Annotated in this window: 39 protein-coding genes and 6 pseudogenes; 18 read left to right on the top strand and 27 right to left on the bottom strand. The window is 44.3% G+C overall.

Features of this window, described 5'->3' with window-relative positions:
- Positions 1 to 1218: 1218 nt before the first annotated feature.
- From H0G69_RS10345 to H0G69_RS10330, 5 genes and pseudogenes are all read right to left on the bottom strand, one after another.
- Positions 1219 to 2455 (bottom strand): annotated as a pseudogene (locus H0G69_RS10345) (RNA-guided endonuclease TnpB family protein).
- 312 nt (positions 2456 to 2767) lie between these two features.
- Positions 2768 to 3418 (bottom strand): dehydroquinate synthase/iron-containing alcohol dehydrogenase family protein, encoded by a 651-nt coding sequence (locus H0G69_RS11190; protein WP_338124774.1) that lies wholly within the window; start codon positions 3416 to 3418, stop codon positions 2768 to 2770.
- A complete protein-coding gene (locus H0G69_RS11185; protein ID WP_338124775.1) occupies positions 3415 to 3924 on the bottom strand; it encodes an iron-containing alcohol dehydrogenase in 510 nt (169 codons plus the stop codon). The genes H0G69_RS11190 and H0G69_RS11185 overlap by 4 nt, the downstream gene beginning before the upstream one ends.
- Positions 3925 to 4011: 87 nt before the next feature.
- Positions 4012 to 4587: pseudogene (gene trpF, locus H0G69_RS10335) on the bottom strand (phosphoribosylanthranilate isomerase); the annotation flags it as partial.
- Positions 4588 to 4776: 189 nt separating this feature from the next.
- Positions 4777 to 6312, bottom strand: a complete 1536-nt coding sequence (locus H0G69_RS10330) for a replication initiator protein A (RefSeq protein WP_180305450.1) — start codon at positions 6310 to 6312, stop codon at positions 4777 to 4779.
- Positions 6313 to 7078: 766 nt separating this feature from the next.
- On the opposite strand from H0G69_RS10330, the gene H0G69_RS10325 reads away from it, so the two are divergent.
- Both H0G69_RS10325 and H0G69_RS10320 read left to right on the top strand, forming a co-directional pair.
- Positions 7079 to 7915, top strand: a complete 837-nt coding sequence (locus tag H0G69_RS10325) for a ParA family protein (protein ID WP_180305449.1) — start codon at positions 7079 to 7081, stop codon at positions 7913 to 7915.
- A gap of 15 nt (positions 7916 to 7930) precedes the next feature.
- Positions 7931 to 8260, top strand: a complete 330-nt coding sequence (locus H0G69_RS10320) for a DUF5388 domain-containing protein (protein ID WP_006501149.1) — start codon at positions 7931 to 7933, stop codon at positions 8258 to 8260.
- Between the two features lie 1339 nt (positions 8261 to 9599).
- On the opposite strand, the gene H0G69_RS10315 is transcribed toward H0G69_RS10320, so the two are convergent.
- From H0G69_RS10315 to H0G69_RS10985, 3 genes and pseudogenes are all read right to left on the bottom strand, one after another.
- A complete protein-coding gene (locus tag H0G69_RS10315) occupies positions 9600 to 10610 on the bottom strand; it encodes a uroporphyrinogen decarboxylase family protein (protein WP_180305448.1) in 1011 nt (336 codons plus the stop codon).
- A gap of 1007 nt (positions 10611 to 11617) precedes the next feature.
- A pseudogene (locus H0G69_RS10995) lies at positions 11618 to 12157 on the bottom strand (alpha/beta hydrolase); the annotation flags it as partial.
- On the bottom strand, positions 12133 to 12369 hold the full coding sequence (locus H0G69_RS10985) for a hypothetical protein (protein ID WP_240164392.1): 237 nt from the start codon (positions 12367 to 12369) through the stop codon (positions 12133 to 12135). The pseudogene H0G69_RS10995 and the gene H0G69_RS10985, both read right to left, overlap by 25 nt.
- A 420-nt stretch (positions 12370 to 12789) precedes the next feature.
- Here H0G69_RS10985 and H0G69_RS10305 point away from each other — a divergent pair, with 420 nt between their 5' ends.
- Positions 12790 to 13143, top strand: coding sequence for a hypothetical protein (locus H0G69_RS10305; RefSeq protein WP_180305447.1), 354 nt, complete (start codon positions 12790 to 12792; stop codon positions 13141 to 13143).
- A 432-nt stretch (positions 13144 to 13575) separates the two neighbouring features.
- Here the strand turns inward: H0G69_RS10305 and H0G69_RS10300 are convergent, their stop codons facing one another.
- Positions 13576 to 13749 (bottom strand): hypothetical protein, encoded by a 174-nt coding sequence (locus tag H0G69_RS10300; RefSeq protein WP_180305446.1) that lies wholly within the window; start codon positions 13747 to 13749, stop codon positions 13576 to 13578.
- A 211-nt stretch (positions 13750 to 13960) separates the two neighbouring features.
- Positions 13961 to 15340 carry a Y-family DNA polymerase gene (locus H0G69_RS10295; protein ID WP_240164391.1) on the bottom strand — a complete coding sequence of 460 codons (1380 nt, stop codon included), beginning with the start codon at positions 15338 to 15340 and terminating at the stop codon, positions 13961 to 13963.
- 225 nt (positions 15341 to 15565) lie between these two features.
- On the opposite strand from H0G69_RS10295, the gene H0G69_RS10290 reads away from it, so the two are divergent.
- The 5 genes from H0G69_RS10290 to H0G69_RS10270 are packed head-to-tail and all read left to right on the top strand — an operon-like array spanning position 15566 to position 19611.
- Positions 15566 to 17047 (top strand): BglG family transcription antiterminator, encoded by a 1482-nt coding sequence (locus tag H0G69_RS10290; RefSeq protein WP_033934797.1) that lies wholly within the window; start codon positions 15566 to 15568, stop codon positions 17045 to 17047.
- Positions 17034 to 17444, top strand: a complete 411-nt coding sequence (locus H0G69_RS10285) for a PTS sugar transporter subunit IIA (protein WP_180304659.1) — start codon at positions 17034 to 17036, stop codon at positions 17442 to 17444. Before H0G69_RS10290 ends, H0G69_RS10285 begins: the two co-directional genes overlap by 14 nt.
- A 10-nt stretch (positions 17445 to 17454) precedes the next feature.
- Positions 17455 to 17910 (top strand): PTS sugar transporter subunit IIA, encoded by a 456-nt coding sequence (locus H0G69_RS10280; RefSeq protein WP_034539478.1) that lies wholly within the window; start codon positions 17455 to 17457, stop codon positions 17908 to 17910.
- A gap of 20 nt (positions 17911 to 17930) precedes the next feature.
- Positions 17931 to 19292, top strand: coding sequence for a PTS galactitol transporter subunit IIC (locus tag H0G69_RS10275; RefSeq protein ID WP_180305445.1), 1362 nt, complete (start codon positions 17931 to 17933; stop codon positions 19290 to 19292).
- 31 nt (positions 19293 to 19323) lie between these two features.
- The gene (locus H0G69_RS10270; RefSeq protein ID WP_033934801.1) at positions 19324 to 19611 is read left to right on the top strand and encodes a PTS sugar transporter subunit IIB; all 288 of its coding nucleotides are present in this window, start codon (positions 19324 to 19326) and stop codon (positions 19609 to 19611) included.
- Positions 19612 to 20130: 519 nt separating this feature from the next.
- Here the strand turns inward: H0G69_RS10270 and H0G69_RS10265 are convergent.
- Complete coding sequence (locus tag H0G69_RS10265; protein ID WP_045025302.1) at positions 20131 to 21321, bottom strand: IS256 family transposase; 1191 nt, start codon at positions 21319 to 21321, stop codon at positions 20131 to 20133.
- Positions 21322 to 21570: 249 nt separating this feature from the next.
- On the opposite strand from H0G69_RS10265, the gene H0G69_RS10260 reads away from it, so the two are divergent.
- The 3 genes from H0G69_RS10260 to H0G69_RS10250 all read left to right on the top strand — a co-directional run bounded on the left by H0G69_RS10260 (position 21571) and on the right by H0G69_RS10250 (position 22615).
- Entirely contained in the window at positions 21571 to 22020 is a 450-nt protein-coding gene (locus H0G69_RS10260; RefSeq protein ID WP_180305467.1) for a hypothetical protein, read from the top strand.
- Positions 22021 to 22129: 109 nt separating this feature from the next.
- The gene (locus tag H0G69_RS10255; protein ID WP_033934803.1) at positions 22130 to 22348 is read left to right on the top strand and encodes a hypothetical protein; all 219 of its coding nucleotides are present in this window, start codon (positions 22130 to 22132) and stop codon (positions 22346 to 22348) included.
- A gap of 18 nt (positions 22349 to 22366) precedes the next feature.
- A complete protein-coding gene (locus tag H0G69_RS10250; RefSeq protein WP_240164395.1) occupies positions 22367 to 22615 on the top strand; it encodes a hypothetical protein in 249 nt (82 codons plus the stop codon).
- A gap of 150 nt (positions 22616 to 22765) precedes the next feature.
- On the opposite strand, the gene H0G69_RS10245 is transcribed toward H0G69_RS10250, so the two are convergent.
- The 5 genes and pseudogenes from H0G69_RS10245 to H0G69_RS10220 all read right to left on the bottom strand — a co-directional run.
- Entirely contained in the window at positions 22766 to 23359 is a 594-nt protein-coding gene (locus H0G69_RS10245) for a site-specific integrase (RefSeq protein WP_180305466.1), read from the bottom strand.
- A gap of 273 nt (positions 23360 to 23632) precedes the next feature.
- Positions 23633 to 24994, bottom strand: coding sequence for a hypothetical protein (locus tag H0G69_RS10235; RefSeq protein ID WP_180305464.1), 1362 nt, complete (start codon positions 24992 to 24994; stop codon positions 23633 to 23635).
- The gene (locus tag H0G69_RS10230; RefSeq protein ID WP_180305463.1) at positions 24981 to 25211 is read right to left on the bottom strand and encodes a hypothetical protein; all 231 of its coding nucleotides are present in this window, start codon (positions 25209 to 25211) and stop codon (positions 24981 to 24983) included. The genes H0G69_RS10235 and H0G69_RS10230 overlap by 14 nt, the downstream gene beginning before the upstream one ends.
- A 128-nt stretch (positions 25212 to 25339) precedes the next feature.
- Positions 25340 to 25891: a PilN family protein gene (locus H0G69_RS10225; protein WP_180305462.1), complete on the bottom strand. Its 552-nt coding sequence runs from the start codon at positions 25889 to 25891 to the stop codon at positions 25340 to 25342.
- A 130-nt stretch (positions 25892 to 26021) separates the two neighbouring features.
- Positions 26022 to 26524, bottom strand: a pseudogene (locus tag H0G69_RS10220) (DUF262 domain-containing protein); the annotation flags it as partial.
- 608 nt (positions 26525 to 27132) lie between these two features.
- Here H0G69_RS10220 and H0G69_RS10215 point away from each other — a divergent pair.
- The gene (locus H0G69_RS10215) at positions 27133 to 27297 is read left to right on the top strand and encodes a hypothetical protein (RefSeq protein WP_006499105.1); all 165 of its coding nucleotides are present in this window, start codon (positions 27133 to 27135) and stop codon (positions 27295 to 27297) included.
- A 354-nt stretch (positions 27298 to 27651) separates the two neighbouring features.
- Here H0G69_RS10215 and H0G69_RS10210 read toward each other — a convergent pair.
- Both H0G69_RS10210 and H0G69_RS10205 read right to left on the bottom strand, forming a co-directional pair.
- Positions 27652 to 28476, bottom strand: a pseudogene (locus H0G69_RS10210) (AAA family ATPase); the annotation flags it as partial.
- A gap of 230 nt (positions 28477 to 28706) precedes the next feature.
- Positions 28707 to 29399 (bottom strand): hypothetical protein, encoded by a 693-nt coding sequence (locus H0G69_RS10205; protein WP_180305461.1) that lies wholly within the window; start codon positions 29397 to 29399, stop codon positions 28707 to 28709.
- Positions 29400 to 29808: 409 nt separating this feature from the next.
- Between H0G69_RS10205 and H0G69_RS10200 the strand changes: the two genes are divergently transcribed.
- The 3 genes and pseudogenes from H0G69_RS10200 (at position 29809) to H0G69_RS10975 (ending at position 31137) form a co-directional block, all read left to right on the top strand.
- Entirely contained in the window at positions 29809 to 29967 is a 159-nt protein-coding gene (locus H0G69_RS10200) for a hypothetical protein (protein WP_160248871.1), read from the top strand.
- Positions 29968 to 30193: 226 nt separating this feature from the next.
- Positions 30194 to 30610: pseudogene (locus H0G69_RS11180) on the top strand (GH25 family lysozyme); the annotation flags it as partial.
- A gap of 56 nt (positions 30611 to 30666) precedes the next feature.
- Entirely contained in the window at positions 30667 to 31137 is a 471-nt protein-coding gene (locus H0G69_RS10975) for an SH3 domain-containing protein (RefSeq protein ID WP_240164393.1), read from the top strand.
- Between the two features lie 271 nt (positions 31138 to 31408).
- Here H0G69_RS10975 and H0G69_RS10190 read toward each other — a convergent pair whose 3' ends face one another.
- The 3 genes from H0G69_RS10190 to H0G69_RS10180 all read right to left on the bottom strand — a co-directional run bounded on the left by H0G69_RS10190 (position 31409) and on the right by H0G69_RS10180 (position 34039).
- Positions 31409 to 32266 (bottom strand): hypothetical protein, encoded by an 858-nt coding sequence (locus H0G69_RS10190; protein WP_180305459.1) that lies wholly within the window; start codon positions 32264 to 32266, stop codon positions 31409 to 31411.
- Between the two features lie 583 nt (positions 32267 to 32849).
- Complete coding sequence (locus tag H0G69_RS10185; protein ID WP_180304329.1) at positions 32850 to 33728, bottom strand: IS3 family transposase; 879 nt, start codon at positions 33726 to 33728, stop codon at positions 32850 to 32852.
- Positions 33729 to 33751: 23 nt separating this feature from the next.
- Positions 33752 to 34039 carry a transposase gene (locus H0G69_RS10180; RefSeq protein WP_003688751.1) on the bottom strand — a complete coding sequence of 96 codons (288 nt, stop codon included), beginning with the start codon at positions 34037 to 34039 and terminating at the stop codon, positions 33752 to 33754.
- 143 nt (positions 34040 to 34182) lie between these two features.
- On the opposite strand from H0G69_RS10180, the gene H0G69_RS10175 reads away from it, so the two are divergent.
- Complete coding sequence (locus tag H0G69_RS10175) at positions 34183 to 34650, top strand: type II CBASS E2 protein (protein ID WP_180305458.1); 468 nt, start codon at positions 34183 to 34185, stop codon at positions 34648 to 34650.
- The gene (locus H0G69_RS10170) at positions 34625 to 35482 is read left to right on the top strand and encodes a hypothetical protein (protein ID WP_180305457.1); all 858 of its coding nucleotides are present in this window, start codon (positions 34625 to 34627) and stop codon (positions 35480 to 35482) included. Before H0G69_RS10175 ends, H0G69_RS10170 begins: the two co-directional genes overlap by 26 nt.
- A gap of 125 nt (positions 35483 to 35607) precedes the next feature.
- On the opposite strand, the gene H0G69_RS10165 is transcribed toward H0G69_RS10170, so the two are convergent.
- From H0G69_RS10165 to H0G69_RS10150, 4 genes are read right to left on the bottom strand one after another with little or no spacing between them, the layout of a single operon-like run.
- Positions 35608 to 36801: a phosphopentomutase gene (locus H0G69_RS10165; RefSeq protein ID WP_180305456.1), complete on the bottom strand. Its 1194-nt coding sequence runs from the start codon at positions 36799 to 36801 to the stop codon at positions 35608 to 35610.
- Positions 36801 to 37541 carry a nicotinamide riboside transporter PnuC gene (pnuC, locus tag H0G69_RS10160; protein ID WP_180305455.1) on the bottom strand — a complete coding sequence of 247 codons (741 nt, stop codon included), beginning with the start codon at positions 37539 to 37541 and terminating at the stop codon, positions 36801 to 36803. The genes H0G69_RS10165 and pnuC overlap by 1 nt, the downstream gene beginning before the upstream one ends.
- 22 nt (positions 37542 to 37563) lie before the next feature.
- On the bottom strand, positions 37564 to 38298 hold the full coding sequence (locus H0G69_RS10155) for a nucleoside phosphorylase (RefSeq protein WP_180305454.1): 735 nt from the start codon (positions 38296 to 38298) through the stop codon (positions 37564 to 37566).
- A 2-nt stretch (positions 38299 to 38300) separates the two neighbouring features.
- Positions 38301 to 38966, bottom strand: a complete 666-nt coding sequence (locus H0G69_RS10150; RefSeq protein WP_180305453.1) for a Crp/Fnr family transcriptional regulator — start codon at positions 38964 to 38966, stop codon at positions 38301 to 38303.
- Between the two features lie 422 nt (positions 38967 to 39388).
- Here H0G69_RS10150 and H0G69_RS10145 point away from each other — a divergent pair, with 422 nt between their 5' ends.
- On the top strand, positions 39389 to 40579 hold the full coding sequence (locus H0G69_RS10145; RefSeq protein ID WP_045025302.1) for an IS256 family transposase: 1191 nt from the start codon (positions 39389 to 39391) through the stop codon (positions 40577 to 40579).
- A 174-nt stretch (positions 40580 to 40753) separates the two neighbouring features.
- Here H0G69_RS10145 and H0G69_RS10140 read toward each other — a convergent pair whose 3' ends face one another.
- Together H0G69_RS10140 and H0G69_RS10135 are read right to left on the bottom strand one after the other, a co-directional pair.
- Entirely contained in the window at positions 40754 to 41380 is a 627-nt protein-coding gene (locus H0G69_RS10140) for a hypothetical protein (protein WP_180305452.1), read from the bottom strand.
- Between the two features lie 213 nt (positions 41381 to 41593).
- Positions 41594 to 43519: a DUF2325 domain-containing protein gene (locus H0G69_RS10135; protein ID WP_180305451.1), complete on the bottom strand. Its 1926-nt coding sequence runs from the start codon at positions 43517 to 43519 to the stop codon at positions 41594 to 41596.

Raw genomic sequence — 43519 nt, 5'->3', positions numbered from 1 at the left:
AATTCTTCACCTCAATTTTGATTTTATCAACCAATCCGGACAATAAGCGTCTATGTATGAAAAAAAGCCCTAAAAATTTTTGAAATTATGACAAATAAACCAAGTCAGCGGAGTGTAAGTTGAACCAACTCGGAACCAATCTTTTATCGTGGATTATTTACTTTTTACAATTCACAATTTACAATCTACTATTTACAATTTATTATTTACATTGTAGAAGTTTTCTGCAACGGGATATAAATGCCCATATATCAGCATATCTTAACCGTAAATAATCCACTTTCCACAATTTACAATCTACTATTTACTATTCATAATTCATTATTTACATTGTTGGAGTTTATTAAATAAGCAAAAGTCTGCCGATAAAGATATCAAAAAACAAGAGATACCTGCTCATCATTCATCAAAAAAGACGACCCGTTATGATCAGCGGATCGTCTTCTGATATTAAAAAATCGGAACTGGCTTTTGCCAATCCCGATTCAATCAATTAATATGGCAGCTCTTTAACCTTTGGCGAGTTTTGAAATGGCCTTTAATCCTCTTTTATCAACCTCGATCATTGATGATAATTTATCATTCACAATTAATTGTTTACAATCCACTATCTACTATTAACTATTTACATTGTAGAAGTTTATAACATTATCACTTAAGACCCTTTGTATAGCGGTTTATACTACGTTAACATTTTACAATTCACAATGCACAATCTATTATTTACAATTCATTATTTATTATTTACATTGTATAAGTTTACAAACAGCAACGAGCAGTATCGCTTAACCGACGTAGATATTATCCCAAATCCGTCAATTTCGGTCCTGTAATTTTTAACCCCAAAAAGGAATTCCTGATGTTATTCAAGACTACATGCACTCATATATGACTAGAACTTCCTGTATATAAATATAAAGAGGGTGTATATGCATCCCCCAAGCCGGCGGAGCATGAGCGAATCATGGGGCTCACTCGAGGCGACGGCAAGCATGGCACATGCGGCCCGCCGGAGAGGAGACCCGTGGAGCGGAAGCGGAGCCGGCCTGGGGAGCGTCTAAAACCAAAGAAAAAGCCAAGCCGTCAACTACCACCGATTAAAATCGGTGGCTTGCAGCTCACAAGCCTAACGGCTTAGAAGTAGTAACGCACTAACGTGCTTCTTCTGCTGTGGCTACATCATCGGGTGGTTGACGACACCCGTTTAACCAACGAGGTTTACTCATTAGTCGTTAATTTACTAAAAGATGGACGTTCATTGCCGCTAATATACTGAGTACCCAAGAGTTGAATGTTCATGGCGCCAATCCGATCGTCATTAGATTTGTACCCGCATCGATCGCAAACATACAAATGTTCTTGATGGTTACGATTGTTTTTCCAGATGCGACCACATTTTGGACAACGTTGGCTCGTGTATATTAGCTGAAACTTGAATTACTTCGCTCCCGACTAAACGAGCCTTATAAGTTAAAAATTGGCCTAGCTGATAGAAAGCCCAGGATACTTGTTCGTAGCGCTTTGCTTTTGTAACCTTTTCAGTCGCAAATCGTACATTAACTAGATTTTCCAAAACAAAAAGGGTATCAGCACCATAACGGTTAACGAGTGTCTTTGACAACTGATGATTGACATCAGTCATCCAGCGGTTCTCTCGTTGACCAATCTTCTTTAATCGGCGCTTGGCTGATTTAGTTCCCTTGCTTTGCAGCTGTTGGCGTAATCGTTTAAATTTACGGCGCTTGCGTATTACTTCTTGACCCTGGAAAAACAACGTTTTCCCTTGCTCATCATACGCAGTTGCCAAGAATCTTAATCCTCGATCAATACCGACTACATGTTGTGATTGTTCTTTTAGGTAGTCTGGCAGTTCCTTGGTTGCACTAATGTGCATGTACCACTTACTGCCAATATGTAATATCTTAGCTATACCAAATTGCCAAGTGCCGTCTAAATATTGATCAAATCCTTGGCAAGTAAATGGTGCTTTTATACGACCATTAACTGTATTGATAGACATTACATGATTGTCTTTAAGTGACCAATCACGATTGCGTTGTAAATCTAATTGAGGTCGTTTAAAACTGATAGGATACCACAGCCACTCTAGAGTGCGGGACTCACTTTCCCAAATATCATTGCCGTATTGATCCTGCCTGCCTGTGTTATAACGATAAGGCTTTTGAGCCAATTGTGTTTTAACGGTTCGGTAACGAGCAACGACATTACGAATTGCTGACTGAGCCATTTGCGCTTTTAATCCATAATCGCTTCGCAATTGATGGTACAACGCCTTATTTAACTTCGCTTGAGCCATTTCAAAGTTATGGTTAAACATATACTGAGAAACTGCATTACAAGCCTGCCGGTAATTCTCTAAAGATTTAGCTAAAGCTGATTCATCGAGTGGTGACTGTAACTTTAATTTACATTTAATAGTAATGGCTTGTTGCATTAGGTTCACCTCACTTTCTTCATAGCTTAATTATACTATATTTATATATGAAGTTTAAGAAAGAAAAAAGGTAAAAAAGAAGAGGTTGGAAAAAAAGTCTCAAAACTAAAGAATCGCTAGGAACCACGTTGCTGAAAACGTTGATTTCTAGCGATTTTTAATATTACTATTCTCTAAAATTCATCTGAAAATATAGTTTTTTCCCAACCTCTTGAATGGGGGGTTCCTCCCGCCACTAAAGTAGCGGGTATCCAGCCTATGCATTATCAATGAACTCGTCACGACCTGGCTTATTTTAAATTAACGTCACCACTAGCCGAAATACTTCAGCAGCGCGGTAACCTCTTCCTTGGTCAGCTCAAAGGACGTATTGCCGGCAAATCGTTCATGAAGCACCTCATCCGCGTTCTTGGCCAACTCTTCGTTCGAGACGCCATAGTCGGAAAATGGATGCAGTCCGACCTGCTCGTCACGGAACTTCAGATAGGCCTGCTTGGTGATCGCGCCAATTTCGTCTGGTGTTTCATCTCCAGTAAACTCGGCGCCCAGAATCTTGCCAATCTCCTTGACCTTCTTAGACAGTACAGAGACCGACATCTCAAGCACGGAAGGCAGAGCATAGGCAACCGCCTCACCATGGACGAAATGATACTTGGATCCCAGAATGTGAGCTTCTGAATGCGCCACGATGGTTCCAGACTGGTTAAGAATCCAGCCCGCCAAGTTGGTAGCCACCATCATTCGCTCACGATACTCAATGTTCTGGCCTTCCGCAACCGCTTTAGGCAGATAGTTGGCACACAGGAACATGATCTTTTCTGAGATGGCATAGGCCACGGGACTGCTTAGATTGGACAGGTAGCCTTCTGCGGCGTGCGAGAAGACGTCCAAACCGCTGGCAATCGTTTGGCGCTTTGGCAGACTCAGCGTCAGTTTAGGGATCAGCAGCGCGTAATCACTCAAGATGCGGTCCGATAAGATAGCATTCTTCTCAGGGTCGTTTCATCGGTAACTACGAGCGCGTTGGACATCTCGCTCCCAGTACCGGCCGTGGTAGGCACGCTGATCAGACACTTGAAGTCACGGATAAGCGATTCGTCTTTTACGTAGTCGAGGATATCGCGGCTGTCGCCATTGCTGGCCACGATGTCGATTCCCTTGGCACTGTCCAGGCAGCTCCCACCACCGATTGCGATCACGCAGTCCGCGCCAAAGTTTTTCATTGATTCCGCGCCCTTATTGATGACGCTGGCAGGCGGGTCTGGTACGATCTCGCTGTAGACCGCCGTCTCAATGCCATTCTCATCCATTTCGGCGAGCATTTCCTGTACGGCTGGCACGCCCATCAAAAACTGATCGAGCACTACCATTACGCGCCGTTTATCCTCTAGCTTGAGAATCTCCATGATTGATTTGGCCAGATCGTGTTCGACGACGACCTTGATCGGTTGCTGCATTCTGATTTTCATATTCCACGCCCCTCGCATTCTCTTGATTGATGACAATCAGAGCCTCCCCTGACTCTGGATCGCGTTAATCGTCTCGCTTTTTGGATTCTACAGACCAATCTCCGCTGCGGCTTTGTCAGCGGCCTCGCAGAACGCCTTGACCTTTGGAATGTCTTTTTCCATGTTGCCGTGGTCGTACTCGATGCTCGTCTTGGTCAGCGAGTCGACGCCGTATGGACGAATCTTCTTGATCGCGTCCGCCACGTTATCTGGTCCCAGTCCACTAGCTTCAATTACCTTGGCATTGACCGACTTGACGATTTCAGCATCGATATTCCAGTCGTGCGTCTGACCGGAAGTACCAATCCCCGTGTCAGGAGCCAGGCCAGAGTCCAGCAGAATGTAGTCGACGAATGGATCAACCTTCTTGACGCGCTCAATGGCTCCCTTGCCATCAACCAGCACTGCCTGCATCAGTTCAGTGTCAGGAGCGACTTCTTTCAAACGCTTGGCGAATTCCTCGTCAGCCGTGTAGCCATCCCCTGCCACGTGCAGAATCTCTGGCCGCAGGCGCTTGGCCAGGTCGATCATCTCATCTGGATCGTTCGTCAGCATGATCAGAACCATCTTGGCTCCGCGCAGCCGACATTCTTCATGAATCTGGTCAACCCGGTACAGCGGTACCAGCCGATGTCGACTCGAGATGCACCCACCGACTGAGCATTGGTCTTCTTGTACAAGGTCGCCATGGTGTTGCGATAGACATGATACTCCTGGGACAGCTCGCTGATCAGTTCCGAGTACCGTCGCTCCACGTTCAGTAAGCGTCCACTGGTCTAGTCGCCCGACGAGAATTTTATTGCCGATTTTTACCTATGCCATTCCCGGATTGAGACCGTTTTGCTTGAAGCCGAAAATCTGCTTTTTGAAATCCTTAAGCGAAAATGGCGGCTGGAATTTCTCATGCTCTGAACTTGGCGACTGCTGCTCCGTGTTTGCTGATGACGCGAAACGACGCTTGTCATCTGGCGCGGCTTTAGGATAGGCGTCCATAAATTCAGCCGCGGTCTGCCCAATGGCCTTTTCCACGATTCGCTGTTGAGCGTCGTTGGATTGCGGCACGTTTTTTTCGTTGGCGATCCGCTTCGTCAGCCAGTCTACCGGATAGTCGGCAAATTGATTGTTTTGAGCGCTTGGCTGGGTAATGGCATCGTTCATCGCGTTAGATGTCTGAGCGTTCCGATCAAAGTTACACGTGAAATTTGAGCTGTTTGCGTCAACGGGATTGCTGGACTGCCAATTCTGCTTTGACGGCATGATCGGCACTTCACGGAACTCGTATTCTGATTCAGATGCTGCATGGCTTTGTGCGGGACTTGGCGCGTCGTCTTCCGGCAGTTTGAGAATTGGAATCTTAGGCGCGCTGCGGAACTGGCTAAGCATCTCCTGCGTCATGATCCGGAATTTCTTGCGATTCTGGTTCATAGTCGAAAAGCTTGCGTCCAGGAATTCAGCAGCCTTGAGATGATCATAGACCATGTCGTCCAGATTGGTGATGCCATTGGCGCGATCCGTGTAGAGAATCTGGGCGATATAGGCCGGTGGATTGCTGATTGAATATCTTTTGCTGAGTTTGATGGCACAGCTCAGCATTCTGGCGCCAAACTGCTTCTGCAGACTTTCCAGATAACGAGCCGTGTAGTTGGTAAGATGCCCAAACTGCGAACGATACAGGGCGAACGCGAAGTCCAGATCATTATCGTCAACGAGTCCTAAAGAGCGTTCTTCAACCGGCTCATTCGATGGCTTCGTTTTTTGATCATCAGCGGCTGTTGGCTGGTGCGTGTCGTCAGATTTTGCGGACGCGATGTTGATGGCTTCGTTTTGAATTTTTTCCTCGCGATTTTTCGCGGAGGAATCAATCGAATCTACGTTGTCTAGATAGTTATGTAATAGCTTTGTCTTACTTGTGTTCACATTTTGCACGTTACGGCGTTCAGATTCTGTACTCCGGGTGAATTGTTGATATGACGAGGTTTGATAGCTGTTTTGGGTGTTTTCGCGGTGTTCACATTTTGCACTCCGCACGTAATTGTTGACATACACCCGATATTCACTCATTCCGGTTCGTTCAACATGAATCAGACCAAACTTGATCAGCTTTTTCCGAGCGTTGGTCACGGTATGGCGAGACGTGTGCAGCAAGTCGGCCATCTCATCGTTGGTGAAGTAGATAAATGGCTGGCCGTTGCTATCGATGAAGCGTGGGTTGCCGTTTTGCGCGTTGCGGATTGAGCCATCAAGCCGTGAGCGGTAGAGAGAATACATCAGCATTGAATTGCCATCGAGTTTTCGATAGTTGTCATTTTGGAGCAGGTCCAGCTCGACTTTAACAAATTTTGAAGTCATAAAAAAAATCTCCTTCCTTACCAGCGGCAGTGAAAGAGACTATCTCAAAAACACTCAAGCACTTTCAGCAATTCGCAAAAGTCATGCGACCAAGCCAATTGCCTTTGATGAACGCACTCAATAATGCTATAATGTGACTACATTAAAAAATAAATCAAACTGGATATCTCAATCTTTACATTCAATCTTTACATTATAGCATCATGATTGCAGTGCTTGAGTATTCAGGATAATCTCAGAATCATGAGCGGCCACTCATGATTCTTTTTTTATTGCCTGAATCTCTAATTCGTTTTATGTTTTATAAAGAACATTCTGCTGCTTATTCTAACCATTTTGATTAAAACGGTTACAAAGACATTTTAACCGATATCGATTAAATTTTGCAGTCTTGATCTAACAAAGTTCAAAACGATTTACGCCTTCAAGACCAACCGTTTTGGATGATCGATTCTCTAACAACTCCATGTGGTTTTCATATCGATCATTAAAGTAATAATTACACATAAATATTCCTAAATCAATAGCGATTTTCGGGTAGTTAACTATTTACAATTCACTATTAACAATTTACAATGTGGAAGATGAATGAGAGAAAATTGGCAGATTCGAAATCCCTTGTGTCAGAATAGATTAGAAAAACTCTGCTAATGTTAACAATTCACAATTAATTATTCATTATTTGCTATTTACAGCGAGAAAGTTTGATATAATATTTTTGATAACTAGCGAAACAGCGAAAAAACTATTGATGAGGTGAAAAATAATGAGTGCTACCGTAATGTCCTTTTGCAATCAAAAGGGTGGTGTCGGGAAGACGTCGACGACTGCTTTGGTCAGCTACAACCTGTCCAAGCTCGGCTACAAGACGCTGGTCATCGACTTTGACCCCCAGGCAAACATCACGCAGCTCTTTTTGAAGACCAAGACGCGTGGCCAGTCTGCCGTGGCAACGATCAACAAGTCTTTGATGACGGTGTTGCAGAATGAGGAACCGCTGACCAACGCGATTCTGTCAATCAATGAAAATCTGGATCTGATTCCAACGGCGGTTGACTTCTCTTTGTACGGTCGTTTTCTTGAGAACAAGGAATCTGATGAAAAGAGCCGTGTTTCCTACTTCCGCAAGCTGCTTGAAGATCAGCTGATTGATCGTTACGACTTTATCTTTATCGACGTTCCGCCTACGCTGGGACTTTCCAACGATACGGCCTTCTACGCCTGCGATCAGATTATCATCGTTCTGCAGACGCAGGAACGTTCTCTGGTTGGTGCTGAATACCTGATTGAATATCTGCAGCGGGTAATCATCAATTCCTTCCAATCCAAGGTTGACGTTATCGGCCTGCTGCCAGTGCTGTCCAAGCGCGACTCTTCCGTTGACGCCAAGATTCTTCAGTCAGCAAGCGAGGAATTTGGCGAGGACAACATTTTCAACAGCCACATCACGATCATGGAACGGGTCAAGCGGATGGACATGACCGGGATCACCGACAACGACAAGGATGCTTGGGACCGCAAGACGCAAAACGCGTACAAAGCGGTCGCCAAGGAAATTATCGAACGACTGAACAAGGGCAAGCAAGAAACGGATAATCAATAAAAGGAGCGATTTAAAATGGGCTTGTTAAATCACGACATGAAGAAGGATGAACGTCCAGAAATGAAGCACGGCGCGGACTTTGTTGTTGAAAAACAGGTCAAGCGCGAAGACATCGTTCAAAACTCTGAACAGGTTACCTACTCTACCAACGTGCGGGTCGACAACCACGTTCGCAATCAGCTGACGGCATTGGTTAACGTTGGCGCGGCCAAGAACGTGCGCGAGCTGGAAAAGAAGATGATCAGCACGGCCGTCGACCAGCTGCCAAACAGTGATCAGTCACGCTTCTACCAGATCCTGCGTATTCTGGAAGAAAAGGACATGCTGACATCACGCAATAAGTAGCATTTGCTGCGTGAACGCGACACGTTAAATAAATATGTAAGCTAAAAGGCCTGATTCCACGATCAACTGGAGTCAGGCCTTTAGTAGTTATTGAAGAATTGGGGATTGCCGAAGCTGACACGCCGTAGTAGCATTAGACCCAGATGTAAGAACGGAAAAGCAGCGCTATAAAATGACTCTCATTAAAAAAGAGAAATACCCCCTATATTGACTAATCCAATGTCGAGTTTTTATTTCTCAATTATCGATAGTAGAGAAAAAGTAATTTAACATAAAGAAGTTGAAAAATTGGAGCAAAAGGAACATCCAGAAGATTCCAAGAAGCCAAAGAAGCGTCCGGGATCATCGGAGCAAAAGCAGAAAGCAGATTCGGAAAACACAGGCCGCGGTTTAGAGTTCTGGCTGCATCGTCATCCTAGGTCGGTATCTGAATCATACATGCGTTTCTACGCGAAGAAACAGTATGAAGAGGAGCAGAGAAAACGGTTAGGGATTCCAAACGAGCGGAACCACGACAGGACTAGATGGTATAGAAGTCAGAAAAAATAAGTGAAGCAGACGCTGACATTAAAAATCTTTAATGATGAAATCGCGTCGATGCAACATAAAATATCATAGTGATGGACTAGCAAACCCCAGAGTCGAGCAAATCGATTCTGGGGTTTTTATGTTCCATAGTATTAACGCTCCCCCAGGCCGGCTCCGCTTCCGCTCCACGGGTCTCCTCTCCGGCGGGCCGCATGTGCCATGCTTACCGTCGCCTCGAGTGAGCCCCATGTTCCGCTCACGCTTCGCCGGCCTGGGGGATGATGCATATACACCCTCTGCATATACAGGACGTTCCGGTCATGTATGAGTGCATGTAGTCTTGAATAACATCAGTAATTCCTTTTTGGAGCTAAAAATTTCAAGACTGAAAATCAGCAGATCAATGGTTGATTTTGTAGATGAAAAGAAGCTTTTAATTTCATCCTTTGAAAACTTCTACAATGTAAATAGTGAATTGTAAATTGTAGATAGTGGATTATTCATAGTGAATAGTAAATTATTAACGTCACAAAAAAGCCATTATAAAGGCATTTATAGCACATCTATATAAACTTCTACAATGTAAATAGTGAATTGTAAATAGTTGATTGTGAATTGTAAATAGTGAATTACCAGCCATCAATAATGATTTAGATTAGTCCGTTGTTTGAGCAGCATGTTTATAACCCGTGAATTAGATCTAAAGCAAGACAAGAGGCGAATGTCTGGCGAATCATTAAATCTCATCATCTTGCTTCGATGCTTTATCAAAATGTATATACAAAATAGTCAAGTGTATCGGGGATGTGGTTTAGAGCTTATGCGCGGCCTCGATTGCCCAGTTGAGATGCTCATAAGGGATGTCACGCGGTACCGTACAGTCAGCACCGAGAATCACGCCTTTTGTCCCGGCTTCAGAAATCAGATCGCGTACGTAGGCTTGAATCTCTTCCTTGTCGCCAGAATAAAGAACGCCCTTGCGACTGTTGTCAAAGCCGCCGAGTACGACGCGACCGCCAAACAGTTTCTTGCCCTCGCCAAGCGTATAGCCGTCTGCTTTGGTGGCCCAGTTGATTACCTGCAGCGGATAGTTGGTGAACCATTCCAGATGATTGGTGGCGCCATCGAATCCGCAGATGTGAAGGATATTGATTTCGAATTCCTGATTGATGGCGTTCTGCACCTTCAGATCAACCGGCTCCATGACTTCAGCAAAGAACTCATGATTGTCCGCGCGCTGATCCTGAATGGACTGAGTGCTGTAGTAGATGCCATCAATGTCAGTCTGTGCACGCAACGCCTTAACGACTTTGATCTGATCATCGGCTATTACGTTCAGCACGTGTTTGACGATTTCTGGATTCTGCTCGTACAGATCAAAGAAACGCTCGTCAGCAAGAGTTAATGCCTCTTCGTAGTGTTTGATGAGTGCCCATTTGAACAGAATCAATGGCGAGAATACCGTCACGAATATTGGCCTGTCGCCAACAATCGCGCGCTGTTTCTTAGCCAGTTCAACCTGTCCCGTGATCCATGGGTCGTCTTCATTTAACGTCTCGACTTGTGCCAGCTGGCTGAGGTCGCGCGGATCGCCAACTTCATGAAATGGGTATGGAAAGTAGCCGTCCAGCATCGTTTTAACCAGATCGACATCAACCGCCTTTAGATAATCTTGGTGACCGTCCAGATTGGTTGTGATGACTTTCGGATGTTTGGCCGCATCGGTAAACTCGTTGTCGGCAAAATGTCGCCAGAATGAGATTGGTACGCCCTCCGTTGATGATTCATTGTGCAGCACTTTTAAGACTTCTTCTTTACGCATAATCAAAACCTCCCATGGTAAAAGAAAAAGGACCGTCGATCAATAAGGTATGATCGGCAGCCCATAGAAAATAGGGAATATTAATCGTTTCTTGTTTAGAATGCGTTGAGTGCTTGTGCATCCTAAAAGAAACGCCCCGCCGAAATCATGTCAGCTTGACGAATAATTAGAATGCACATGTCCAAAGCTTTATTCAGAAAATCAAACTTGATCATGATCTCGACCCCCTTTGTACAAAATAGAGTTGGCATAATACTAGGCTTATCCTTGCAGAATGTCAACGAGATTTTTTGTTCGTCCCCAGGCCGGCTCTGCTTCCACTTCACGGGTCTCCTCTCCGGCGGGCCGCATGTGCCATGCTTACCATCGCCTCGAGTGAGCCCCATGTTCCGCTCACGCTCCGCCGGTCTGGGGTTATGCATGTAGTTTTGAATAATATCAGTAATTCCTTTTTGGGGCCAAAAATTACAGGACTGAAAATGACGAATTTAGAGTAGTATCTATGATGGCTAAGCGATACTGATTGTTGCTTTTCGAAAACTTTTACAATGTAAATAGTGAATAATGAATTGTAAATAGTAGATTGCGCATTGTAAATTGTAAAATGTGAACTCAGCTAAAATGGCTATATAAAGGCATTTAAGTGATAATGTAATAAACTCATACAATGTAAATAGTGAATAGTAAATTGTAGATTGTAAAAAGTTGATTAATAATGAAGGTAATGTTGTACAATTTGGGACTGCCATAACCATACATTTTCAAGTTGCCATTGATTCAGAAAAAATTGAAATAAAAAAGTGCGAAACTCAATACCTTGCATAGAGTATAGATAGAGGGGCAGAAGAGAAGATGCTGTTTGAAATATGTTTTGCCAGATGAACGATCAAGCAAGTATCCCCTACCTCTCATGCTTTTTCAGATTATCTTCCTCGCCGCGTTCCATCCCAGGGCGCGGCTTTTTGTTGATAAAAAAGCATGACGCGTATCATGCCATGCTTAACTGTTTATTTAGTTAAAAAGTCGCAGACGATTGCGATGGCCTGTTGACGTTTCTCCTCATCGAGATAGGAGTGATCACAGTTTGGAATCAAGTTTAGTGTGCTGTTTTTGTAAACATCATGGTACCGAAGCGAGGCAACTGGATTAACGATGGTATCGTCCGTGCCATGAACCAAACATACGGGACTCTCATAGTGTTTGGCGATATCGTACAATGGCAGCAGCTGCGCAGTTCTAAAGTAGAAGCCGCTGATAGTTTTCTGTTTAACCGTAACCGTATTGGGAATATGGTGCGGATCATAGACGCTGCCCTGACAGATACCAAGTCGCGCGTCATCAATCAGCGTGGCGGCTGGGGACATTAGAACCAGTTTCGCGATCAAGTCAGGATAGTATGCCGCCATCAAGCTGGCAATCACGCCACCTTGCGAATGTCCTAATAGGTAAATTCGACGAACGCCTTTCAGCTGCTGAGCAAAACTAAGAACTGCATTGGCATCAGCAAGCTCATTGAAAATCGTCATTTCTGAAAGCGAGCCCTCACTTTTACCATGTCCGTTAAAATCAAAGCGGAGAGTACCGAGCCTTTTTTGCGCAAGGCAGGCGTTAAGTCATAAAAGACCCGGCGTTTCGTATAGCCGAGGTCGGAGGTAAAGCCATGCATCAAAATAACCAGATCGAACTCATCTTGCTCGGGAAGATCGATCAATCCGTGCAACGACAGACCGTCCCGCTTGATTGTAATTTGTTTTTCCATTAGTAAATCGCCTTTCTGTATTTATTAATATCGACAATATATCGCGACCGCAAATTTTTTAGTCTTCTTGCCTATCTTAGCAGTAAAATCATTATTTCATAACAGTATTTTTAAACAGATCATGAGTGGTGGCTTCTATTGATTTAAGTAGCTTTAAATAGTCAATTGTACTATAATATAACTATATTTAAAACTATCAATTTTGAATGTTCAATCAGGTTTAAAACTGATAGGCACGGCTGATAATAATGTTTTATGATGCAGACAGCCGGTTGGATATGGGGCTGATCGGCGGCCGATGATCATTCTATCTCAAGGCTGATTGCTTGGTGATAATTTACTTTCATTAAGTTCCCTTAAAGAAGCCGCCCAGGCCAGAGTTGGTCCAGGCGGTTTTTATGTTCAAAGGAGGACTTTGCGATGTTTGATGTTTCCGCGATGTTTACTCAGGTCTATGACGCAATGATGGAAAAGTTTGAACGCCTCAGCGCGATGAACGATCATAACGTTTATAATCAGCAAATCTACGACATGTACCTTGATTGCTTGATCTTAGCGGAGCGGGTGCTGACCAGATCCAAGCAGACCGATGACATGACGCTTGAGACGCACATCTATGTCTGCACGCTGATGAATGGTTTGATTGATGGCGAGACTGATCTGATGAAGGAAGGTCCCGCGTCCTATAATCGACCAGAGCATTATCTGATTCTGTGCCAGGTACGCGCTGAGCTGCAGCAGAAACTGGCCATGGTCGATAAACAGGCAGCCTAAACATCCCCTTCCTGGCTATGTCTAATCATTGGAAATTCTGGTACTAAATAGTTGTATACAATAATGCAGTTATTTATCTGATACGGTTAATTACATGACACAATAAATAATGCGATACAACAATTGAAAAGTTGCGAAGAATTCAGTAACAGCGCTGTTTTAGGCTCGAGAAAAGCTTGAAGCAGCGCTATTTTCTTTGAACAATTTGTAGTCGATAAAAGCAAGAGTACCTTACGCAAAACACGGACTGAGCAATGATTAAACAATTTGTAAACGTATATATTGAATTTTTTAATGTCTTAAATGATTTCGTTCATCAAAAAAATGGCCCACGTCGAAATGACATGGACCGTAAATTAATATAAACAGGTGTGCATTATTTGGCACAGACGCTATTATATCACGATTTTAGCGCGGATCTTGTTGAAAAAGCTATTCTTGATGTTCAGCATCCTGTTCCTTATCGATTTCCTTTTTCAGTGCGGCGGTATGTTCCGAAAGCAGGAAACCGCCCCATTTCATCTTGCCGCGATCGTGATAGTAGTATTTGAAAAACTGCGTGGCCACCTTGTCAGCCTCTTGATCATCATAAAACTGCATTCTCATCGAAATTTCCTCCTCATTTCGCGGAGCTGGTCATCAGGAAAGTTTAGGTAGTTGAGCGTGAAATGATATGCTTGGCGAACCTCAGTTATAATATCAAGCAACTCAGAATAATCACAATCAGCCAGTCGAGCAATGGGGATGGACCGGCTGTAGGCGTTGCGTGGCTGAATGTTGAAAAAAAGATTATAGCCATGCTCCGGCTCATAGTAGACTACGGAGACCCAGTACCTAGTGCGCCAGCGATTGGTAAAGCAGCGCTTGATTCGCTCACAGATCCTTTCGCTTTCGGTTTCTTTATTCCAAGCTTTGTCCACCCACCGGCATGACCTCCTACCAACTGACTTCTTTCGATAAACGTGCCACCCTTCTCCAAGCTGGACGCCCGCATGATTGACGTCTTGCCAAAGCGTTTGCGGATGGCGTCAACGGTATCTTCCAGCTTAACCATGTCGTACTTGGGCGAATTGAACAGATCGAGCTGCTCGCCATAGCGGTCGGCCAAGCGAGTTGCGGCCACGCTGATGCGGCGAACCGGCGATACTCCATCCCAATATGTATAGAACAGATAAAGCAGCTGCTCGTTGATGAGATTCGAATCGACCGTTGAATCGGAAAGCTTCAGCGAATGGGCAAAGCCGGTTTCTTCCGTTGGCGTGCTCAGCGAATAGCCGATTGAAAGATACACGCCCCCTGCCTGCTTGTCATGCGCCCGGAGCCGAGAAGCTACCTGTGAGCCGATTTCTCGAATGACGACCTCAATCTCCTCGGCTCTCGTATAATCGCGCGGCAGGACCTGTGAGTTGCCCAGGCTCTTGTCTTTTGGCAGGACTTCCTCAGCCAGGTCGGTGCGGTCGATTCCCCAGGCAGAGGCATACAGCTGCGCGCCGATAACGCCCATCTTTTCCTTGAGAATGAACGGGTCGGCATGAGCCAGCTCAGTCATGGAATGAATTCCCAGTCCGGCAAGACGTTTGGCAGTTCGCTCGTTGATGCCCCAGACGTCAGTGATCTCAGGGATGGACCAGATCTTTTCTTTGACCGTGTCATAGGTGATCTCGCCAATGAAGCGCGGATCATGCTTGGCATAGACGTCCAACGCAATCTTGGCCTGCAGCGGATTCTCGCCCACGCCTACCGTGGTAACCAGCTTCAGGCGGTCATGAACGGTCTTTTGGATCTTTTTAACGACCGCAATTGGATCATCCCCGAACAATTTCCAGGAATGAGTGATGTCCAGAATCGACTCGTCAATCGAATACGGCAGCAGGTCCTCATCGGCCACGAACTCGCGATAGATGTTGTTGACCTCAATGTTCTTTTCGATGTACGTATTCATCCGTGGCGGCACCACAATCAAATGGTTGTTGCGCGGCAGATCACGCTGACGATTGACGTTGGAGATGCCATAAAGCTTTTTGGCCATTGGGGATGATGCCAGCACCAGCCCGCCATTGGTATTTTCGGCTTCCGACATAACTACGAGCGGCGTGGTGAGCGGATCCAGCCCGCGCATCGTGCACTCAACCGTGGCATAGAATGATTTATTGTCGATGACCAGGAAAATCCCCCGCGGCTCTTCTGAACTGTCCATCTTGCTGCCCTCCTCGAACTTCTGTTTGCATTCTATTATAATATGCGAATGAGTGTTCGTAAAGATAGAAATTAAAGTGGTCATATTTAACTACTGGAGAATGAAATCAATTTGATAATCGTTTATACTTTGATACGATTTTTAAAAGAGTGTCCACAACAATGGACATTAATTTATTTTTAGCGCTTACATTGACTGATATAGTTTAGATAAGGAGGGAGGAAGATGAGTGGAAATCGTGACAAAATAATAAAGATTCTGTCGAAAAGCGATCGTTTTGTCACAGCCGATGAGTTGGCAAAGTCTATTGGCATCTCGACAAAGACGATTTATCGAGCCGTCAATGGGATCAATGACCACTATGACGAACCAATCATTGTCTCCGAGCGTGGCAAAGGGTTGAAGTTGAATTACGATCGGTATCTCGAATTGACGAAGCAGACTGGTTCTGAAAACGACAAGCTGGACAGTACGCCATTGGAGCGACGGAACCAGATTCTTACCAAGCTGCTGTTCAACGCGCCTTTGGCCAATCGAGTGTCAGAGATGTATGAGGACTTCTTCGTAAGCATTGAGCTGATTCATCAAGATTTGACGATTATCAGCAAGCAGCTTCAAAAATATGATCTCAGCTTAAAGCGGGATGGCAGCTTTGTTTCGGTAGTTGGTGATGAGCGGAACATCCGGCGAGCCATCAACGCAGTCTTGATGCAGAGCAATGCCATGAACCAAGAGAGCATCAACGATTTCGTCAGTGAGTTTCATGATCTGAGCCGCTTTGACAATCAATTCATAACCACGCAGTTGGAATTGATTCAGCGCCTGCTTAATACAACGATCCCCTATCCTTATAACGTAAACATCTTTTCCCATCTCTACATTCTTATGAAGAGAATTCGTCAAGGAAAGATGATCGACTCTAAGGACGGGCAGATCAAAAACAAGCGATATGAGAAGATCATTCAGGCCAATCCAAAATTCTATAAGGTAAGCAATGACGTGATCAAGAACGTGGCCGATTATCTTAACTGCGATATACCAGCCATTGAAAGCTATTATTTATTGGAATATCTGATTTCGATGCGTTACAACAACAATTACGTATACGACAAAAAGACTTCATCTGAATCGATGGAGCTGGCTGAATTCTATATCAAGCAGTTTGGATTGAATCCAGGGTCATCGCGCGTTATCTCGCTTCAGAATGATCTGGTCAGTCATATTCGGCCCATGATCAACCGTCTGAACAATCATATCGTAGTTGCCAATAAGGTACTTGCTGATATCAAGCTAGAATACGGTCAGCTTTTTAAGAAAGTCGCGGCAATTACCAAAAAGGCGGAAAACGAATTACAGCTGCCTTGGAAGATCAATGATGATGAGATTGGATTCCTTACGCTTTACTTTGCTAAATATATTGAAGAATCAAGCCTGCCAAAGCGAGTACTGATCATGTGCGCCAGCGGGATTGGAACTTCAAAACTCCTGTACGTAAAGATTCATAAGGCATTTCCGGATCTGAATATCGTGGGAGTCACTTCAAAGACCGACTACGTTGAGAATCCCGACAAGTACGATGACGTTGACGTGATTGTCTCAACAGTACCGGTCGTGCCGCGAAAGGACGCTAAGGTGATCCTTTCAAGCGCAATGTTTAACGAACAGGATAGGAATCGATTGAGCAGGTTATTGAATGATGAAGACTAAGCTAATTCTGGACAAAAACGTAATCGTGCCTAACCGCGATAAATGGCTTAAACACGTTGCGGGCATCATCCCCGATTTCTCGAATGATCCAACGCTGCTCATTCAGACGTTAAGAGAGCGAGAAGAAATCGGGAGCACAAGGCTTGCGGAAAAGTTGGTAATGCCGCATGTCGTAATGCCTGGAATTGCCGATAGCTATATCATCGTTAGCCAATTGGGATCCCCAGTTGAATGGTTTGATAATCATTCAGTGGATACCGGAACGTTTCTGGTCGTAAAAGGCAACGATGAAGCGATAAGTAATTTTGTGGTTCATATGGCAGATGATTCTTTTGTAGAACGGCTGTGTGAACGAGGCATAGAGAAGAAAACTATTGAAAGTCTTTTAGAAGAATAGAGGGAAACGCATGTTGTTTGATAAAGAGGTTATTTTATTTAACCAAGATGCTTCTGACAACGTAAGCGCCTTAACTCGGCTGGCTGACAGTATGTATGCCAAAGGAGTAGTAACCAGCGAGTACAGGGATGCCTTACTGAAGCGTGAAGAAAGTTTTCCCACCGGACTGATGACTCAAACGATTGGGGTTGCGATTCCTCATACGGATCCAGATAAGGTGATTGAGCCGCAGATTGGATTCATGAGTCTGAAGCATCCAGTGACTTTTCATCAAATGGGCGATAATGCCGAGATTCAAGTAAAACTGATCTTCATGCTTGCACTCAAAAAGTCAGACGACCAATTGAGCATGTTGCAGAAGCTGATGGCGCTCTTCCAAAACCAAGAAGCCATGGACGCTTTGCAAAAAATTGATCAGAAGAATGATTTTCTCGATTTGATGAAGAAGAACGAAATAATTGAATAGAGCTAAAGGGGGATAAAGATATGAGTGCTATAGCATCAGGACTCCAATGGTTCGTTAACCTTGGGGCAAGCGTTATGCTTCCAATACTGCTGTTTATCTTTGCTTTGATTTTACGGATCAAGCCAAGCAAGGCCTTCAAAGCTGGTTTGATGGTTGGGATCGGGTTTATTGGCTTGAACCTGGTCATTAGTCTGTTAACCAAGAATCTTGGCCCTGCCTCGCATGCCATGGTTAGAAACTTTGGGATGCACCTTGGCACGATTGACATTGGTTGGCCGGCTGCTTCTGCCATTGCTTACGGTACCGTTCTGGGGAGTCTGGCTATTCCGGTTGGCGTTATCACCAACGTTGTACTGCTGCTGTTGGGATTGACGCAGACGCTGGATGTTGACGTTTGGAACTACTGGCACATTGCCTTTACTGGTTCCCTCGTCTACGCGGTTTCACACAGTTTCTCGCTTGGGATTTTTACGATGATCGTTCACGTAATGGTTATCTACCTGCTTGCTGACATGTCCGCTCCATACATTCAGAAACAGTACGGTTTGGATGGTATTTCATTCCCACAAGGCGCCTCGGCACCAGGCTACGTATTGGCTCTGCCGTTGAACTGGCTGATGGACCGCATCCCTGGCATCAACAAGATCAAGCTGACGCCAAAGACGATTCAAAAGCGTATGGGAATCTTCGGCGACTCTGGCGTGATGGGTCTGCTGATTGGTATCGTAATCGGTATTTTGGCTAAGTACTCCGTTACCAAGACGTTGCAGCTTGGTGTCTCAACGGCTGCCGTTCTGGTCTTGATGCCGCGGATGGTTTCACTGCTGATGGAAGGTCTGACTCCTATTTCTGAAGGTGCCAACGAACTGGTTCAAAAGCACTTCCCAGGCCGGAACCTTTACATCGGGATGGACAGTGCGCTTGCTGTAGGTAACGAAACGGTTCTGTCCGCCTCACTGCTGCTGGTTCCAATTACGCTGCTGATTGCCGTAATCCTGCCAGGTAACCACGTGCTGCCATTTGGTGACTTGGCAACCATCCCTTACATGATTGCCATCATGGCTGCCGTATTCCGCGGCGACATTTTCCGGACGCTGGTTGGTGGGATCGTGGACATCATCTTGAGCCTGTACATTGCTTCTTGGGTTGCTCCACTGGTTACGGCTTCCGCAAAAGCTGCCAACTTCAGCCTTCAAGGCAACACCTCAATTTCCGTTCTTAGTGACGGTGGTGTCTGGACTACCTGGGTCGTCGTTGGCCTTGGCAAGATTATGACTTGGGGCGGTATCGGTTTGATCGGTGTCGTTACCTTGGCATTGATGATCTGGTACAACAAGTTCCACAAGAAGAACCAAGCTAAGAAGGCTAAACCTGCTGCCTAGATTTGTTTAAATTTGGAAGGAGATTATTACTATGAAGACGTTAATGGTTGTTTGCGGTAGCGGTGTTGCTACTTCCACTGTTGCTGAAGGAAAGATTCGCGACTTTTTGGACTCAAAAGGATTGCTGGACAAGGTCAAGATCTACAAGAGTAACATTGCCGAACAGATCAACAACATTGATGACTACGATGTGTTTGTCAGCACGACGGTCGTTCCAGAAGACGTTCGCGACAAGGTTATCAATGGCCTTCCGCTGCTGACTGGTATCGGTGTAGATAAGGTATACGATCAAATCCTGGCAAAGCTGGGTGAAGACTAGATTAACCTACGAAAAGCAGGCCCGTGGAAATTCCGCGAGCCTGTTTTTTTTGATTGTTGATGGAGTGTGTTGAACAAAAATTGCTGAGCTGCTAAGGCATATTTATATCCCTCTGCTGTCGTAAAAATTAATAAGATGGCAGTCTAAAAATGCCCAAAAATGGCAGCGTGAAATTGTACAAGAATGGCAATTTCAAAATGTACAATGCCCCACGTGCCATGCAGAATTCGTAAATCGCTGATGGACGCATTGCGGAGTCATTTTGGGCAGCGAAACGTACTCGTTGAGGGTGCATTATAGGCGCGAACCGAGAAAATTAGTATCCACGTCAAATCCCCGTCACTGGCGGGTCCATGAGCATTCATGGATCGATTTCCTTATGCTCTTTAAATTACAGAAAACCGAAAAAGGAGATTTTTAGCTACTTGAAAAATCTTGTCATTGATCGGCATCGTAGAATTTGAGAGTGTCAATAATTTTGTGTACTTTTGAAAATCCTTCTTTGTATGAAATGCTTACTTAAATAAACATGGAATCCAAGGTATCCTTGCTTCCTCGAAATCCACGATGTGCTCGTTCTTCGAACTTGTCATTGTATTCTAGAATTTGAGTTGTCACGAATCGTTGAAGGGCATCCTCATTTGGAAACTGCTCCTTCTGGCGAATTTTCTTCTTCAACTTTTTGTTGAAAGCTTCAATCAAATTTGTTGAGTAAATTGATGCCCGAATGCTTGGCGGAAATTCGTAGAAGGTGAATAAGTTACTTAACTTACCCAATTTTCGCATCTGGTTGCTATATTTGCTTTTCCATTTCAAAATGAAGTTATCTAAAGCTTGTTTTGCTTCTTCAAGTGATTCAGATTGGCGAATTTCTTTAAATTCGCTCATCAAATCTCGCATATCGCTTTTTCGCACATGTGATGTGAGGTTACGAAGCACATGGACTAAGCAGCGCTGAAACTTAGCGGTTGGATAAATTTCTGCAATCACATTTTCGAGCCCAATAAAACCATCGGCGATGAATAACTGAACCTGTTCAATTCCTCGATTGCGTAAACTTTCAAGTAGTTCACGCCATGCTTCACCATTTTCGTTTGGTGCTACCGAGAAGTCTAAGACTTCTTTACCGCCGTCACTACGAATTCCAATCGCGATATTAACCGCTTCGCGCTCAACAGTTCCGCGCTTGAGCGGAATATAAGTAGCGTCTAAGAACACGCAAACATACTGTGAGTGCTTAAAGGTCCTGTTATGAAACTCTTCAACCAAGTTGCCAACTTGCTTAGTAATATTTGAAACGGTAGTTGGTGAATAGTAATCGCCATACATGCGCTCAACTAAATCAGCTATTTCACGAGTCGTGATGCCTTTGGAATACATTTTAATGATCATCGATTCCAGAGTATCTGTCCGCCGTGAATATGGTTCGAATAAAGCGTTACGAAATTTATTCTTACGATCGCGCGGAACCGTAATATTGATTGGTCCAAATTCAGTATCGATGGTTCGCTGATACGATCCGTTTCTGGCGTTGTCCCCATGAGCGGAACTGTCGTTACGCTCATAGGGTTGGTAGCCTAAGACTGCCGACAATTCTTCTTGAAGTAATGTATTGACGGTTTGTTCTAACTGATTGCGAAAGACATCTTTTAATGATGTTTTAGAGTCAGAAGATAGCGCGTCAAGAATTTCTTTGTTAAACTGGTTCATAGGGAAAGCCTCCGTTTTGATTGTGTTTAGCGATTTAATCATACGGGGAAGGCTTTCCCTTTTTCAATTTAATTTAGAAATTTACACAAAATATTTTACACTCCCTAGAATTTTATATCGCATATATAATTTGCGCCAACATTCCTCACGATCAAGCAGAAGATATCGCTGAATTGAGTTATCCTTAATATACAAACAAGCATTCCCGATCTGATTGGGAACGTGAAGTAAGACGTTAGGGGCGGTATGATGAGTATTGCGGTAAGAGCTTTAGGGATTGCGGTTATATTGATGATGGCGGCATTGGCAGTTCGACTTTTAAATGAAAGAGAACAGTTGTCTCGTAATTTAGAAAACAAGTCCAGATTCGACAAACGCAGTCGATTGAGATGGAAAATGGGGATCCTAGGGTCGAGAAGAAAGCTTAAGCAGGGAAGACTTGCTTTGGGTCAGATGGTACTAGCTTTTTTGGTTGGTTTCCTAACGATGCGCGCCTACGCGAATGAGTATTTCTTTATGATTGGCGGCAGCATCAGTGTGATTGTTTTTGTGCGTTCGTTCTTCGTTTGGAAAAGGATTACGCGCGAGAGCAGGCCAGTCATTCTTAGTGGTTCAGCAGCCAGGATCATCAAAGAGTTCTTTGATGACGGGGCTAAGAAAAACTCACAAAATGATGACGGATCTAAGAAGGACGATTAGAATAAATGAAAGCGTGATTGTTGCGAAACTATTTATTATTTTCGGTGTTAACTTTGGGAGACTAAGATCTGTAATTTGTTCAGCATAACTTGAAAGAAGGCATGATGAAATGACTGATGATGAAATCATGGAAATCTATCGAGGTTGGGATGACAAAACTTATGCGGCGATCAAAGAATATGTATCTATGTTTCACCAACCATGGCCAGTTTATGGTCCTCACGATATTGAACTGATTGAATGCTGTATCAAAAAGAAAATGTCAATTGATGACCTGCTGACAGATGATGAAATATACGATAAGTATTATAAGGACATTATTTATTGATAAAGTTGAGGTTAATACATGGCAAGAGCAATTCCAAAGGGCATGAAGTTTTATGATGATCCCGGAAAAGAGCTAGAAAAAGCGTTTAAAGAATATGAAGATAGATTTGGCAAAGGATCAGTTGAGAGGCTGATGCCACTTGTTGACCCATTAAATCCCGATCCAGTGGCAGACATGATAGCAATTCAAAAATTAAGAAAAGCTGTCAAGACAGGCAGGCGTTTGCCGGAGATACCTAAGGAAATGAGAGACACTATGCTCTATTAGATTGCTCTTCATGCTATGTTAAGTACGAACTCAGTGCAATATAATTAGCTACACTGGGATTCAGAATTATCATGAGTATCACTGGAACAACTAAGAACTTATAACTTTAAAAGCAGACACACCAAAACCCTTGGCGCGTCTGCTTTTCATTTACCCAAAATCAATCTTATCCAGCATATGCTCACGGCTGACCTGATCAAGCCCCAGGTATGCCAAGGTCATGGCTTCGCTGGAATGGTTCAGCAGCTTCATGACCAGACCAATGTTGTAGTTGGACTGGACGTACACGCGATAGGCTCCAGTCTTGCGCATCGTGTGCGTGCCCAGGTAGTTGATATCCAACAGATCCCCGACCTTGGCCATCACGTTATAGAACTGGCGCTCGTCAATATGCTTCTGCGGCCGCGTGGTAGAAGGAAACAGCCATTCCGTTGTACCCTCATAGCTGTTGCGCTTAAGCCACTGCTGATACATCACCAGGTCCATCATCACCGGCTTGAGGTAGAGCGTGTTCCGCTTGCCGGTCTTCTTGTCCTTGATGAACGCGTGCTGCTTAATGGCGCCATAGTCATCGAAAACGTCCTCCTGCTTAAGCCGCAGTACGTCACTGACCCGCAGCAGAGTTGCCTTGCCGACTTGAAAGATGGTGTAGTTGCGCCGGCCAGACTTGAAGTTGTTCAACAGCGTGTCCTGTACCTGCTTGAGTACCTCATCATCCTTGATTGGCAGTACGATTTGCCGCATTTAATCACCCCTGCTTTCCCGTCAAACGGAGGCTTTCATCAATCAGTCTCATTACGTTATCATCGTCCAGCTGATCGTCAAGTACGACTGAAATCCAGTACTTATGATTCATATGGTAGGCCGGAAAAACGGACTGACCGTCAACTGGCAGCGTGTTGCTTTTCAGATTTATGATATCAACGTTTCCGGCGTTAACATACGGCCATGCCTCTTATCATCCAGCAGCTTCTGGTATTCTTCATACTGCTTATTTGTAATCTTTTTTATATTCACCTAATTATAAATCACGATCTTATCATGGGTGTATTCGGCAAAATTACGGTCCACTTGATCAAATACTTCCTGCATCTCGTTATAAATTTTGCCACTGACATAATCCGCCCGCATTTCTGGTTTTTCAAGCAGTACCCATTTCATCTGTGAGTAAACATATTTCGCAAATGCCAACCACTGCGGGTAATTAATCGACATTGGGTTTTTAGAAAAATATACCTTTCCGGCATTAGCTGCTGTAGCAAGAGAATGACTTATAAAAAGCATTGTAGCCAACTTCGGATGCGTTTCTCGTTTTAACGATACAGGTATAGAGTCTTTTACAGAATGCCCTTCATTAATTCTTTTTAAGGCATATCCCATCCGTGTAATAACCTCTATCAACATCACCGGCACGGACATTGAGCAGAAATGAATAAAATCATATCCTTCATAGTACATTCCTTGAACGATTTCAGCGATGGTCTGATCATAGTCACCAATTTTCCCGAACTGAAGCAGATTAAGCAGACTCATAAACGGAGCTGGTAACCCCATTGATGTAGTGATATCAGATTTAAAATGTATGATTTGTTTTGCAAGAGCCAGAAAGGTATCGCTCTCCCTTCTGTCCGCGTAGTTTTCCATCACTTGACATACAACTTTCCCATTTTTATCGATTGTAGTCATTGTTCCGTTCAGAATATCTGACACACCGAATATGAAACCAAGAACCGGATCATGACCAAGTTGTAATAACCGATGATAATATGCTGACAGTCCCTCAACATAGATTCTCGTATGACGATTGTCCTGTGCATCAAAAGGAACTTTGCTTATCTTGGAATTGGCTAGCTTCTGCATTTCCTCTTCGGGATATTTTTTATCAAAATAATCCCTGACAAAATCTGATAATGGTCCGGCTTTCAGACCATCCGGCGTTTTCTTCGGAATGCCAACGAGTAAAATATCAACCGCTGAACCAACCAAACCGGCAAGAATGGAAATCGCATAGTCAACCTTGTCCATGTGATAGATCTGTTTGAAATCTCTGTTTAACAGACGAATGGCTTCTTCATTTTGCCTCAGCTCATCTTCTGTAAATAGCGCTCGGATATCACATTTCCCTGTTATATATTGATTTGCCTCTGCGCATAGTTCATCCCAATTCGGCACTACTATTACTTCGTTATTACGTTTATTTGCTACCTCATTCTTTGAAGGCAAATCATATCCAAGACTTTTAAGAAGCACTTCACTGCGTCGGATTTCATCATCCGTTGCAGACGAATCAGGAAAATGAATGTTTTTTAACTGCTGATCATGATACATGATCACCTTTGCCATTTGTTGATCAGTGTCATTATTTTTATTCCTGTTCATCTGATCCCTCGCTCTTTTCTTTCTCAGCCTCTAGTGCTTTAACCAATACCTCGTTTATTGTCCCAAGATGCTCAGCCTTCTCGGTTTGATTTGACAGATCTTTTATCTCAGCATCTTGTTTCTGGATTGCTTCCTGCTCTAACCGCTCTTCCTCGCGATGGCGTTTCTCTTCCTTTTTACGTTTGAATAGCTGAACTAAACCCAAATACAGTGCCAACAGCTGCTGCCGCCCAAGATATTATCGTTCCCCATTCATTTCGTGGCGGTTCTGGATAATTAGAGTTGTATTATCGGCTGGTGTGTTCTTATAATCATCATCTTCGTTATTGTTCACTGCGATCGTTCTCAAGCAACGCCCAGGTCATTTTTCAAATCAATAATTGCCTGTTGTAGCAATATATTGAGACTCTGCAAGTAATCCATTCTTTCCTTATCAGCGTCTGCTTCCTTTTTGAGAGCCTCAATAATTGCTTCATGTTTTGCTAGGGCCTCTTTATACAATCTTTCTTTTTCCTGCTGGAGCTGCTTATTTTTCAGATGGCTGGCTAAGCCCACACCACCTGCAGCGAGAATAGCAACTGGTGCGGCTAATACAAAAACGCCGGCAACCATTCCTCCACCGATAAGCGAACCTGCTGTTGCAAGTCCTGATGTAATCCCAGCTGCAGACAAACCAACTACTCCCAATCCATACAGCGCTGCAAAAGAGCCAACACCACCGATTCCGGCACCTAATGCACCCGCCAAAACCTCCGGTATAGAGCTTTCTTTAATGGTTCTGTTTTTATCATTCAGTGCCGCCGCAGCTTCATTAATTACATTCACAACGGGCTGAAGTGAATCCACACTCTGAAACACCATATCTTTCTTTTTTATGCCCTTAGTATCCGAATTCATTTTTTAACTCCATTCTTTCCTGAATCTGTTATTGCCTTTAAGAGCCACGAACTTGCTACAGCCACTCCAGTAAGAGCCGATAATACAGTAGAACTGAAGATACCAGCTGTTTTTATCCATTCATCAGACACTTCTTTTTGAAGAACCTGTAGTTGTTTGCATAGTTGCTTTTCCAGTTGTCATCAACGATACCGGTTTTCAGAATATTGAGGAACTGCTCCTTGTCGCTGTCAGTAGCAACCTCTGAATCAATCTTTAAGGCTGACTTATTCGGCTCGTCGAACTCATCCGTTTTCCAGATGCACTGTTCGATGAGCTTGCTCGTCTTGAGTGCTTTGTCGTTTTTCATGCTGCCGTACTTGTCGTAGAATGCGCGGAGTAGGAGCATGAGCGTCGTTAATGTTGCTGACCATCGATGATTTCCTTTTTGCCGTCCTCGTTCTTGAATGTGACTATCGGGCCGAGGAAATCCTCGTCAGTGTCGCTGTCGAACTTGTCGCAGTCGTTGTCCGGGAACGCAAAGAGAAACAGGTCGTCCTATAATGTCTGGCATTCCTTTTCTCCCCAGGCGTATGGCCTCTGATAGTCCGGTATCGGAAAATCCGTGTTCTTTTCAGTGAAGAGATTCTTTATACTCTTCTAATTAATATTTAGCTTTGACATTCGCTTCTTTCTCCATCTCAGCGTATTATTATGATTTCTTCCCGTATTCCGCTGTATAAGTATCCTTAGTTTTCTGAAAGCCAAATTCGCTCATCAGCTCGGGGATGAATTTTTGGTTTTTAAATACATCGTCAATCAGTCTGGTCATCCTGTCACTCCACTCAATTTTTCGAAAAATCGATAGGTATCATTTTTGCTATATAGAAATAAATAACATGTCTTAATTTTATCATAAAAACGGATGCCTTTAAACCACCTTTTGCGAAGTGTTATTTGATAGAAATAACACTTTCTATCATGATCATGGCCGATCAAGCAGCCCAAATCTCCGAAATGCAAAAATCGCCTCTCAGACGCACTGAAACTTAAATAGATGGGTAAGTTATCCATTACGTTTCGTCTGAGAGGCAATTATCGAAATGCACTAAAAAATCGAGCCAGTTAGCCGCTGACTCGATTATGGTATAATATTTTTGTCCAAGAACATTGGCGGTGCTTCGCTTTTCGAAGGGAGCGATGCCAATGAAGGAGTTGAAAAAACACACGACGCTTCCCATCATTATGAAAGGGATCCATAAGTGTCAAACCGACATCAAGATGGCGCCGACTTAAAAGGTCTTGCCGCTGTTCTTCACGAACTGCATGGCTTACCGATCGGCGTTCAATATGCAGCTTTGGCCACGGTCGTAATCATTGTGATTGCTTCCCTCATAGCCGGTTGCTACATGGTCAGTCATTTCTGACCAAAAAGAAAAACCATCTTTATGAGTGGCAGCTCTAAGATGGTGTTGTACATTCTTAATTTAGTTTAAAGTGTAAGCACTGTCGATTTTCAAGGACATTCGGGCTAACGTGTTCCCTCACGTTAGCCTTTTTGTTTACGCCATAATTATAGCTGATTTCAATCGTCATTGCAATTTGAAAACGCCTTGCCAGACCAGGCAAGGCGCTATATGAATGGTAAGTGCTAGTTATATAAGGATTGAATAATAGCTAGCAGACAATTTAAGCGAGGGGAAACCATACCCTCAAGAATGATTATACTCTAGTCTAAAGCGTTTTTAAATTAGCCGGTCTGCAAAAAAATGTCATTGCAGCTAAGCGAGTTCGGCATTGGCCAGATCAATGGCTTTAATGATCGAGAGGCCCTCATCAAAGTCATTTTCGGCAGCCAGACGATTAGCTTGCGCGGTTAAGGCATCCTCAAAGAAGTTTCTGACCGCGCGACCATTGGCAAAGTCGTCTGGTCGGTTGGCACAGGTCGTCTGAAAAAGATTCATGGCGTAGTCGCGTGCTTCGTCAGTCAGCTCTACCCCATACTGGGCGCACATCTTGTCTAACATTTCCAACAGTTCAGCAGGTTCATAGTCCTCAAACTCCAAGTACTTGTTGAAGCGTGACTTCAAGCCGGGATTGGATGCCAGGAAGGTGGCCATCTGATTTGGATAGCCGGCAACGATCACGATAAAGTCATCACGGTGATCCTCCATGGCCTTCAAAAGCGTATCAATGGCTTCCTGACCAAAGTCGCTGCCGCTTCCCGATGCGAGCGTGTAGGCCTCATCGATAAACAGAATCCCGCCCAGTGCCTGATCAATCACGTTCTTGGTCTTGATCGCTGTCTGCCCGACATAACCGCCAACCAGTCCGGACCGATCGACTTCAACCAGCTGACCCTTGGAGAGAATCCCCATTTTATGGTAGATTTTAGCCAACAAACGCGCAACGGTGGTCTTGCCGGTCCCTGGATTGCCATAGAATACCAGGTGCAGCGACATGGCAGGCTGCTTGATTCCGCGCTGTTCCCGAATCTTGCGGACCTTGAGCAGGTTAATCAATGAGTTAACATCTTTCTTAACGGAATCGAGACCGACCAGATCATTCAGCTGAGCCAGAAGTTCTTCTAAGGTAGCGTCATCCTCTTCAGCAGTAGCAGTTTTCGTGATGCTATTATCATCAGCCGTCTGTTCTTCATCAGCCATCGTTGAAGATTCTACGCTATCCGTACCATCATCGGTTGATTCTGCCGGTTCAGCCATTGGATTTTCTAACCAGAAGATGAACGAACCAGCGCCATTGCCATCAAGAGAGCCTGCAAAAACACTTTGTTGATCATCGCTGACAGTAAGCAGACAAGGCTCATCGGAAAGCTTCAGATTCTCCACGCTGCCTGGATTATCCTCCAAGTCGAATTCCATTGCTTCCAAAAGATCACCATAGTCAGACGCGCTTGGACCATCGACCAAGTAAAGCGAGGATGAATCATTATGAAGCAGGTACAGCTGTTTTGAAGTGATTTCTTCATATTCGGGATGATTTTGCATAAATCGTTGGTAAAATTCAAGTTAATGTTGAAGATACCTTGCGCGCTGCGTTTGATGCTATCGGCACCATCGGCATTTCCACTTAGATGACAGATGGTACAGATATTATGAATCAGCCGCAGAACCAAGTCATTGAAATCGATATCTTCAAAATCGGCATCCCCCATTTCGGCACGCCCCAGCTCCCATTTCAAAATGCTGTGATATATATTACCTGATGTTTTCCAATCTCCTCGAAAGAACAAAGCCTGCGCGAACTGCAGATTGATCAGCATTGAAATGTCATCATGATTGCTGTCCAATAACACTTCAATCAGCTTCTCCAGCATCAGTCGCTTATTGACTAGAATCTGGTTAATTTCTTCATCCAGAAACAGGTATTCTACCGGACTGTAAATGTAGTCAGACAGGAACCCAATCAGATTTCCCATGGCCACGGTATCACCTGGATTAAACTCGTAGTCATCCAGCAGCTCTATATATTTATCCTTATACTCTCCCAATGGATATATCTCTGACATGAAGTTTTCCCCTTAGTATATGTAGTTATCTTTAATATATCATATGAAGACGACCAAAAACGCCCGCGCTGAGGAAAACGCGGACGTCAGTGACTACTATTATATGAACGAATGACCAACAATGATTAGTCGGAACATGCAGCAAACTATTGATATACAGGCGTTTGAGTTGGGCGAGAATGGGGATAACCGTCCAACCGTTAATAATTATACTATATTATAACAATAACTAATAATAAAATGACTTATCACGCAAAAGAATTGGTATCCCCTATTGAAGTCAATATAATTAAGGTGTTGTCTGATGGCAGCGCTTTGCTTCTTCTGGAAACATTATGAGGGGAGGCGATTGCCATGATGAAAGTCGTTTTGACTGCTCTGGGCCGCCTTCTTTCGGGAAGGAGCTCGCATGATGTCAGACCTTGATCCGTTCGCGGGCTTGGCAAAAGTGCTCAGTGCGCTGCCTGGCCTGCCGGAAACCGTGCAACTGGCCGCGTTGGGAACCGTCTGCTTTCTGGCGCTGGTCATCGCGGTAGTCTTTCTCTGGCCGAAGAAGCCGAGAGAATAAAAAAGGCATCGTCCCGCAGTTTGGCGACTGGGACGGTGCTTTATTTCTGCTATTCATGAAGTAAGGCGCTGTCGATGATGACAACGTGGGCTTGGCGCTGTGCAGGCGTCAGGCCCTTTTATTTACGTCTTTATTATAGTCGGGCATGGATTGCTAATCAAGAATCGTGGTTCGGCTTTTTCATATCAGTCTATTTATAATATAACAGCAAAAGGAGGATGTTTTTATGACCAGTTTTCCGTTAGTTGCCGACATCAGCAGCTATCAGCCTGATGAGCCGGCATTTTTCCAAGCATTGAAGAATCAAGGAGTCAAGGCGGTTATCGTCAAGATTACGCAAGGCTCTGCGGATGGGGATGCCTATATCAATCCTAAAGCCAAGGCGCAGATAAGCAACGCGCGGGCAGCAGGACTGCTCGTGCATGGCTATCACTATGCTCGTTTCAACGGTCGGCAGGATGCCATCAATGAGGCCAAGTGGTTCTACCAAAATGCAACCGCGCTGGGATTGGGTAAGGAAAGCGTCTTGGCGGTGGATGCGGAAGATGACGCCCTTGCCCATTACGCGACCGCTGACGTCAACGCGTTTCTGCAGTACTTGATCGATCAGAAACACTTAAACGTGGACGTGTATTCGATGGCGTCCTGGTTCTGGGAAAAGCGGCTGATTCAATCGGAGCTGATTGCCAAAACGATTGGGTGGCCAACTATGGTAAGTCGCAGCCTGGCGTTCCCAATGTCGGTACCTGGCAGTTCACCAACAGCTTTTTGGTACACGGCATCGGCATCGACATGTCCTACGATTTCCATGGCTACTACACCGACCCTAAGATTGGCTACGCGGATGGTCAGCTCGCGATCCAGGTTGAACAGGCACCAACGCCGAAGATTGAGATTCCCGTTCCCGATTCATGGGTTGATGAGCTGGGCGATACTTGGCACAAGGAAAAAGGCAGCTTTCTGTTGGGCATGCCGCTGCACCTTCGCTGGGGAGCGCGAACCAATTCAGCAATTATCGCCATGCTGCCGGCGGGCGTCATCGTAAGCTATGATGCCTGGTCGCGTCACGGCGGCTTCGTCTGGCTCAGACAGCCGCGCGCCAACCATCAATACGGATATATCACCTGCCGCGATGCACGAACCAATCAGGCATTTGGGACATTCGCCTAATCTCGCAACAAAAAATCGCCCCACTGGCAGTCAGTGAGACGATTCTGGATAATCAACTAAGCGGAATGAGATCGTTAATCATCTATCTAGCGAAACAAAATCAATGTGAATTGGGTGAAAAATTTCGTGAGATGAAATTTCTGAAGGGATGGGCTAACCCTTCATTGATATTACAGCGCTTTCTTTTGTCTTTTTAAATATGTTGCACTATATTATAACTACAAAAATTCAACACAAATAGAAACGCCCATGTCTGGACGCTTTTCTATCCCTATCTGCGTTTGCCGCCATTTTTGAGATAAAGTTTGTAGCTGGTCGTTGAATAGATTTGAGAGACAATGCTGCGTACCTTACGAGAAAATAACCGCCACATCGCGTCATCTGGCAGCTTCTCGACTTCAAATAGAGTCTTGGGACGCAAACCTTTGCCAAACTTCCACTCAATCGTACTGCCATTGATCATATATGCTCGGCGCGTCATCGTGATTTCAGACATATTACCCTTTGGCAGCGGCTTGACATCTCCCACGTGATCCAGTCGAAAACGATACTGCCCGTCTTGAATTTGAACAGGTGGATAGATTGCCGTGCGATCAGGTGTTTCTACCGGCTGAAACATGGCCATGCGGCGGTTAGCCTGCTCATGACCGATATAATCAACCCATTCCTTGCGCATATCCTTGATAAATTGCTTTTTCTCATTTGGATTTCGTTTAAGGTTTAGCTGGTTTGCCCGTTCGTTGTATCGATTGGCAAATCCTTTAACCCATTCCTGCTCTTCGGGGGTCAAATCACTGAGACAAAGCGCGATCGTTCGTCGGTATGGCAGAAAGTTGTCAGCCACCCACCGATCAACATCCTCCTTGTTGAAATAGGTCCGGCAGCCCAGCACCGGCGCGTTAAAATAACGGACCGAACTCATCAGGTTGCGTTTGAGGAAATCCGCGCCAACCCAGAGCTTTTCTTCCAGTTCAAACTTCTTATATGAGTACTTCTCAAATGCGACAAAGCGCCGTTTCTGCTTGTGACTGGCAACCTCAACGTACTCGCCGGAATCGATAAGTTCGCCAGTTGCCTTGTCAAAAGCCTTCAGCGTATTGCCATCACGTTTGAATTCAAAATCTTCCAATGGTATATGTATCTCTCCCTAATTCTTGATGCCTAATGAATTGATTATACTATATTATAATGATTTTGAAACACCTATTTGTGCCAAGATTGAGGAAGTACGTCCTTGATTGCTGAGGATTGTTTTGAGAGTGAAGTGAAAGTAAATTTATACCACTTTAACTAACCTAACATCTAAATTCCCTTCAAACTATCTATAAACTTGGTTAGGTATCGTGCTGCTTACCGCTTCATTACGGAAATATTCCGCGATGAGGCTCTTTTTGTTTACTGTAAACCGGAGAGCTAAAGAGAATAAAAAAGGGACCCCAAGCCGTGTTTGACGACTTAAGATCCACAGAAAGATTCTCCCAAAAAAGGAATTGCTTATGTTATTCAGAACTACCAGATGAGTATGCAGGCCCCATCACCAGGCTCGGCGACACGGAGCAGCAATAGGGCTCACCCGAGGCGACGGTAAGCATGGCACATGCGGCCCGCCGGAGGGGAGACCAGAGCGCGGAGTAAAGCCGAGCCTGGCAGCCAAATATTTTGACTGGTCCCCTGTCAATAAAATAGACAATTTAAATAGAGACTTTTTTGTCCTATGCCACGACTAAATTTTGAATTTGAGTTTGATACTCATCTTCAAGTTGCTTTGGTGATTTGAATCCACAGTGACTGTGAATTCTAACTGTGTTGTAAAACGTTTCAATGTACTGAAAAACTAGTCGTTTAGCTTCGGAGTATGAATGGATTTTAAACCGATTTATCCATTCACGCTTAATCAAGGCGTGAAACGACTCAATGCAGGCATTATCCCAAGGATAAGCTTTCTTTGAATAGCTTAATGTCATGCTAGCTGTAACTTGATTGTAAGCTTCAGACGTAAACTGACTACCACGATCACTGTGCATGATTAATGGCTTGCTAATATGGCGACTGTGCTTAGTCTTTTCAATAAGTGGGATGACATTCGATACCTCCAAGGTTTCAGATAAGTCCCAACCAATGATCCGTCGGGAGTACAAGTCCATAATACTGGTTAAATAAACGAATCCGTCATGAACTGGAATATAAGTGGTGTCAATGCACCAAACGGCGTTTGGTCGCAATGGATTGAACTGCTCGTCTAAAATATTTATTAGCTGTTTATCAAACTTAGAATTGCGAGTGGTAGTCGTCCAAGGGGTTAGGTAAACGGCGTGAATGCCAAGTTCACGCATATACTTACCAACAGTTCGTTCAGCGATCTTATATCCTTTTGAGCGAAGTTCTTGGGTGATTTTGCCGGCACCGTAAATACAAAGGCTTTTGAGCCAAATTGCTTTAATTTCACCTTGAATAAACTTCTTCCGAAGCTTTCGCGGTGATTGGTGATTATGACGCTTTTCTCGTTGATAGTAACCACTTCTTGAGATTCCAACATAATCACACATACCATTGATGGAAGGGTGGGATTCCAAAGCGTGCTGAACGTCCATTTCTTGGTATACCTTTTCGGTAGTTACTTGCTCAGAATCCCGATTGATTTTTTTAATACTTCGATCGCTCCTTCAGCGTCACGAAGTTGACGCTTTAGTCGTGCAATCTCCTTGTCCTTATCGCTGGCAAAATTACCAGAGCCACGGCCAAACTCCCCAGTCTCAGTAAACAGCTTAATCCATTTATGTAATGTACTAGCCCCAATACCTAGATTCTTACTTATTTCATTCATGGTCATGTGATCCTTGTTATCTAAGTAATACTGAACGGCCTGTTCCTTAAATTCCTTGTCATAACTGTGCTTCGTCATTATTTGATCCTCCAATTTACTTCCTTAATTATACTAAATCAGAGTCTCTATTTAACTTGTACACTTTTTATTCTAGGCCCAACAACTCCAAAAAGAAGGACAGGTTTCGATAAATCATGATGGAGTATTTGAAGGAGGAACTAATGACAAAACAGCAAGGCCACATACGTTTTGGGGTGACTGCAAGAAGAAACCATCCAATTAAAATCAGATATTTCAAACGTCTAAATGAAACGTTTCCAGATAATCGAAACCATATTAATGCAAAAGGAGACTTCTTCGTATATGCACAATTAAGGGCTAATAGCAACGGATCGAAGTATTCGGTTGTATTCATTTCCAAAGGATGGAGCATATCCGTTAGAGTCTATAGTCCTTTTTTTCAAAAAGAAGATCTCCTCAAAATTCCACACATTTTTGTAAGCAAGTCAAATTCAGAGCATGGTTATGTTTCACTATGCCTATATAAAAATAATTTTGGCCATGCTGAATTCAGATTTGGGGACAGACTGGATACTTCGATCATAGCCTGGACAAAAGAATGGCTTTATTTTTACGAACTATTTTTAATTACTGGGAGATGGTATGGAAATGGTGAGCATCCACAATAACAAAAATAATCTAAGAGAGGTAAAGACTTATAGATTTATAGCTCTCCAAACTAAACCTCTCATAGCAACAATTTCATTAGCATCCACGATTTACTATTTTTTTCGAAACGTTTCAAAAGTCACTCTCAACACTCTTGGTATTGACTATAAGCTATCAATACATCCCTGGTTTATTAGGCTCTTTATTTCCCTAATCCTATCCTATTACGCAATGCTCATTATCTTTAAATTCATCGGAAAAGAAAGATTATTGCTCCCAAACACGTATTACTTAGTACCTTCATTTATCATTAAGCTTGCAGCTGCGATAGGTTATTGTCATAAGGGGAGCGCGGCCAATATTCCAACTTGGCAATATATTGATTACCTATATAATAATTGGGCCAGATTATCTATTGACGTTCCAGAAGTAATAGATGCCAGTAAAGATACTTCAATCAAAGTATCAGAAATAAGGAGTGATGCTGAGGATGACAAAATCCTTTCAATTATTATTTCCGATACCTATCCTATAAATTTGAATACATTACCTTCAACTATCAAAAACCATAGCTATGTCGTCTTGCAAACTATGATCAATGGCAAAGTTAACCTAGGAAGACGAGCCTATAATCCAGAATTAGTCAAAATTTTCATAGATCAAGTAAATAAATCTAAGGAAAATGGCATTACAACAATTCAACTGTTGTCTAACACCAATCCTAAACACATTAAGGAAATAATGAGGGAAGCCTTTTGCAATGCTGGACGCAGTCATATAAAACACCTTGTAGTATATGAAAATCCTAGAGAGAATAATTATAATTTTACAAAACGCCACAATATTTTCTAAATCGTCCTACTACACGTTTAAAAAATTCTAAAATCGTAAATTTATAGACTCATTTTCCAAATAATCATTGAAAAAATACCGAGCAGAACTAGCTAAAGAGACTATTTCCGTTCGGTATTTTATTATTAATTCAATTTATCCAAGAAACTCGTGCCGTGTAGGGCCTTGAGATGGAAGTTATCCAAAATCGTGGCGCCAAGATCGGCATACGTTGAGCGAACGCCGAGGCTGCCGGACGTCTGCATCTTTGCCGACCAAGCCAGCAGCGGTACTTCCTCGCGCGTGTGATCCGTGCCCTTGAAACATGGATCATTGCCGTGGTCAGCCGTAATCAGCAGCAGATCATCAGGACGCAGCGCCGCCAGAACATGACCCAAACGCTGATCAAAGTCCATCAGCGCCTGACCAAAGCCCTTTGGATCGCGGCGGTGGCCATACATGGTGTCAAAGTCGACCAGGTTCGTGAAGCAGAAGCCAGTGAAGTCCTTTTCCAGCGCCTCATCAACGTGATCCATCCCGTCCATGTTGCTTTCGTTATGGTAAGCCTGATCAATGCCGCGACCAGAGAAGATGTCGTTGGTCTTGCCAATCGCGATGACCTTGTAGCCAGCCTCGTGCAGCAGGTCCAGATCCGTCTTGCCGGTTGGCTCTAGACTGAAGTCATGTCGGTTGGCTGTCCGTGCGAAGTGGTTCTTGTCCGGTCCTACGAAAGGCCGCGCGATGACCCGACCAACGATGTACTCCGGCCCGTTTACAAGCGTCCGCGCGTAACGGCAGATGTCATACAGTTCTTCCAGCGGGATGACGTCCTCATGCGCCGCGATCTGCATCACAGAATCGCCGGAAGTGTAGATGATCAGCTCGCCAGTGTCCATTTGACGCTCGCCATAGTCATGAATGACCTGCGTGCCAGAGTATGGTTTATTGACGATTACTGGGCGGCCCGAGTACTGCTCAATCTTTTCGATAATCTCGTCTGGAAAGCCATCAGGGAACGTCGACAGCTCTTTTTCAACGGGCAGGCCCATCATTTCCCAGTGACCGTCCATACTGTCTTTACCGGCGGAAATCTCATCCATACGGCCATACCATCCCAGCGGCTTATCAGCGGCGGGGATGCCCTCTATTGGTGCCACGCGCAGATTGCTCAGACCCAGCTTAGCCAGGTTAGGCAGCTTTAGCGCACCCTTCCAGGCATGACCAAGATCGCCCAGCGTATCAGCGCCCTCATCACCAAACTTGGCCGCGTCAGGCGCATTGCCCGTCCCAACCGAGTCCAGCACGATAGCAAAAACGCGTTTGAATTTTGGCTCCGTCATTACTTGTCACCGTCCTTGCCGGCACCACCTTCATTGTCGGCCTCACCGCTAGCCCAAACCTTCGTAGCGTACAGCGAGTTGAACAGCAGCGCGAACTGCAATGCGATTTGTGACAGGCTGGCACCCAGTGAGCCGATGTGGTTGGTCCCCATCATCGTTTGAACGGCTAAGATGCCCCAGTAGATGATGTTGGCACCGTTGACGATGATCCACAGCGACCAGTTTTCTTGGTACTTCATAATGTAGAGCAGCTGTGCGATAAAGCTGACGACAAAGTTGATGGAGTCAAAGTATGGCAGCTGGCCGTGAACCATCGCCAGAACCCACCAGCCGATTGCCCAGGCAACGAACGCGCCCAGGAAGATCAAGCGGCGAACTTTTGGCGAAAAGCGCTTGGTAGCCTCATCATGACCCCACATGTACCATCCAATCGGCTGCGAGATTACGTAGAAGATGTCCATCGCAAACGATCCATAAGCGTGACTGATCCACGCAATGTAGGTCATGGCCAGACATTGAACGATCCCGAAGATGAACGTAATCTTACGCCCTTTCATCCCATAGACCAGACAAAGCGTCCCTGCGACCCCAGAAATCATCCCGATAATGCTGTCGGGAACGATGAGATAGACGATAATCTGCAATGCCACCAATACGCTAACATAAATAATTTCAAACTTCTTCCAGTTGGTAAACAGCTGATTGTACAGCCAGCTGTGGTGTGCTTGCGTTTGTCCCATTATTGATTCCCCCGTTTCTTTTCTATTCTTTAATTGAATCGTCACTCAGAATGTCCATGGCCAGTTTGAGCGATGCGATTTCCCCTTTAGCCATCAGTTCCTCGCCATCGACCAGACTGTTGACGCCGGCCGCCAAATCACCTTCATAGAGCACGACATTGTTTAGAATCGACAGCGTCTCCATGCCACGCAGGCGTCCAATCGTCATCATCGCGCCAGATTCCATGTCTGCGCCCACGATGCCCTTGGATGACCAGTAGGCTTCGGTTTCCGCGTTGTCATCCATGTAGAAGCCATCGTGCGAGCGAATAATGCCATAGACTGCGTCAGAAGCGTACTTGTGAGCCAGTGTCATCAATTTGAAAGAAGGTACGGCTGGGTACATTGCCGGCACGTATTGCTTGGTCAGACCATCGTCACGAACGGCGCCTTCGCCAATGATCAGCTCGCCCAGACCGATTCCCGTCTGCATGGCACCGGCTGAGCCAACCCGAATGACTTTTTTGACGCCAACGTTGTGCAGCTCTTCAACGCCAATTCCGGCTGATGGCGCGCCGATACCCGTTGACATCAGCAGAATGCGCTGACCGCGATATTCGCCGATCACAGACTTGTATTCGCGGTTGTATGCCCATTCCTTGGCATTATCCAACAATTTAGCCGCTTTGTCGACACGAGCCGGGTCACCCATGATGATTGCCCGATCAGTATTGATTGCCGTCGTCAGTTGCGTGTGTGGTTGTACTTCTTCACTCATTGCTATTCCTCCGTTTTGATAATCCGCTGTAGTTCCTCAACATTCAAAATCTTGATGGCAGGCTTTGAAGCATCAATGATTCCAAGCTCTGACAGCCGTTTAAGAACCCGATTGATATTGCGGTATGACGTGTCGACCTCGTATGTCAGCTGCTCGCGCGAGATTAGCCGTTTTTCCTTAGCCGAACGCATCAGCTCCAGACCGATCTGCTGCATGGCTGAATACAGGCTGTAGCGCTCCGTCCGTTTGGTAAGATGATAGACCTGTTCGGAAAGGTAGCTGATCATCCGGTTGGCAAATTGCTGATCGTTATTCAGCCAGGCCACGAAATCCCGGTTGTCAATCTTCAGCAGCCGCACCGGCGTGATATTAATGATCGACGCGCTGTAAGGCTTGTTGATCACCGCTTCCTGCTCGCCAAGAAACATCCCCGGCCGGTAGACATCCAGCACTACCGACTTGCCGTTTGCCGAATCCAGATACACCTTGACTCGACCCGCGACCAGCAGATACGTTTCATCATATGATTCGCCTTGCCGCAGATTAAATTCACCAATCTCAAACTCGACGACCCGCATGCGCTCAATGATTTTTAAAGGAGCGTTGGCCATGACTTTATGAACGGCTGGGTCCGAGTTGATTGCCGCGTATATCTTTTCAATGCTCATAGTTCTGCCCTCTCATTACTTAATATGATACGTAAATCTACTTACTGATTCTATGACACCGGTCCCTAAAATGATAGCGGTTTCAGAAAAATGGTGGATTTTTTGTTCGTTTTTGAGGACATATGTCTTGAGCATAAAAATTGTCGAAATGATTGATTAAGAAGTACCAGAAATAACTTGAGCCCTTAGAATTAGTACTACCTAACTCTAAGGGCTCGACTTTAAGCAATATTCCCTTTTCCTAAACTTACTGAAAGTTTTAAATTGAACCTAAAATATTATTTACTGTATCATTTTTCGAACTAATCTCCAAAAATGGGAGTGTAAAATATTTTGTGTAAATTTCTAAATTAAATTGAAAAAGGGAAAGCCTTCCCCGTATGATTAAATCGCTAAACACAATCAAAACGGAGGCTTTCCCTATGAACCAGTTTAACAAAGAAATTCTTGACGCGCTATCTTCTGACTCTAAAACATCATTAAAAGATGTCTTTCGCAATCAGTTAGAACAAACCGTCAATACATTACTTCAAGAAGAATTGTCGGCAGTCTTAGGCTACCAACCCTATGAGCGTAACGACAGTTCCGCTCATGGGGACAACGCCAGAAACGGATCGTATCAGCGAACCATCGATACTGAATTTGGACCAATCAATATTACGGTTCCGCGCGATCGTAAGAATAAATTTCGTAACGCTTTATTCGAACCATATTCACGGCGGACAGATACTCTGGAATCGATGATCATTAAAATGTATTCCAAAGGCATCACGACTCGTGAAATAGCTGATTTAGTTGAGCGCATGTATGGCGATTACTATTCACCAACTACCGTTTCAAATATTACTAAGCAAGTTGGCAACTTGGTTGAAGAGTTTCATAACAGGACCTTTAAGCACTCACAGTATGTTTGCGTGTTCTTAGACGCTACTTATATTCCGCTCAAGCGCGGAACTGTTGAGCGCGAAGCGGTTAATATCGCGATTGGAATTCGTAGTGACGGCGGTAAAGAAGTCTTAGACTTCTCGGTAGCACCAAACGAAAATGGTGAAGCATGGCGTGAACTACTTGAAAGTTTACGCAATCGAGGAATTGAACAGGTTCAGTTATTCATCGCCGATGGTTTTATTGGGCTCGAAAATGTGATTGCAGAAATTTATCCAACCGCTAAGTTTCAGCGCTGCTTAGTCCATGTGCTTCGTAACCTCACATCACATGTGCGAAAAAGCGATATGCGAGATTTGATGAGCGAATTTAAAGAAATTCGCCAATCTGAATCACTTGAAGAAGCAAAACAAGCTTTAGATAACTTCATTTTGAAATGGAAAAGCAAATATAGCAACCAGATGCGAAAATTGGGTAAGTTAAGTAACTTATTCACCTTCTACGAATTTCCGCCAAGCATTCGGGCATCAATTTACTCAACAAATTTGATTGAAGCTTTCAACAAAAAGTTGAAGAAGAAAATTCGCCAGAAGGAGCAGTTTCCAAATGAGGATGCCCTTCAACGATTCGTGACAACTCAAATTCTAGAATACAATGACAAGTTCGAAGAACGAGCACATCGTGGATTTCGAGGAAGCAAGGATACCTTGGATTCCATGTTTATTTAAGTAAGCATTTCATACAAAGAAGGATTTTCAAAAGTACACAAAATTATTGACACTCTCCCAAAAATCGCAAATAGAATTAATATGCTTGAACAAATAAGTAATTTCTTCTTTGGCATTAATGATTCATACCAATCGTGATCTTACTTATTCAAAAGGCCTCAACAACTATTTATTTTAAAGTTTATGTTTAGAAATAGAATTAGATACCAATTGAAGCTTTTGATCAATATAATCTTGTGCTTTTTCCATTTTTACTTGGATTCTATATTTATATATCTGTATGTAGGTACCATACATTCTATTCATAATTGCCAATGCTACATCCTCATCCAAAAGGCTATTTTCTCCATTTGTTCGTAACTGATAATCCTTTTTAAAAAATTCTAAAAAATTTGCTTCACTATACTCATCGCCTTTATCTGCATTCATAGAATAGACAGACATCGTAAACACATTATCATCATTAAAATTATTAGCTATTATCTCTTTAGTATCATGTACCGACTCTCTGTAACTAGTAAATTCGTTTTCAATATTGATTATCTTAGACATGCTATTTTTTAAAAAAATCGGTGCAATCTTCTTATTATTGTCTTTAATTTCAAGATTCCAGTTATCCATAAGTTCATTAAACTCTGACCATTGTTCGATAAGAGATGCCAGGTTATCTGCGTAATTTTTAAGTTGATTATATATTATCTTATTTTTTTCTCGTCTATTTCCAAGATGTATATTAATAAAATACGAGATAGCAACCGATATAATTCCCGTCAAAATGCAACTAATTACCATGCTCGACATAAATAACATAACCTCTTTCTATGACGGTCCTTTATTGATATATAAAAGCATACCATAATGTCGATGGCAGTCTTAAAATATGTGAAAAATAATGAGGCACCTCTTTACTTATTACTTAGCGAGGCACCTCATTTCTTCTTACTATATTTATTAGCCGTATTCATAACATAATGACTTTTTAACTGCTCTCATTTTATCAATTGATTGCCCATCTTATCCCATTGGGTACTCGATTTCCTGACCACTTTGCTCATCGGATGGCAGGTTGTTTTCAGCCCGATACAGCGCACGGCAGAAGGATTGCGTCGACATCTTGTTGCTTACGGCAAACTTGACGCCGTACTTCTTGCAGGCCTTAGCAAGCGACCAGGACGATGGATGGTTCGCGTAGGACTTGATCATGATCACCATATCAAGATTCTTGACCGCCTTTTCGATCTTCTTGCTCTTGCCGGCGAACGCGTTGATCAGCCGTGGATCCCCGTTGCAGGCCTTAACCGTGGCTTTCAGAATCTCGCCGTTTTGACCATTGCCGATCGCGATGCCGACTTTTTGTCCTTTCAGATCGACCCTCAGCTTCTTGGCGTCTTGAGTTCCTTGCTGCATGCTGCCAAAGATCTGCTTGCTTAAACCAAGCGCGAGATGCATCTTTTCCTTTTTAGCGGGCTTCTTTTCCGCGGATTTCTGCTTTGGTGCCTTTTCTACCGGCTGATTATCGTCTTCAAGCGGGTAGACCCAGCGAATCGTCATACTGTCCTGGGCGTTGTCATCGTTGGCGTACCAGGCCAGATCCACAATATCGCCATCCTGCACCATGAACTGAATGCGGTCATCCTTGACGTGATAGGTAACCTTGGATCCATTGACCTTCAGCCGCTTTCCATAGATGTTATGGGTAACGACCAGCTCGCCATCCTTGTTTTCGACTACGGCTTGGCGGAATACCTCAATCGGATCATAGTCCAAATCCAGATGGCCAGTGACCCGTTTGATATATGCCTTGGATAATGATTGGTAGGGCTCGCCATCAGCTGTAACGATATCGCCATCTTGCAGATTCAGCATTCGGATCATCTTCTCGCTGATAAAGAACGCCTGCTGACCGTAGGCATCCAACAGCTGAGCCCCAGTCAGACGACGCTGCACGACGTATTCGCCAGGATCCAGATCAAACACTGACGATTGATCAAGCAATTCGGCAAATGATGGCTCAGTTTCTGGTTCGGAACGCGTTGGCGAAACCTGCTCCGTATCAGCTTCGTTCTCGGCAGGCTTCTCAACTGGTTCATTATCAACATTGACCATGTCAGCCGCTTTAGGTTCTTCGGCCGGTTCAACGGTCTGCTTGTCCGCTGCGCTTTGCCGTTCTTTCAATAGCGCGTCAAATCGTTGAGCCGTCTCTTCCTTGATCAGCCCCTTCATCTGCACCTCAGCAACTGCTTCTTGAAAGGCGGTCAGCTTGGAAGCATTATCGGCTTTCTTGGCCAGATCAATGCCGGTCGCGATCAGGCGCTCGATCAGCTGACTAATATTTCCCTTACCAATCAGCATGTCCTGATATGTTTGCCGTGCCTGTTTCAGCTGCTGCGACGCGATCAGATAGTAAGCGTTGGTCGTTGCATTGTCTTCATCGCCCAGATTATAGTGGCAGTCCTCGAGATTCTTCTTCAGCGTGCCAAACGATGGCTGATATTCTGAATCCTTGACTACTCTGCGCAGCTCGTTGGCGGTCGTTTCCATAATCGACTTAAAAATATGAATCGCGTCATACTGGGCCAGCGTCAAGGCATCGCGCTTTTCGGCTGGATTTTCAGTATTATCCTCGTCAGAAACTGATACCTCATCCTGCTCAGTCTGAGTGCCCTCATCATTGTCAGCCATCTCAGTTTCTTGAATATCTTCAACGGCCTCGCTTGCTTCATTCTGCTCAATTGCCGTGTCTGGCGAGGATGCCGTTTCAAGCGGCTCAATCGTCTCTTCATTTCTTTCAGGCTCGCTTGGCAATCCGCTGCTCATCGGATTCTGATAGCCGGACTGATGCCGTAACAGATTCACGATCGACTGGACTGCTTCAATTCCTTCAATGCTGGGATTAGTGCCCTTAATAATATTAATTATATCTTTTCGATAATCATACAT

The sequence above is a fragment of the Limosilactobacillus mucosae genome (genome assembly GCF_013423865.1).
Taxonomy (GTDB): Bacteria; Bacillota; Bacilli; order Lactobacillales; family Lactobacillaceae; genus Limosilactobacillus; species Limosilactobacillus mucosae.
Note: the sequence above shows the minus strand (reverse complement) of the source record. Positions and strands in the feature narration are given on the sequence as shown.

What these genes read in the sequence shown, in the direction of transcription:
- H0G69_RS11185 (WP_338124775.1), bottom strand. Translation starts at nt 3,924, where the DNA reads ATGAAAATCAGAATGCAGCAACCGATCAAGGTCGTCGTCGAACACGAT.
- H0G69_RS10330 (WP_180305450.1), bottom strand. Translation starts at nt 6,312, where the DNA reads ATGACTTCAAAATTTGTTAAAGTCGAGCTGGACCTGCTCCAAAATGAC.
- H0G69_RS10325 (WP_180305449.1), top strand. Translation starts at nt 7,079, where the DNA reads ATGAGTGCTACCGTAATGTCCTTTTGCAATCAAAAGGGTGGTGTCGGG.
- H0G69_RS10320 (WP_006501149.1), top strand. Translation starts at nt 7,931, where the DNA reads ATGGGCTTGTTAAATCACGACATGAAGAAGGATGAACGTCCAGAAATG.
- H0G69_RS10315 (WP_180305448.1), bottom strand. Translation starts at nt 10,610, where the DNA reads ATGCGTAAAGAAGAAGTCTTAAAAGTGCTGCACAATGAATCATCAACG.
- H0G69_RS10985 (WP_240164392.1), bottom strand. Translation starts at nt 12,369, where the DNA reads ATGGAAAAACAAATTACAATCAAGCGGGACGGTCTGTCGTTGCACGGA.
- H0G69_RS10305 (WP_180305447.1), top strand. Translation starts at nt 12,790, where the DNA reads ATGTTTGATGTTTCCGCGATGTTTACTCAGGTCTATGACGCAATGATG.
- H0G69_RS10300 (WP_180305446.1), bottom strand. Translation starts at nt 13,749, where the DNA reads ATGAGAATGCAGTTTTATGATGATCAAGAGGCTGACAAGGTGGCCACG.
- H0G69_RS10295 (WP_240164391.1), bottom strand. Translation starts at nt 15,340, where the DNA reads ATGGACAGTTCAGAAGAGCCGCGGGGGATTTTCCTGGTCATCGACAAT.
- H0G69_RS10290 (WP_033934797.1), top strand. Translation starts at nt 15,566, where the DNA reads ATGAGTGGAAATCGTGACAAAATAATAAAGATTCTGTCGAAAAGCGAT.
- H0G69_RS10285 (WP_180304659.1), top strand. Translation starts at nt 17,034, where the DNA reads ATGATGAAGACTAAGCTAATTCTGGACAAAAACGTAATCGTGCCTAAC.
- H0G69_RS10280 (WP_034539478.1), top strand. Translation starts at nt 17,455, where the DNA reads ATGTTGTTTGATAAAGAGGTTATTTTATTTAACCAAGATGCTTCTGAC.
- H0G69_RS10275 (WP_180305445.1), top strand. Translation starts at nt 17,931, where the DNA reads ATGAGTGCTATAGCATCAGGACTCCAATGGTTCGTTAACCTTGGGGCA.
- H0G69_RS10270 (WP_033934801.1), top strand. Translation starts at nt 19,324, where the DNA reads ATGAAGACGTTAATGGTTGTTTGCGGTAGCGGTGTTGCTACTTCCACT.
- H0G69_RS10265 (WP_045025302.1), bottom strand. Translation starts at nt 21,321, where the DNA reads ATGAACCAGTTTAACAAAGAAATTCTTGACGCGCTATCTTCTGACTCT.
- H0G69_RS10260 (WP_180305467.1), top strand. Translation starts at nt 21,571, where the DNA reads ATGAGTATTGCGGTAAGAGCTTTAGGGATTGCGGTTATATTGATGATG.
- H0G69_RS10255 (WP_033934803.1), top strand. Translation starts at nt 22,130, where the DNA reads ATGACTGATGATGAAATCATGGAAATCTATCGAGGTTGGGATGACAAA.
- H0G69_RS10250 (WP_240164395.1), top strand. Translation starts at nt 22,367, where the DNA reads ATGGCAAGAGCAATTCCAAAGGGCATGAAGTTTTATGATGATCCCGGA.
- H0G69_RS10245 (WP_180305466.1), bottom strand. Translation starts at nt 23,359, where the DNA reads ATGCGGCAAATCGTACTGCCAATCAAGGATGATGAGGTACTCAAGCAG.
- H0G69_RS10235 (WP_180305464.1), bottom strand. Translation starts at nt 24,994, where the DNA reads ATGAACAGGAATAAAAATAATGACACTGATCAACAAATGGCAAAGGTG.
- H0G69_RS10225 (WP_180305462.1), bottom strand. Translation starts at nt 25,891, where the DNA reads ATGAATTCGGATACTAAGGGCATAAAAAAGAAAGATATGGTGTTTCAG.
- H0G69_RS10205 (WP_180305461.1), bottom strand. Translation starts at nt 29,399, where the DNA reads ATGTCAGAGATATATCCATTGGGAGAGTATAAGGATAAATATATAGAG.
- H0G69_RS10200 (WP_160248871.1), top strand. Translation starts at nt 29,809, where the DNA reads ATGATGTCAGACCTTGATCCGTTCGCGGGCTTGGCAAAAGTGCTCAGT.
- H0G69_RS10185 (WP_180304329.1), bottom strand. Translation starts at nt 33,728, where the DNA reads ATGGACGTTCAGCACGCTTTGGAATCCCACCCTTCCATCAATGGTATG.
- H0G69_RS10180 (WP_003688751.1), bottom strand. Translation starts at nt 34,039, where the DNA reads ATGACGAAGCACAGTTATGACAAGGAATTTAAGGAACAGGCCGTTCAG.
- H0G69_RS10175 (WP_180305458.1), top strand. Translation starts at nt 34,183, where the DNA reads ATGACAAAACAGCAAGGCCACATACGTTTTGGGGTGACTGCAAGAAGA.
- H0G69_RS10170 (WP_180305457.1), top strand. Translation starts at nt 34,625, where the DNA reads ATGGAAATGGTGAGCATCCACAATAACAAAAATAATCTAAGAGAGGTA.
- H0G69_RS10165 (WP_180305456.1), bottom strand. Translation starts at nt 36,801, where the DNA reads ATGACGGAGCCAAAATTCAAACGCGTTTTTGCTATCGTGCTGGACTCG.
- pnuC (WP_180305455.1), bottom strand. Translation starts at nt 37,541, where the DNA reads ATGGGACAAACGCAAGCACACCACAGCTGGCTGTACAATCAGCTGTTT.
- H0G69_RS10155 (WP_180305454.1), bottom strand. Translation starts at nt 38,298, where the DNA reads ATGAGTGAAGAAGTACAACCACACACGCAACTGACGACGGCAATCAAT.
- H0G69_RS10150 (WP_180305453.1), bottom strand. Translation starts at nt 38,966, where the DNA reads ATGAGCATTGAAAAGATATACGCGGCAATCAACTCGGACCCAGCCGTT.
- H0G69_RS10145 (WP_045025302.1), top strand. Translation starts at nt 39,389, where the DNA reads ATGAACCAGTTTAACAAAGAAATTCTTGACGCGCTATCTTCTGACTCT.
- H0G69_RS10140 (WP_180305452.1), bottom strand. Translation starts at nt 41,380, where the DNA reads ATGTCGAGCATGGTAATTAGTTGCATTTTGACGGGAATTATATCGGTT.
- H0G69_RS10135 (WP_180305451.1), bottom strand. Translation starts at nt 43,519, where the DNA reads ATGTATGATTATCGAAAAGATATAATTAATATTATTAAGGGCACTAAT.